Raw genomic sequence first — 57,671 nt, forward strand, 5'->3', positions numbered from 1 at the left:
GATAATAAGAATGAAGAAGATGCAATTTCTCTTCTTCGCTGTAATGCTCATGTTTTTTGCGCATAATAATTACACATTTTATTGTTATTGAATGTGTCTACCTATATCAGCATAAGACAGAAACCATTTGCTTCGCTACTCGAACTCGGACGATCCCGGGAAAGAATATATCAAGAATGATCGCTATTAATTACCGTAACATTCTGAATTTAGTTACTTTTGCGTAGAAATCTAATTGTAATTCTCAATATCATGAAAAAGATAGGACTAATGTTGGCCTTATTATGGGTGATTTGTGCGCTCTCGTGGGCTACTTCTCCGAATGCCCGTATTAAGGGGCAGTTAATAGATGCCTCTACGAATCAAGTGATTAATTATGCGGATATCTTTCTGTTTACGATGGGAAGTGAAAAAACTTTGCAACAGACTTTTCCGGACGATCAAGGACGTTTCTCGTTTACTAAGGTGGCTCCGGGTAATTATGTGGTCATGGTCCGTCTGATGGGATATGATGTGTTTACAAAGAATGATATCATCTTGGATGCCTCGTCTCCGGTGGATTTAGGTAAGTTGATGATGAGTCCCTTGGAGGTAGGTATCGCCGAAGTGGAGGTAGTGGCCGAGAAACGCCAATTGGTTTATAAGTTGGATAAGAAAGTGGTCGAGGCCTCTTCCAATATGATGGGAGGAGGCGGTTCCGCCGTGGATATATTAGAGAATACGCCTTCCATACGGGTAGACGCGGAAGGCGATGTTACTTTTCGTGGAAGCAGCGGCTTTTTGGTTTACATAGATGGTAAGCCGAGTGTCTTCTCGGGTACACAGGCTTTGGAGCAAGTCCCGGCCGGGCATATAGAGAATATAGAGATTATCACGACGCCCTCCGCCAAGCATGATACGGAAGGCGACGTGGGTATCATTAATATTATCACGAAGAAGCATTCCCAGCGGGGATTGAGCGGGATGGTGAATCTCTCGGGAAGTACGTGGCTTTCCCGCCATGTCGATTTCTTGTTGGCACAGCAACATCAGCGTTCCCGTTGGTACATCGGCGGACAGTGGACAGACCGGTTGCGCAAGAGTGATTTCGACCAAGAGAAGATGACGGTGGTGGGCGATCAGACCACTACCTCGCATTCCGTCGGGCCTCGTACGGGAAACAGCTATCATTATACGATGAAAGGCGGTTGGAGCCTGAATCTTCCCAAGACAACCATCGCGTTGGATCTGGAGGGCGGCTATGGCGGAAATAAGCGTAAGGGAGAAATGAACTATAAGGAAACCCGTTCGGTAGCGGGCGGCTCTCCGGTGACGGAAGATTATCGAAGCATAGATGATTATGATAATGATGAGAATATAGGTTTGGGAAGTCTGGCGGTACAGCATAAGTTCAACGATAAGGGACACGAGCTTTCCGGTAGTGCTTATTACAAATATGGCGGCCATGCCTTGGAATATTTCTTTAACGACTTGATGTCCTTGGAAGGGCAACGCCAACAGGGGCACCGTGCTTATGAGGCCGAGCACCGGGAAACGATGCGTATCAATCTGGATTACGCCTTGCCTTTCGGGAAAGGAGGTAAGCTAGAGGCGGGTTACCAATATTATTCTTATCTGGAAGACGGCGATTACAATATGGAATGGTGGGACCCCAAGGGACAAACGTTCTTTTGGCGTGACGATATCTACAACACGTTTTATTTTCAAGAAGGGGTGAATTCTATCTATACGATTCTTTCCCATACGTGGAAGAATTTAGAGGCGCAAGCCGGCGTTCGGGGAGAGCATACGCATACGGTCTTGCGAAGTTCCGTGGAGGGAGCGGATCGTACGAAGAATCGTTTTGAGTTTTTCCCATCGGTGCATTTGGGCTATACGTTCCCGAATGAACATCGTTTGTTGGCTTCCTATTCCCGTCGTACCACACGTCCGCAGCTTTTTTATATGGAGCCTTATATTACGTATCGTGACTTTTATACGGCCGAGATCGGTAATCCGGATATACGTCCGGAGTACATCAACTCCTTTGAATTGAACTACCGGAAGAGTTTCGGGGAAAATACGGTATCCGCTACCGCCTTTCATCGGTATCGAAAAGATAAGATCGAGCGGTTGCGCGTACCTTATTCAGCCGGTGTAACCTTAGACTCGATGTCAAACGTAGGACATGATTATTCAACAGGTATCGAGCTAAGTGTCAGCCTGCATCCGGTACGTTGGTGGAATACCACGGTCAACGGAAACGTTTATCATTATAAGGTGAAGAACGAACAGGCCGCCGGTGGAAATACGACCTCAAGCACCAATTACGATATCCTATGGAATAACCTGTTTAATCTGGGGAAATACACCCGTATCCAATTGGATGGTAGTTTTGTAGGCCCTTCCGTAACGACGCAGGGCCGTACGGACGCTTATTGGTACGCGAACGTAGCCGTCCGCCAGCAACTATGTAACCGAAAACTAACCGCCACCTTAGCTTTCCGGGATATTTTCCGTTCCGCCAAATATATCAGCGATATCCAAACGGCAGATTTACGTTCCCTGACACGTATCAAACCCAAATATCCACAAATCACGTTGACGTTGAGTTGGACATTTAATAGTTTCAAGGCCAAATCCACCCAAGCGAAAGAAGATCGCTCGGAGATGTTCGAGGGTATAAAGCATTAGTATTATATCTTCGCGGTTATTATGCTATTTAATTCGATTGAATATTTGATTTATTTGCCAATCGTATTTTTATTGTATTGGCTTGTCTTCGGAAAGCGACTACGACTACAGAATTTATTTGTAGTCGTAGTTAGTTATCTTTTTTACGGGTGGTGGGATTACCGGTTCTTGGCATTGATAGCCCTTACCTCTTTCTGTAGTTGGCTGAGTGGGATAGGAATAGAGGAAGTACGTGCGAGGGCGGGGAAGATACCTCGCTGGTTCGATAAAGGTATCGTGGTTGCGAATGTCATATTAAACTTACTGATACTCTCTTTCTTCAAGTATTACGACTTTTTTGTGGATAGTTTGGTAGATGCTTTCTCTTATATAGGGATTTCATTGCACATCTCTACGCTTTCTCTCTTATTACCGGTCGGGATTAGTTTTTATACATTCCAAGCCTTAAGTTATACGATTGACGTGTATAGAGGTAAATTGCCGGTGACAAGAGATATCGTTTCCTTTTTCGCGTTTGTTAGTTTTTTCCCACAGTTGGTGGCTGGCCCTATCGAACGGGCTACTAACCTGTTGATACAATTTGAGAGACCTCGCAGCTTCGAGTATAACGACGCTGTAGATGGGATACGACAAATGATGTGGGGGTTTTTCAAAAAAATCCTGATAGCCGATAATTGTGCCTTGGTCGTAGATGACATATTCGGGAACTATGGAAATTACCCGGCTAGTACTTTGCTATTGGGAGCCGTTTTGTTCTCATTCCAGATTTATGGAGATTTTTCCGGATATTCAGATATCGCTATAGGTACAGCCAAGTTGTTTGGGATACAGTTGAGGCAAAATTTCCGGTATCCCTATTTTTCTTTAGATATAGCCGAATTTTGGAGACGTTGGCATATCTCGTTGAATACTTGGTTCGTAGATTATGTATATATTCCCTTGGGAGGTAGCCATAATGGTTTCTTTAGACATATTCGGAATATCTTGATCATATTTTTCTTGAGCGGTCTTTGGCATGGAGCGAACTGGACATTTGTGGCTTGGGGTGTTTACCATGGTTTGCTATGTATAGCATTGTTGATACTAAAGAAATATGTAAAGATAAGGTTGATACCATCAAACGTTGTGTCTATGTTGGTTACATTTGGCTTCGTGGTGATCGGATGGATTCTATTTAGGGCTGAGAATATATCAATGGCATTCGATTATATATATGATCTGTTCTCCTCTTCTTTATTCCGTGTGCCTAAGGTAAGTGGGGCCAATAATGTTTCTGCTTTATTATCGCTTATTTTTATTGCTTGTATGCTGGTGGTCGAATGGATGAACCGGGAACGACCGTTTGGATTTGATATTAAGAAAATACGAAGTATATATATACGATATACTTTATATGCGATCCTCTTATTTTGTATATATTTCTTCGGAAATAACGCTTCTAGCTTTATTTATTTTCAATTCTAGCAAGTATGAAACCAACGCATAAACAAATAAAGAGTATGATAAGATTCCTGTTGTTTCTGGGGATCTTGTTGTTTTTGTTCAATCAGATCACTCCCTATCTCTATCGATTATTGCCTAACGACTACGTACGAACACGACTTATATGGAGTACGTTAAATAATCCGGAAGAGCGTCCGGATCTTGTCATTTTAGGTAATAGCCGCGGTATGAGTGGTGTGAACGGATACAAGTTAGAAGCAGAGTTGCGAGGAAATCCCTGTGTATATAATCTTACCTCTACCGGTCAGAGATTGAGTGAGAGTGCCTTGTATTATTCCTATTTACCATCTTCTGTTCAAGTAGTTGTACAGTGTGTGGATTTAGATCAATTACGTGGCCCGATCGAATTGGATGATCCCAACCGGGTAGCTCTACATATGTATGGATATAAAATGGATGGTTTTACCCGTGAATTACTTCCTGCTTTAGAGAAACCTCTAAGTGAACCGAATTTATACTATAATTATGTGGCTCGAAATTGTTTATTCTCCGGCTTGACTACTTATCTGCGTAATAAGTTGGATGATGATGTTATCCCCGGAATTATAGCCTCTGATTTACGTTATCCAAACTCTACGATGTCTGATAGAAATGAATCTGTCTATAAACGGAAAGTAGAAGAACAGAATGAAGAAAATAAATTCGAGGCATATCAGATTACTCCTGAATGGAAAAGGTTGATAGAGCGTTCTTCCGTTTATTTTAGGGATAGGGGTATTATTTATTGTCTGGTTGTCATGCCGTATAACCCGGATATAACAGCTTTTACAGTAGCGGAGAAACAACGAGCTTTGCGAATGTTTACTCAAATGTTTGATTCTATCCTTATCGTCGACTGTATGGATCTATTGGATACGTCGGATTTTTATGATGCTATCCATCCGAACCGGAAAGGAGCGGAGAAGATAACAGATCAGATCATCCGAGCATTGCGTTCGTCTGGTTTTTCTTTTTAGGATGATATAAACAAGGTTTCTCTATGTATTTCCAGGATAACATACCCAATCCGGTGCTAAGGATAGTGGTAAGAGCCAATGTCAATATAAAGCTATACCGATCAAGTCCGTAATGAATGAATATTTGGATGATCGGGAAATGAATCAAGAAGATACCATACGAGAAATTTCCCATCCGGTTGAATACATGTAACCACTTGAATCCGTAAGCTACCGTGATAATGATAGAGGCTAGAGCGATAGGCTCGAAAATACTCAGCAGCAGATACTCTCTACCCAATAAAAGAAATAGGCTAACAGGGAACAAATATCTCATATATTTTCGAAAAATAGGGAAATAGGCAAGTATGATAATACCAGAACAAAAGTACATCATTTGTCCGGGGAATTGTCTTTTCATGAATTCATAAATAGGGTTGTGTGTCATATCATCTAAATAATTACACGTTGTCGAGTAGATGAAAGATAAGATATAAATAAGAAGTAGGCATACCAATTTATTGTATCTTTTCAGTAACCAATAGATAATGGGTATGGTGATATATAGCATGAATTCAACCTTGATAGTCCATAAAGACCCATTCATCGCTTGTAAAGGATTGGTATCGAATACGCCGGGTAAATCCGGCGATAAAAAGTTAAATGTAAGTAAATTACAGATAAGATAGGTGTATAAGCTAGAAGAGGTGAGGTATTCCCAGCAGGATAAAGAGGTAAGGAATAATCCGATTAAGGCACATAATAAAATAGTCAAGCTGTAGGCGGGCATAATACGTTGAATACGTTTACGGAAAAAAATCTGGGTATTAGGCGTACGTAAGAAGCTAAACATAACAAGAAATCCACTAATAATAAAGAAACCTTTCACTCGAAATCCTCCGCTAACAAACCAAAAAGGATCTGTCTCTGTCAGTGTGCTGAAATGGTTGAACATGACAGAATACGCAAGAAAGAAGCGAATAAAATCAAAATTATTCGCTTCTTTTACTTGATTTATTAATCTGGAGTTGAGTAAAACTTTCTCTGATTGATTCATTGTTCTATTTGACTACAATGATTTTTGTTACGACGCTCTCTGAGGCTTCCTCTGTGGAAGCTAGTACAAGATATACGCCTGTCGCTACACGTGATCCGTTTGCGTTCCGGCAATTCCAGATAGCTTGCCCCCCCAAGGATTTAGTTTGATAAATAATATTTCCGTTTAAATCCGTGATTTTTACATTCGAATTATCCATTAATCCTACAATCGTTACTTTATCCATATGTTCGGGACGTACCGGATTAGGATATGCGTAGATCTCCGAGTAATCAGATTTACCTTCCGAAGCTTCTCCTTGATAGGAATTTAGTCCTTTATCGGTACCGATAAAAACCTCACCGGTCTTATCGTTTATCTCTATATCGTATATGTTATCGGAAAGGAGCGGGCTATTGGTCGTATTAAATTGATAAACGATTGTCTCATTATCATTATCTAGAACATAAACGCCATTTCCTTTGGTTCCAATCCATTTTCGATTACCTGCGTCTACTTTTAGGGTCGTGACGACAACGTTATCTAAGAAATAAGCGAGATTGCCAGTTTCCTCATTGGTATATTTTACCCTTGTACAACGTGTAGCGGCTTTATCCTCAGCGGAAGAGATCCTAGGTTTAGTGAAGTATACGGCTCCCCGATTCGTACCAACCCAGATATATCCATCCTTATCCTCGGCTACGCATGTATAATTACTAGGAGTCAATTCTTTTCCGTCGGTATCAATAAGTGTAGTAAACTCATACGAGGAAACTTCGTCTAAAGACTCGCTATTCGGTATCATTACAAGTTTAGGGGTGTTACGAGGCACATAAATCCATTTATCGTTCGTGGAGGTTATAAGTATATCGTTTATTGTATAGACTCCTCTAAGTTGCTCGATATCCAAACGATGCCATGCTCCTGCTTTGTCAAGAACAAGTACCGCATGGTTAACCTCTGAGCTTGTCATCCACAAATTTCCATTTTTATCAAAGGCCAGTCCATCTATATAACAATAACCGGACCCATAGCCTCCCGCGGTTTCTTTAAAGGCATTCTTTTCATTGTATGACTGAACGGGAGTTCCATTCTTATATTGGATAACGCCATCACCCATGGAAGAGGCGTATACGATCTCATCATTAGAATCATCGGTCGTTACGGCTATACTTGTATAGTCTCGTGGATTTCTTGGTAAATTGAGTTTCTTTTGGGCTTCTTTAGGATCGATAAAAGACCATTTATCATAATCGTATGTAAGAATATAACCTCCTTTGTCGAAGCGCTTACCATTTAGGAGGTCTTTACCTCCTATGATCATATATACTTTATCATTTTTACAAACAATATCGAATGCGCTATTGCTGTAAGGTCCGTCTAAAATGATAGGTTCATTAAGAGCCTCAAAACTATTTGATCCTTTCCGTTGGATAGAACGTAGCCCTTTGCTTCCTTCCGCTATCCAATATTTGTCTGTTTGATAGGTACTGATATCATTGATACTTAAGTTTATTTGGTCAAACTTTTGCGTATCGGATACGATGAAAACCCTTGAGTTATCTATACATGCTAATTTTTCGCCTATTACTTTCATGTATTTTAGGGTTGAGCTATTTATTATTCGGGAAAGCTCTCCATTGTTTTCATAGAAGATACCTTGCTGACTGACCAAGTAGAACAAAGTATTCTTGAATGAAGCGATAGCTGAGATCGTATGACTATCGGAAAGGTTTGATAATCCATAGGGCTTCCAGTTTGCCTTATCCAGTAGGTTTTCTTTTAATGAGGCGTATATAATCCCCGAAGATACTTCTGCCTTATTGGTTGTAGAGGCATATATATTGCCATTCTGTATGGCACACGATGTTATATTTAAGGAAAGCTTGTAGGTATCTTTTATTTCCTTTTTGGCCATATTGACCACGACGATACCAAATGCTGTCGATAAATAGGCATATTCATCATGTACCAATACTGAATTGATTTGTTTGTCTCTTATGGACGTACTGGTCGACAGATAAGGTAGATTTGTCGCCACTCCTCCCTCAAGTATATCTATATTTGAATTATCATAGATAATAAGGAGTGATTTTGTTTGTTTATTATAGCGGATCAAAGAAATCGTATTATCATTTAATCCGTTTCCTTTATAATATTGCTTAATACTATTATCTTCTTTTCCATACGTATAAAGAGATCCTTCCGCTACCACAAATACTTGGTCGTTCGATTCCTCTACGCTGTTTGTGTTATTGTAAGAAAGATACGTTTTCCATCCGGTTGTATTAAAATTCGCGGCTAATACAGTGAATGAAAAGAATGAAAATAGAATGATAGTAAGTATATGTCTCATATTAACAATTGTAATCAGATAAAAATGATGTTAACTTCATGACGGCTTTCGCACGATGGCTGATCTGGTTTTTTGTATCGTTACCCATCTCGGCGAAAGTTTGTGTATAGGTATCAGGCATGAATATAGGATCGTATCCAAATCCGCTATTTCCGCGTTTTTCGGTAGTGATAGAGCCATTCACGATACCGTCGAAGGTATATTCTTTTCCGTCAAGGACTAGAGCTATGACCGTGCGGAAACGTGCTTTTCTGTTTTCTTTATGATTCATTTCGGACAACAGCTTGTTCATATTAGCTTCCGAGTCGTGCCCTGTTCCTGCGTAACGAGCCGAATAGACTCCCGGAGCATTATTCAATACCTCGACTTCTAATCCCGTGTCGTCAGCGAAACAATCATATCCGAATTTCTCCTTGATATAGCGGGCTTTTAGCAAAGCATTTCCCTCTAAGGTATCTGCCGTCTCGGGGATATCGTCATGGCAATCGATATCGGATAAACTTATGATTTCCGCGTATCCGGCGGTTATCTTGCGGACCTCGTCCAGTTTGTGTTGATTATTTGTCGCGAATACAAGTTTCATATTTCGTAATCTATTAAATAAGAAAGCATTTCTATACGGTAGATATATAACGTATGGAAATGCTTTAAATTGTTTGTATATTCTTTTTTAAGTCTTTATCTGATCGAACCCCTCACCATATACCCCTCGGACGATACTTTGGGAGATGAACGCTTGGTGGTCTATCCGCTTCACGATCCGGAAGATGGAGACGGATTCGGATTTCTTGGCGAGGAGTACGACTACCTTGACGGGTTTGCGGGAATAACCGCCCTCACCGTCTAGTATCGTGCAGCCACGGCCTAACTCATGGATGATACGATCTGCTATCTCGTCGTACTTCTGGGAGAAGATGAGGAATTGTACGGATTGGCGGTTACCGTTCAATACCATGTCGAGAACGTAATTGCTTATGACCATCTCCACGAAACCGAAAACGATCTTGTCCACGTTATGGAACAGGAAGAAAGAGGAACTGATGATGAAGAAATCGCAAAACAGAAGGATACGTCCGATCGATATATTCTTATATTTATTGATTACCGCACCGATAATATCCGTACCTCCGGTACTACCGTTCGCCGAGAATACCAATCCTAGTCCGGCACCACACATGAACGCTCCGATTATGATAGCCATAAACGGCTGGTCGTGCAGTATAGGTTGTCCTTTCAGCAGCCACTCGAAGAGAGAGAGAGAAGCCGAGAGTGAGAAAACTCCGAAAATAGTTTTTATCAAGAATTTTAGACCAAGGATCTTTAAGGCTACCACCAACAAGGCTACGTTGATGACAAAATAAGATACGGATACCGGGATCAATCCATTGGAGGCAAAGAAGATCAACGCACAGATACCACTTACCCCACCTGTCACGATCTCGTTGGAAAGGATAAAGGCGTTGAATCCGAATCCGTATAATAAAGTTCCGAACAGGATCATTAGATAATCCTGTACGGAAAAATAGATTTTTGTGAGTTTTAAGTTCATCCCACTACGATATTAACGATTTTGCCGGGAACGACAATAACTTTCTTAATGGTCTTGCCTTCCATCCACTTCGCTGAGTTCTCATGGCTCAAGGCCGCCTTCTCAGCGTCTTCACGGGAGATATCTGCCGGAAGTTCGAGGTTGAAACGGGCTTTACCATTGAATGAGATGACGTAGGTAACTGATTTTTCTACCAGATACTCTTCGTTATGTTCCGGCCACTGGGCATCGCAGATGGTCGTATCATGTCCTAATTGATGCCATAGCTCTTCCGTGATGTGGGGAGCGAACGGAGCCAATAAGATGATCAGCGGCTCCAAGATGGCGCGCTTGCTGCATTTTAAGCTCGTTAACTCGTTCACGCAAATCATGAAAGCGCTAATGGACGTGTTGTATGAGAAATGCTCGATGTCGAACGTTACTTTCTTGATCAGCTTATGCAAGGATTTCAATTCGTCGGCCGTAGGCTCGGCATCGGTAACTTGCAGGGTATCCGTATTGCCGAAGAATAAACCCCAAAGCTTTTTTAAGAAACGGTGTACGCCATCGATACCGTTCGTATCCCAAGGCTTGGATTGCTCCAACGGGCCTAGGAACATCTCGTACAAACGTAGGGTATCGGCACCATATTTCTCAACGATCATATCCGGGTTCACTACGTTGAACATGGATTTGGACATCTTCTCGACCGCCCATCCGCAGATATATTTACCATCTTCCAATACGAACTCCGCGTCGTTGTATTCCGGACGCCAGTTCTTGAAAGCCTCTATATCCAACAGATCGTTAGATACGATATTTACGTCTACGTGGATAGGGGTGACCTCGTATTGGTTTTTCAAGTTCAAGGAAACGAATTTATTGGTTCCGTTGATGCGGTACACGAAGTTCGACCGTCCTTGGATCATACCTTGGTTGATCAATTTCTTGAACGGCTCTTCCTCGCAAACGATACCCAAGTCGAACAAGAACTTATTCCAGAAACGGCTGTAGATCAAGTGGCCGGTAGCGTGTTCCGTACCACCGATATATAAATCCACGTTTCTCCAATATTCATCCACGTCTTTAGCTACCAAGGCTTTATCATTATGCGGGTCCATATAGCGCAAATAATAAGCGGAAGAACCGGCGAAGCCCGGCATCGTACAAAGCTCCAGCGGGAAGATCGTCTGGTTATCGATCTTTGATACCTCGGTGACTTTTTGATTTACCGTGTCCCAAGCCCATTTAACGGCGTGTCCTAATGGAGGCTCGCCCGTCTCGGTAGGCAAGAATTTATCTACTTCCGGCAGCAACAAGGGCAGACATTCTTCCGGCAACATCTGAGGCATACCATCGGCGTCGTAATATACCGGGAACGGTTCGCCCCAATAACGCTGGCGGCTGAAAATAGCGTCGCGCAAGCGGTAGTTTATCTTCACACGTCCCAAATCGTGATCTTTTACGTATTTCTTGGTAGCGGCTATCGCTTCCTTGATCGTCAGTCCGTTCAAGGAAAGATCGCAATAAGGAGTAACGCCGTCTCTCGGAGAATTGCATACGATACCTTCCTTGGCATCGAAACTTTCCTCGCTTACGTCGCAACCTTCCACCAAGGGGCGGATTTCCAGTCCGAAATGCTTCGCGAAAGCGTAGTCGCGGCTATCGTGCGCCGGAACCGCCATGATCGCTCCCGTACCGTAGCCGGCCAATACATAGTCGCTGATCCAGATGGGAACCGCCTCGCCCGTAAACGGGTTAATAGCGTAGGAACCACTGAATACACCGGTTACCTGACGGTCGGCGATGCGCTCGCGCTCGGTACGTTTCTTGGTGCGATCTAGGTAAGCGTCTACTTCCGCTTTTTGGTCTGCCGTAGTTAATTGTTGAACCAATTCGCTTTCCGGAGCTAATACCATGAAGGTAACACCAAACATCGTATCGGCACGGGTCGTAAAGATCGTGAATTCCCTGTCGCTGTCTTTTATCTTGAAGCGAACCTCGGCACCTTCGCTGCGTCCGATCCAGTTCTTTTGGGTCTCTTTCAAGGAATCCGTCCAGTCGATCGTATCCAATCCGTCCAACAGGCGTTGCGCGTAAGCGGATACACGTAAGCACCATTGGCGCATGATCTTTTGTTCCACCGGATAGCCTCCACGCTCGGAAACACCGTTCACGACCTCATCATTCGCTAATACGGTACCCAAGGCGGCACACCAGTTTACCATGGTCTCTCCACGATAAGCGATCCGGTAGTTGAGTAATATCTCTTGTTTTTCTTTATCGCTCTTGGCTTTCCATTCATCGGCGGTGAAACTAAGTTCCTCTCCGCAAGCTACGTTCAGACCTTCCGTACCACTGGTCTCGAAAGCCTGTATCAACTCGCTGATCGGGCGGGCTTGCTTCTCGTCGTTGCAGTAGTAGCTGTTGAACATCCGGATGAAGGCCCATTGCGTCCATTTGTAATATTCGGGATCGCAGGTACGGATCTCACGGCTCCAATCGTAGCAGAAACCGATCTTTTCCAATTGCTCCCGATAACGGGCTATATTATTCTTTGTCGTGATCTCCGGATGTTGGCCGGTCTGGATGGCGTATTGCTCCGCGGGCAATCCGTAAGCGTCGTAACCCATCGGGTGCAATACGTTAAAACCTTGCAAACGTTTGAAACGCGAATAAATATCAGAAGCTATATAACCGAGCGGGTGGCCAACGTGCAATCCCGCACCGGAAGGATAGGGGAACATGTCCAATACATAGTATTTAGGCTTATTCGTGTCCTTTTCGACTTTATAAACCTTTTCGGCAATCCAGTAGTCGTGCCACTTCTTCTCAATCTCTCTGAAATTGTACTCCATGATCGTTTATCGTTTTTGTATCGTTTTCTATTTAAGGCCACAAAGTTAGTGAATTTATTTATTTTATATGAGTTATTTACATGAACTGTTTATTTCACGTAACCAATCCGGGGGCGAGATTGATTCTTGGTTCTTCTCGCTTGTAACTCAGCGAGTGACAGATTGATTAGCTCAAGTTGCGTACGGGTATCTTCGTTGATGTCGTTGTAATCGGCAAATGCTTCTTCGATATACGCTTTGAGTTCCTTTACTTCTTGTTGGAGTTCAAGCAAAGGGGAGGAAGAACTTATTATTTGTCGTATACCGACGAAAGCACGCATGATAGAGATATTGACTTTAATGGCTGTATCGGATCTGAGTACAGAAGAAAGCATTGCTATACCTTGCTCCGTGAAAGCGAATGGAGCATATTGGTTACCTCCTTTCTTTGAGATGCCAATTTGGCATACCATATTGTTTTTCAAGTTGTTAAATTCTTGAATTGTTAATGTGAACATAAAATCATCAGGAAAGCGTTCTATGTTTCGTCTGACCGCACGTTTCAATTGGGCGGTTTCCGTTCCATACATTTCCGCCAGATCAAAATCCAGCATGACTTTGGCTTATCCGATAAATCCCTAGGGAAAATGGGGTAGTACTTACTTTGGCCATGAAGTATATCTTCTCTGCCACTTGAAGTATATCTCCTGTGGTATTTGCAGTATAATTGCGGGGATAACCTTGCGATGTGTTTTTCATCTACACTTTTATTTATTTTTCATATATTTGTGGAAATTCTGATTTAAATCTATATTGTTATGTCACGTTCATTTCTTTTGTTTGGTTTTATCCTATATAGTGTTTTCTTGAGCAGTCTGGCGAATGCTAGTGATATCGATTTGTCTGCACCCATGGATAAAGGCGGGTGGAAATTGATATGGAGTGAGGAGTTTGACTATACGGGATTTCCTGATTCTACGAAATGGTCTTATGATACGGAAGGTAATGTATATCAATGGGGAAATAACGAGGCTCAATATTATACATCCGGCAGAAAGGAGAACGCTTGGGTCTCGGATGGGGTGTTGAGGATTACGGCCTTGAAAGAACCGATGGAAGGTCGTTCATATACATCGGCTCGCCTGATTACGAAAGGAAAAGGGGATTGGTTGTACGGACGTTTTGAGATTCGGGCGAAACTCCCGACTGGACGAGGGACATGGCCGGCCATCTGGATGCTTCCAACGGATTGGGAATACGGGGATTGGCCAAAAAGCGGGGAAATAGATATTATGGAAAATGTGGGCTATGATCCCGACACGATCGTAGGTTCTTCGCATACGGAAAAATATAATCATGCGATCGGAACTCAAAAAAATGCTAAAATTGCGTGTCCGGATTGTTATAAAGCGTTTCACGTGTACGCCTTGGAATGGGAGGAAGATGAGTACCGGCTTTATGTAGATGATCAATTATACTTTACATTTAAGAACGAGGGGACAGGCTATGAGGTTTGGCCTTACGATAAACGCTTTCATATCTTGCTGAATCTGGCGATCGGTGGGAATTGGGGAGGCCAAAAGGGTATTGATGATTCTCTTTTTCCACATGTGTTCGAGATTGATTATGTGAGAGTTTATAAGAAGTAGGGTGTAACGTGATGTTTTTTTATTTACTTTTGTGGTACATAACATTCTGTACTATATAGTGAAGGAGATACTTAAGAGGACGTTGGTTCGTATGTTGATTTGTTGCGTTATTGCCTTGTTATTTTGTATAACGGGGAATGCGAAGGTACCCTATATTCCTAAAATCATCAATTATTCCGTAAGCGATTACAAAGCGGGAAACCAGAATTGGGCCGTCTCCCAAGGTCCGGGAGGAAAGATGTATATTGGGAATAACCGGGGGCTTTTGGTTTTTGACGGTATTCACTGGGATCTTGTGAAATTACCGAATAATCTAGGTGTCCGTGCTTTGTATATATCGAAGGACGGACGTATTTATGTCGGCTCTTTCGAGGAGTTCGGGTATTTTGAGATGGATGATGAGAATGATCTGATTTATCATTCACTCAGTTCGTCTGAGATGAACGTCTATCTGAATAATGATGAGTTCTGGACGATTAATGAATATAAGGGTGAGATTTATTTTCAATCATTCCGGAGCTTTTTTATTTATGACGGGGAAAAAGTAAGAAAAGGTGTATCCGACCTGTCTCCATTGTATATTTTCACATTAGACGATCATCTATACGTTCAGTTCATGGAGGGAGGAAGCTTTTGTCGAATGGATGACGGCCAGTTTACAGAGTTACTATCGAAAAAGGTTTTGGAGGATGATGTGGTTTCGGTCTTGCCATTTGATCATCAGCTATTATTGGTCTCGGCTCGTAGTGGATGTTTTATCTATGATGAGGTGCGTAAAAAATTGTCTGTGTGGAATACACCAGCCAATGAGATATTAAAGGAAGGGATCGCAAACCGGGGAGTCATGATGAAAGATTCTACTTTTATTGTGGGTACGATTTCTAATGGGGTTGTAGCGATTAATAAGCAGGGGGAAACTTTGTGGCATATCAACAGGGAGAATGGCTTGATTAATAATACGGTATTGAGAGTATTTGCTGATAATTCGGATAATTTATGGGTTACATTGGATAATGGTATCGCGCAGATACATGTGAATTCTCCGATCTATTTTTATGAACCGCTTGAGGCCCAGATTGGTATGGTGCATGATATGGTGATAGAGAAGGGTATTGTTTATTTAGCTACGAACCAAGGTCTTTATGCGTTATCTGAGAATGATAGTTATCCAACCTTGATTCCCGGTACTCAAGAACAGACATGGTATATCTCCGATGTCGGAAATCAACTGATTGCCGGACATAATACAGGTACCTTACAGCTAGAGGGCCGAAAAGCTACTCAGATACCGGGGCCCAATGGAGGGGGTACCGCATTACGTAAGACAATTATCCATGGAAAGGAAGTTTTACTCCAGATGTCTTACCGTCCACTCAGTGTTTTCACCCGGGATATGGTTACTAATCGTTGGAAATTTAGCCATAATGTAGAAGGATTCTCTAATTTGATCAAATCGTTTGAGGTTGACCCTACCGGCAATATATGGGCTAGCCATATGTATAAAGGTATCTATCGTCTTCGCTTGAATGAGGATTTGAGGAGTGTGAAAGAGATGGAGTATATCGGAAAACTGGAGGAAGGTAATGAGAGTGGTACGATTAATGTAATGAAATTACGCGGACGTATTGTTTTCTCGGATGGGAGTAAGTTTTATACTTATGAGGATTTGACTGGAAAGATCGTTCCTTATGATTTGTTGAATGAGGATTTTCCCGAGTTAAGCGATACCTATCGAGTTGTTTCCTTGAATAATGATTTATATTGGTTTATCCAGAATTCGGAATATGTATTGTTAGGATATGAGTCTGGGCGATTCCAGTTAAAACAGCGTATTCCTTTTACTTTGTTTGATAATCCGACCATAGAGGATAGGGGAAATATTTATGTGGCTTCCGACGGGACGTCTTATTTTTGTCTAAACGGGGGGATCGCTCGTTATGACAGATACCGGAATTATGTGGATACGACTCGAGTTCCATTAAGTTTGTCGCAGGTAAGGGCCTATAATCGGCATGAAAATGAGTTCGCTCCGCTCCCTTGCAAGGGAGCGGACGCACCGGAAGCCGGTGCGTCCGTATTGAGTTATAGCTATAATACGATTCTTTTTAAGTTTTCGTATCCGGATTTTACGGGGCGCCGTTTCCTGATCTATTATAAACTGGACGGGTTTGATAATGAATGGATAGAAGGCACCAGTAATTTTCAACGGACTTATTCTAATTTACCGTATGGTAATTTTGTGTTACATGCGGTTGTGAAAGACGATCGAGGAAAAGAGCTATCTTCTCTGTCTTATCCATTCAAGATCGAACGTCCATTTTATAGCTCTTGGTGGGCGCTGATCATCTATTTTGCTTTGTTTTTATGTATACTGGTCGTATTAGTGAGAATGTATACGATGTGGATTGTCATGCGTGAGAAAAAAGTTAACGAGGAGCAAAAGAGATTGCAAGAAGAGCAATTGAGGGCGCAAGAGCAATTAATTGTCAAGCTAGAGAATGAAAAATTAGAAAATGACCTTACTTATAAGAGTAAGGAATTAGCCAGTGCTACTTTGTCTGTTATCTCTCATAATGATTTCCTTGAAGGTCTAAAAAAGGAAATACAAGCTCAACAATTATCGGGAAGTTATACGAAACGATTCTTCGATAAGCTCATCCGCATGATCGAAGAGAATATATCAGGCGAGGATGAATGGGCCATTTTCCAGACTAATTTCGATCGTATCCACGAAAAGTTCTTTACGAATCTAAAAGAGCGGTATCCCGATTTGACTCCGGGCGATTTACGATTATGCGCTTTATTACGTTTGAATATGCCAACTAAGGATATGGCTCGTATGCAAAATCTTTCCGTACGTGGTATCGAGGCGGCGCGCTATCGATTGCGTAAAAAACTAAATCTACCGGAGGGGCAAAGCTTGGTAGATTTCATGATCCAGTTCCACTAAGAAATTTCATAGTTATGAATGAAAAATATCATAACTATGAAATAAGAAAATCATAACTATGAGTTTTCCTTGTCATTTTTGTTTTCCCATATTTAGTGAGATGTGTTTAATAACATATAATGTTCTCCTTTTGAATTAACAAATGTATTATAACTGAAAATAAGATAATTAATATGTATTGCAGTAGTATAAAAGTAGTAATTTTCTGCTTGCGCAAGGCTTGCAGTAGTGTTGAAGTATACAAAAATTTGCCCTTTTTTAGGTTTGGGTGTTCATTTGCTTCAAATTTAATAATGAGTGTAAAAACAAATGTTCAACTTTAAAACTAGAATGAATGAAAGCTAAATTAATGCTTTGTTTATGCCTGTTACTTGCCGCGACAACAATGTTTGCGCAGAATCTGACAGTTACTGGTGTGGTAACTGAAAAGGCCACAGGATACCCGGCTATCGGGGTGAGTGTTTTGGTTAAGGGTACGACTAACGGTACCATAACCTCTATGGATGGAGACTATACTTTGAGTAATGTTCCCAAGAATGCGACTTTAGTATTTAGTTATGTAGGTATGACTACACAAGAAGTTCCGGTTAACGGACAGACTGTAGTAAATGTTCTTATGAGTGAGGATACGCAAAACTTGGAAGAGGTTGTCGTTATCGGTTATGGTACGAGTAAGGCTAAGGATTTGACAGCTCCAATTGCCGTGATCAAGGCTGATGAGATTACGAAACATGCGACATCATCTCCGATGAGTGCTTTGCAAGGAAAAGTGCCGGGTGTGCAGATTACGAATAGTGGCCAGCCAGGTTCCGGTCCTTCCGTACGTATTCGTGGTATCGGTTCTATGAATACGGATAGCCAACCTTTGTATGTTGTAGATGGAATGTTCTTTGATAATATTGATTTCTTGAATAATAGTGATATTCAAGATTTGTCTATTTTGAAAGATGCTTCTGCCGCTTCTATTTATGGTGTACGTGCGGCGAATGGCGTAGTCTTGGTTACGACAAAGAAAGGTGCGTTGAATCGTCCTGCTACGGTTACTTATGATGGTTATGTTGGCTTTCAAAAGGCTACGAATGTATTGAAAATGGCTAATAGTGAGCAATATGCGACTATGATCAGTGAGATGGGTAATGAAACCTTACAGGCTGTTGTAAATAACGCTAAAAATGTTTGGGGAACACTTCCGAATACAAACTGGTATGATGAGATCTTACATACAGCTTTAACTCACAACCATTCTTTAGACATTTCTGGAGGTACTGAAAAAGCTACTTATTCTGTGGGTACCTCTTATTTGTATCAAGATGGTATCTTGGATTCTAAAAATGATTACTCTCGTTTCAATTTGCGTACGAAAGCGGATTATAAGGCTTTTGATTGGTTGAAAGTAGGAGCTAACGTTGTTTTGAGCAACTCTACGCAAAACTTGCCAAACGGCGAGGTTTGGTTAGCAGCTTTCCGTACACCGGGTATTATTCCTGTATATGATGAAAATAGCTCCTTGAATCCGTATCCTACGAAATATGGTTCTCCTGCCCAAATCGGTTTGAGTGAGTATTACTACAATCCGGTTGCTCAAGCGGAGTATTATGATTCTAAAAATTCAATGTTGCGCGTAATGCCTTCTTTCTATGCGCAATTCGACTTCTTGCCGGAGAATAAGTTATTCTTTAAAACGGCTTATAGCCAAGATATCAATGTTATTCAGACAAGAGCTTATACTCCAGAATTTTTGGTTGGTGGAACTCAGTTGAATTCGACTCCCCTTTTGAATAAGAAGAATGATATTTATCACAGTTGGATTTTAGATAATACATTGACCTATACAGATACGTTCGGTGATCATGGTTTAACCGCGATGTTGGGTCAATCCGTACGTGAAGAGAACTGGCGTAACCTATGGGGAGAAGCTACAGGTGTTCCGGGCGGACACGAGGAATATTACTATTTGAATCAAGGTAATGCGGATGGACGTAAAACTGGCGATGACGGTACGACTTATCGTGGTGTTTCTTGGTTCGGTCGTGTATCTTATGATTATAAAGGCAAATATTTATTGTCTGCTACAATGCGTGCCGATGGTTCTTCCAAATACCAAGAGAAATGGGGTTATTTCCCTTCTGTAGGTGCTGCTTGGAATATTTCAGAAGAAGGATTCATGAAAGATCAGAAATGGGTTGATTATCTGAAATTACGTGCGAGCTGGGGTAAGTTAGGTAACGATAAGGTTGCGGCTAGTGATGGTTTCGCTTCCATTACGCAAGATATGGGTACCTCTGGTATATTTGGAGGAAGCGCTGTTCCTGGTTATACGAACTTGGTTTATTTTAGTTGGTTAGGTTGGGAAGTCGTGAATGAGACGAACGTCGGTTTAGATTTTCGTACGTTGAATAGCCGTTTGACAATAGAGGCAGACTGGTATTATCGTTTGACTCAAAATGCCGTGATCGATGCTCCTCTGCCAATGGGTGCCGGTAACTTATTAGGTAACAGAGGTGAGATTTTGAATACAGGTGTTGAGTTGTCTTTTAACTGGGCTGATAAGATCGGTAAAGATTTCTCTTACTACATTGGAGCAAACTTGACAACCTTGCACAATGAGGTAAAAGATTTGAATGGTTTATCTTATTTATATGGTGGTTCTGCGGAGTTCCGTACGATTTCTCAAGTTGGTGGTGAGTTGAATGCTTACTATGGATATGATATTGAGGGTGTTTATCAGAATGCCGCAGAGGTCGCTGCTGATCCGATTGCTGTAGCAAATGGTTTGGAGCCCGGAGATTTCAAGTATGTTGACCAAAATAAGGATGGTAAGATTGATAATAAAGACCGTGTAACATTGGGTTCTTATATCCCGAACTTCAATTACGGTATCAACTTAGGATTCTCTTACAAGAATTTCGATTTCTCTATGGTTATGCAAGGTGTAGCTGGAAACCAGATCGTAAACCGTAAACGTGGTGACCGCCGTTGGCACTCTGAATTGAACTATGACTTAGATCAGTTCGAGAATCGTTGGACAGGTGAGGGCTCTACTAACGAATATATGTCTGCGAAAGGTTCTGTAAAACCTTGGAATATCTCTAACTTTAACTCATTCTATGTAGAAGATGGTTCTTATTTCCGTATTCAGAATGTACAAGTTGCTTATACATTCCCGAAGAAAGACTTTGGAAAATTCAAGATGCCGAGCATTCGTTTGAGCTTGACTGCTGATCGTCCTTTGACTGTTTTCAAGGCAAACAGCTTCAGCCCAGAGTTGGGTAGTAAGAACGAGAAAGGTGAGATAGCATCTTCTTCTTATGGATTTGATGAGCGTGTATATCCTTTAGCATCTTCTTATACGTTAGGTCTTCGTATTATTTATTAATCTTTAAATGCTAATCAGAAGTATATGAAAAATATATTAAAAAAACAGATTTTATGGGCTATCCCTTTAGCCTTTTCATTGCTGACATCCAGTTGTAGTGATTACTTGGATAAGCTTCCAGAGAATACTGTAGAGGTAGAGGGTATTGATTATACGAATAAATCGAATATGTATATGCCTGTTTCCGGTGTATATGCGACCGCTCGTGGTTATCTGGGGTCTTGGTCCTCGTATGGATGTATCATAGTTCGCGGTGACGATGTGAATAAAGGAGGATCTCCTACGGACCAGATTGAGTATGAGTATGCTAGTAAATTCCAGTATGATCGTTTGACTACTTTCTGGGCATTAAGTGGCCTTTGGGGAAACTGCTATTATGTTGTCTCTACTTCTAATTCAGCATTGGAGTCTTTAGAGAATTATGCTAAACATTTGACGAGTGAGTCAGACAAGCAATTAAACGCTCAATATGCTGCTGAAGTTCGCTTTTTCCGAGCATATGCTTATTTCCAGTTGGTAAATTTATTTGGCGATGTGCCTCTTTTGTTAGACAATCAAGAACTGAATGTATTCAAGAATACGAAAGAGGATGTAAAGAAGTACATTTATGACGAGTTGGATTATTGTATAGCAAACTTACCGGCTATTCGTCCGAATGAGTCTGAGCATCTGGGAGCGGTTACAAAATATACCGCTGAGATGTTGAAAGCGAAACAGAAGATGTATGATAATGAATGGGATGAGGTATTGGCCTTGACCGAGGATATCGTCAATAGCGGAAAGTTTGAGTTGTATAATGACTTCTATGAGTTGTTTAAGATTCCGGGAAAATTGTGTAATGAGTCTTTGCTAGAGTATCAATTTACTGACTTTGGAAATGGAAGTGGTGATATCGTTTCTTCTGACAACTGGTTTGCGTTCCAAGGTCCTCGTGGAGAGGCTCCTATCTCTGGATGGGCATTTATTGAGCCGACTGAGAAAATCCGTAATTTATTCTCTAAACGTGGTGAAGCGGTTCGTGCGGAAACAACGTTCCTCATGACGGATGCCACTACTCGTGACGGTGATTATATTCCTGTCGCTCAACCGGGTGAACCGACTGCTTATAATGGAAAGGCTTATACACCGGCTAATCAAATGACTCCGGGACGTACTGGATATGGCGATAATAATAATATCCGTGTATTCCGTTATGCTGATGTGTTGTTAATGAACGCTGAGGCTAAAGTTCGTAAGGGACAAAATGGAGACGCTCCATTAAACTTGGTTCGCGAACGTGCTGGTTTAGCTCCGATTGCAAATGCGACTTTGGATCAAATTCTGGAAGAGCGTCAAGTTGAGTTGGCATTGGAATGGGGCGAACGTTTCTTCGATTTAGTCCGTACGGACAGAGCCACTCAAGAACTTCCGGGTTTTGTGAAAGGAGAAAGCGAATATTATCCGATACCACAGGATCAAATTGACTTGAATCCTAACTTAGAAGCTGAGCCTGTGCCTTTTGAGCCGGAAGTAACAGAGTAATATAAGATTCTCATTATTTACTAGACCTTTGTAGTTTGGCAAGGCGGTGTCAACCCGTTTGGCACCGCCTATTTTATCTCAAATCATATCTTTATTTATATAAATATCAGCATCATGAAACACATCGCATTACTAACTACTCTCTTATTATCCGCCAGCTTGCAAGCGGTGGAGAAACCTTACGACTATGTTTTCTTCGAGAATAGCTTGATGAAAGGGGATTACTTTTATTCTCAAGCGAAATATACCTCACCTTCTTGGATTAAAAATGCGAGACATCATCTTCCAGTTGCCGGCTCTGTCGCTTTTACTCCCGGCAATTCCTTGGAGCTTACCTATGTATCCGCTCCCGGTGGAGATTGGTATAGCGAGATACAATATTGCCCGGTCCGTGGCAATGACTTCTTTCGTGAGCCCTCTACGCTCTCTTTACAAGTACAACTGAGAGAGAGCATGAATGCTGCCGCTCTTCCCAATATCGCTATTCGTTATGCGGACAGCACGTATACCCAATACCTAAACCTGAGAAATTATCTGAAAGATACACGTCCCGGCGTATGGCATTCCGTATCCATTCCTTTGAAGGATTTCGGATTAAACGCCGTGAACGATACGAACATCAAGAAATTAGCGGCTGTAGCCCTTCGTCCCGGTACGGCCGATGGAAACGAATATACGATTTATCTGGACGATATAGAGCTTTTGCCGGCTTCCCTTCCGTCGGTAAGTACCTTAAACGCTCCGGTCTTGCAGGAAGCTAAGGCTTATGAGCGTCATATCGATATCAAATGGATTCCTCAATCAAAGGAGGATATAAAATACTATCGCATTTACCGTTCTTTCGACGGGATCACTTACCAGCCGGTCGCTGTCCGCCGCCCTTGGATGAATCGTTATACCGATTTCTTGGGAGAGGTTGGTAAAAAGGCTTATTATAAGGTGACGGTCGTGGATTATGCGCTGAATGAATCCAATGATTCCCAGACAGTCTCGGCCACTACCTATCCAATGACGGACGAGCAATTGCTGGATATGGTACAGGAAGCGAACTTCCGTTACTATTGGGAGGGAGCGGAGCCAAATAGCGGTCTTGCCCGTGAGAATATTCCCGGACGGAATGATATGATCGCTACCGGGGCTTCCGGCTTCGGTATCATGGCGATCGTGGCGGGTATCGAACGGGGATTTATCACCCGGGAAGAGGGCGTACAGCGTTTCTTGAAAATCACTTCTTTCTTGGAGAAAGCGGATAAATTCCATGGGGCGGTCTCTCACTTTATCGATGGGACAACCGGGAAGACGGTCGCTTTCTTCGGCCCGAAAGATAATGGAGGTGATTTGGTGGAGACCTCTTTCTTATTCCAAGGACTGTTAACGGCTCGTCAATATTTCAACCAAGAGAATGACAAGGAGAAACAAATCCGTAAGAGCATCGATAATCTATGGAAAAACGTGGAATGGAGCTGGTATAAGCAATTTAAGGACAGCCCATATCTATATTGGCACTGGTCTCCAGATCAGGCGTGGGTGATCAATCATAAATTGATCGGCTGGAATGAGACCATGATTACCTATATGTTGGCTATCATGGGGCCGAAATACGGAATCTCTCCGGAGATGTATTATAGCGGCTGGGCCAGCCAAGAGGAGTATGCGCAAGAATACCGTGCCGATTGGGGGCGTGTAGAAGATGGTAAGATGTATACGAATGGCAATACTTATTATGGGGAGAACTTGCAAGTAGGTGTCTCTAATGGAGGTCCTCTTTTCTTTATCCATTACTCCTATCTCGGGCTGGACCCACATAAGTTCACGGATAAGTATACGAATTATTTCGAGAACAACCAGAAAATGGCAAAGATCAATCAACGGTATTGTATCGAGAACCAAGGGGGGTATGTAGGTTATGGAGAAGATTGTTGGGGATTGACCGCCAGCGATTTCGCTTGGAACTATCAAGCTCAGGAGCCGATGCCGCACAGGGATAACGGAACGATGGCACCTACGGGCGCTCTGGCTTCTTTCCCTTATACGCCGGACGCTTCCATGAAAGCCTTGCGGAATTATTATCGTAACCATGGCAGCTTCTTATGGGGTGAGTACGGTTTCCGGGATGCTTTCAACTTGACTGTAAATTGGGTATCTCCCTTATTTATGGGATTGAATCAAGCGCCTGTAACGGTTATGATCGAGAATTACCGTACGAATCTGTTGTGGAACCTTTTCATGAGCCATCCGGATGTCCAGAAAGGTATCCAAAAGATTCAATCCATAAAATAATAATGCGACAAAAAACAACAATAACTTATCTTGAACATAATATGCTGGCATGTAATAGAATAAATAGGGCTATCGCTTCTTGGAAAAAACATGTACGTGTTTTCTCGGAAACATGTACGTCTTTTTCGGAAAACACGTACATGTTTTTCCGGAAAGACGTAGGAGTTTCTAGCGCTTCCTTAAAAGCCTACAATAAGTGTATGCTCGTATCACTCCTTGCCTCTTTCTTCGCGGTCTCTACCGTAAACGCTCAAGTAAACGAGCGGGGAGATTCCGTGATCGTGATCAAGGGGCAGGTAAGCGATTACTATATTACCGTATCCCAAAAACATTTTCTGGAAGGTACGATTACCGGACCGGACGGCAAGCCTTTGGAAGGCGCTACGGTGATGTTCACGGCTAGCCCGGTTCATTATACCACCGATGCGACAGGCTATTATAAGATACAAGCAAGCCGCTACGATCATGAGTTATTCGTGTATTATCCGGGGATGAAGTACGCTTATCGCGCCTTTGGCGATAACGATACGAAAATAGATATCCGGATGGAGGCGGATCCTCGTGATGTACGGGTAAAAGCTCCTCAGCAAGCCACCCGCTGGTTCGACGCTACGGCCGATCATCCCTCTACCTATTGCAACCCGATGAATTTGAGCTACTGCTTCCGGGCGAATCTGCCGGATTTGGTGAAGAATGGCTCTTTCCGCTCTACGGCCGATCCGATGATGGTCATGTATAAAGGGGAATATTTCCTTTTCGCCACGAATCAAGCCGGATTCTATTATTCCAAGGACTTGAGTAATTGGGAGTTCGTATTCGCCGGTTTCCAACGTTATCCGGAAGATGACGACTTGTGCGCTCCGGCGGCTTTCGTAAGTGGAGATACCTTGTTCTATACCGGTTCTACCTATGCGGGATTGCCTATTTGGTATAGTACGAACCCGAAAAGCGGAAAGTTCAAGCGGTATGTGGAGAAAACGGCTCTTCCTAGCTGGGACCCGGCATTTTTGCTGGATGATGACGGACGTTTGTATATGTACTATGGTTCAAGTAATGAGTTTGCTTTGAAGGGAGTGGAACTGGATCGCCGTGATTTCCACCCGATCAGCAAGATCCAAGAGATCATGATGCTGCGCCCGGAAGAACACGGATGGGAACGTTTCGGGATGAACAATGACGATAGCACGACTTTAGCGCCTTTTACGGAAGGAGCTTTCGTGACCAAGCATAACGGTAAATATTATTTCCAATACGGTGCGCCGGGAACGGAGTTCAAGGTCTATGCGGATGGTGTCTATGTATCCGACAAGCCGATGGGCCCGTTCACCTACCAGAAACATAACCCGATGAGCTATAAGCCGGGAGGTTTCGTACAAGGTGCCGGTCATGGTGGTACTTTCGAGGATGCGTATGGCAATTACTGGCATGTGGCTACTTGCATGCTTTCCTTGAAATATAAGTTTGAGCGTCGTATTGGTTTGTACCCTACGGCATTCGATAAGGATGGCGTGATGTATTCGAACACCGCTTTCGGGGACTATCCTTTGCTTACGCCGAAAGGGAAGGTCGATGATATCGCGAATACGTTTTCCGGTTGGATGTTGCTATCGTATGGAAAACCGGTGATGGCCTCTTCCATGGATAGTACGTTAGTACCAGAGAATGTAACGGATGAGAGCATGCGTACTTTCTGGTCCGCCCGCTCGGGAGAGCCGGGTGAATGGCTCCAGATCTCTTTAGAGGGATTGAAAGAGGTACGTGCGATCCAGTTGAACTATTACGAGCATAGAGCCGTACAGCATAATAAGGCGATGGACTTGTATCATCAATATCGTATTTATCATTCTATAGATGGACAAAATTGGGAATTGGTAGTCGATAAGAGCGATAACGACAAGGACGTTCCGCACGACTATATCGAGTTGCGTGAGCCTTTGAAAACCCGTTATTTGAAAATAGTGAACGAACATGTGCCTTCGGGCAACTTCGCTATGTCCGGATTTCGTATTTTTGGAAATGGTTTGGGAGAAGCTCCCGCCGCCGTTAAGAACTTAAAGGTGGAACGCTCAAAAGCGGATAAGCGGAATGCGATGATCACTTGGGAGCCGGTAAAAGAGGCGTACGCTTACAATATCTATTATGGTATAGCGCCGGATAAATTGTACAACAGTATCACGGTACTGGGAGATACGATGTACGATTTCAGGGGCTTGGATAAGGATACGGACTATTATTTCTCGATCGAGGCATTGGGAGAGAGCGGCCGTTCACCGATGAGTAAAGTATTGAGACGATAACTATTTTAAATGTATATATCTATGAATACCTATTTCCGTACAGGCGTTGTTACCCTGTTGCTTGGCTTTTCGTTGACCGCTTGTCATGAGGCCAAGAAAAGTGACACATCCGCAGAGTCTACGCCCAATGAGCGTAAGTTGGATTTTCAGTCGGATGATGAATTCTTGACCTATATACAAAAGGCTCACTTTAATTATATGTGGGAAGGTGCGGAGCCTACCTCCGGACTGGCCTGTGAGCGTATCCATACGGATGGCGTGTATCCTGATAACGACGCTGATATCGTGACCACCGGGGGTAGTGGTTTTGGCATCGCCGGGCTGTTGGTAGGTATTGAGCGTGGTTTTATCACCCGTGAGGAAGGTGTGGCCCGTTTTCATCAAATCGCTGATTACTTGGCGAAGGCCGATCGTTTCCACGGGGTCTGGCCTCACTGGATGCATGGGCCTACGGGTAAGGTAAAGCCTTTCGGCCAGAAGGATAACGGAGGCGATTTGGTAGAGAGCGCTTTCTTAATGCAAGGTCTCTTATGCGTACGCCAATATTTCAAGGATGGTAATGAGAGCGAGAAAGCGTTGGCTGCGAAGATTGACCAGCTATGGCGTGAGATGGAATGGACCTGGTATTTGAACGGGCAGGATGTATTGTATTGGCATTGGAGCCCGAATTACGCATGGGAGATGAATTTTCCTTTGGAAGGTTACAATGAATGTCTGATTACTTATATTTTGGCGGCGTCTTCGCCTACGTATCCGATCCCGGCTTCCGCTTATCATAACGGATGGGCTCGTAAAGGGGGGATCAAGAGCGATGCGGTCGCTTACGATTTACCTTTGATCTTGAAACATAATTATGCCGAGGAGTACGGCGGTCCGTTGTTCTGGGCACATTATTCTTATATCGGCCTATGTCCGGTAGGCTTGTCGGATCGATACGCTAACTACTGGGACTTGAACCGGAATCACGTATTGATCGATTACCGTTATTGCGCGGAGAATCCGAAGGGCTTCAAGGGATATAGCGACGCTTGCTGGGGATTGACCGCCAGCTATTCCGTTAAAGGCTATAACGCGCATATGCCCTCCAACGATCATGGGGTAATTACGCCGACAGCCGCTTTGAGCAGTTATCCGTATACACCGGAGGAATCCTCGAAGGCATTGAAGCATTTCTATTTCAATCTGGGAGATAGCATCTGGGGTAAGTATGGTTTTTACGACGCTTTCAGCGAAGGCGAGAATTGGTATCCGCGTCGTTATCTGGCGATCGACCAATGTACGATCGCCCCGATGATCGAGAATTACCGTACGGGCCTTCTGTGGCGTTTGTTTATGAGCTGTCCGGAAATCCAGGACGGTTTGAAGAAATTGGGTTTCACGATCCATAATGCGAGAGAATCTTAATATTTAAATAACATGAGAAAGATTATATTATCATTCGCCGCTTGTTTGGCACTTGCGGCATACGGACAAAAGCCCGTTCAAGATACGAGAGCGATGGATACGTTTATCGATCAGTTGATGGGTAAAATGACTTTGGATGAGAAGATCGGACAGCTGAACTTGTCCGGTGGGGGTGTTCCCGGCATCTTGAGTGGTTCGGAAGGAGCGGACGAGACGATTCGTCGGGGCTGGCTGGGTGCTACGGGAGGCTCGGAGCTGGAGACGTTCCGTAAATTGCAGGAGATAGCGGTTAAGGAATCTCGCTTAGGAATTCCGCTTTTGTTCGGACTGGATGTGATTCATGGATATCATACGATCTTCCCGATCCCATTGGCTTTGTCTTGTAGCTGGGATACGACGTTGATCGAGCAAAGTGCCCGTATCGCTGCTATCGAGGCCAGTTCAAACGGCGTGACATGGACTTATTCCCCGATGGTGGATATCGCCCGTGACGCTCGTTGGGGACGTATCGCCGAGGGTAGTGGAGAGGACCCTTGGTGGGGTGGAAAGATCGCCGCCGCCATGGTGAGAGGCTATCAAGGAGATGACTTGACGAAAGAGAACACGATCTTGTCTTGCTTGAAGCACTTTGCCTTGTATGGCGCTTCCGAGGCCGGTCGTGATTATAATACGGTGGATATGAGCCGTATCAAGATGTTTAATGAGTATTTCCCGCCTTATAAAGCGGCTGTAGAGGCTGGTTGTGCCACGGTTATGTCTTCCTTTAATTTGGTGGAGGCGATTCCGGCTACGGGTAACCGTTGGTTGTTGACCGATTTGCTTCGTGATCAATGGGGATTCAATGGGTTTGTCGTTTCCGATTATAATTCGATCGGCGAGATGACTAATCATGGTTTGGGTGATACGCAGACCGTATCGGCCTTGGCTTTGCATGCCGGCTTGGATATGGATATGATGACAAATGGTTATATCACGACCTTGAAGAAGTCGTTGGAAGAGGGCCGTGTGTCTCAAGCGGATATCGATCAGGCTTGCTGCCGTGTATTGGAGGCGAAATATAAATTAGGCTTGTTCGAGGACCCTTATCGCTACTTGGACGCGGATCGTGCGAAAAAGAATACATTCACGGATGAGCATATGAATACGGCTCGCCATATCGCCGGCAAATCCATTGTCTTGTTGAAGAATGACAAGGGTTTGTTGCCTTTGCGAAAGACAGGGACGATCGCCGTGGTAGGCCCGTTGGCGGATAAGAAGGTTGAGTTGTTCGGGACATGGTGTGGTATCGATACGGCGAAGTCAGCTTCCGTAGTGCAGGCCGTGAAGGAAATGGTTGGCAATAAGGCCCGTGTGATCTTCGCCAAGGGATGTAATTTGACGAACGAGCCGATGTTGGCGAAAGCCAGTGGCTTGAAGGTTGATCCGGTGGAGAATACCCGTTTGGTGAAGGAAGCGGTTGAGCAAGTGAAAGATGCGGATCGTATCATCGCCGTGATGGGTGAGCCGAATAACTGGTCCGGAGAGGCTTGCAGCCGTGCGGATATTAGTTTGCCGGAGAGCCAGAAAGAGCTGTTGAGAGCTTTGTTGGAGACCGGTAAACCGGTGGTGTTGGTCTTGGCGAACGGCCGTCCGTTGACCTTGGAGTGGGAGGATAGCCAATTCTCCGCGATCGTTGAGGCTTGGCATGGAGGTTCCGCCGCAGCTCGCGGATTGGTGGACGTATTGTTCGGCGACGTGAATCCTTCCGGTAAATTGACGACTACATTCCCTCGTAGCGTAGGCCAGATTCCTTTGTATTACAATGCTAAGAAAACAGGCCGCCCAATGAATCCGGATGATCATTTCACTTCTAAATATCTGGATATCACGAACGATCCTTTGTATCCGTTTGGCTATGGCTTGAGTTATACGACTTTCTCTTACGGTGATCTTCAGCTGGATAAGACGAGTGTGCAAGGAGAGAACGGTGTATTGACCGCCAGCGTACAGGTGACGAATACGGGCAAGCTAGAGGGCGAGGAAGTCGTACAGTTATATATCGGCGATCCGGCTGCCAGCATCTCCCGTCCGATGAAAGAGTTGAAGAACTTCCAGAAGATCTCCTTGAAACCGGGTGAGAGCCGAAAAGTCTCTTTTACGATTACGCCGGAAGACTTGAAATTTTATAACAGCGCATTGGAATACATCTGGGAACCGGGCTTATTCAATATTTACGTAGGTACGAACTCCCGGGACGTGAAATCGGCGCAGGTAACTTGGAACAAATAATACAGATACGAATAATGAAAAGGTTAACGACTTTTATAGCTGGTGCGGCCGTTGCCGCTACCTTAGGTGGATGCCAGCAGCCCGCTGTAAGTGGCTGGAAAAGCTTCAGCGGCGACAAAAATATTGAACGCCGTGTAGATTCTGTGCTCTCTTTAATGACCTTGGAGGAAAAGGTGGGGCAGATGGCCCAATACTCCTGTAACTGGGATGTGACCGGCCCGGTTATGACGGGGGATTATGAGACTTTGCTGAAACAAGGTCTTGTAGGAAGCTTGTTTAATGTATATACGGTAGATGGCGTACGTAAAATGCAAGAGATGGCTCTGTCCGAGAGCCGTTTGAAGATACCCGTATTGTTTGGTTATGATGTCGTGCACGGCTATCGTACGATTTTCCCGATGCCGTTGGCGGAATCCTGCTCTTGGGATTTGGAGCGGATGCGTAAAAGCGCGGCGATCGCGGCGGATGAGGCGAGCGCTTCCGGTATCGCTTGGACGTTCGCCCCGATGGTGGATATCTCCCGGGATGCCCGTTGGGGACGTGTAATGGAAGGTGCCGGTGAGGACCCGTATTTGGGAAGCTTGATCGCAAAGGCCCGTGTTGAGGGTTTCCAAGGAGGAAACGATTGGCGTTCGTTGGCCGACGTGAATACGGTCTTGGCTTGTTGCAAGCACTTTGCCGCTTATGGGGCCGCTGAGGCCGGACGTGATTATAATACGTCCGAGTTGTCGCAAAATACATTGATGAATTATTATATGCCGCCTTATTTAGCGGCTAAGGAAGCGGGAGTCGCTACGTTCATGGCCTCCTTCAATGAGATCAACGGAGTGCCCAGCACGGGTAATAAATGGTTGATGACCGATTTGTTACGTAAGGACTGGGGCTTCAATGGTTTCGTGGTTACCGATTATACCGGTATCAATGAGATGGTAGCCCATAGTATCGTGCGAAATGACAAGGAGGCTGGGGAACTGGCTGCGAACGCCGGTATCGATATGGATATGACGGGTGGCATCTACAGCCAATATCTTGTACAATCCGTGAAAGAGGGTAAAGTCTCGGAAGAGAATATCAACCGTGCCGTGGCGAGCATCTTGGAGATGAAGTTCCTCTTGGGCTTGTTCGATGATCCGTATCGTTACTTGGACAATGAGCGTGAGAAGAATACGATCATGAAGCCGGAGTTCTTGCAAGAGGCTCGTGAGACTTCCGCTCGCTCGATCGTCCTTTTGAAGAATGATAATAACTTCTTTCCGATCTCGAAGGATAAGCATATTACGGTAGCCTTGATCGGCCCGATGGTAAAAGATAAGATCAACCAGAATGGCGAGTGGGCCGGCCGGGGTGAGCGTGAGGAGAGTATCTCTTTGTTCGAGGGTCTGACCGAGAAATATGCCGGTACGAACGTGAAGTTCATTTATGCCGAGGGATGTGATCTCTTGACTGATGATTCATCTAAATTCGCTGAGGCGATCGCTACGGCTCGCCGTGCGGATATCGTATTGGCGGCTATGGGCGAGGATTTCAACTGGAGTGGTGAGGCCGCTTGCCGTACGGACTTGAAATTGCCGGGTGCTCAACAAGCCTTGTTGAAAGAATTGAAAAAGACGGGTAAACCTCTTGGTTTGATCTTGGTGAACGGACGTCCTTTGGATCTTTCTTGGGAGGATCAGCATGTCGACGGTATCTTGGAGGCTTGGTATCTGGGAACGATGGCGGGTCATGGTATGGCTGATGTGATCAGTGGCGATTATAATCCGTCCGCTCGCTTGACGATGTCTTTCCCTCGTACGGTAGGTCAATTGCCTCTGTATTACAATCAGAAACCGACAGGCCGCCCGGTTCCTCCGGAAGCTCCGGATACGGATTATAAATCCAGATATATGGATGTGCCTAACACACCGTTGTATCCGTTCGGTTATGGCTTGAGCTATACGACTTTCGCCGTGAACTCTATGAAGCTGGATCAGAACTCTTTCACGAAAGGGGGCAAGATCACGGTAACGGCTGAGGTAGAGAATACGGGTAAGGTGGATGGCGAGACGGTCATCCAGATGTATATCCGCGACTTGGCGGGTAGCGTGACCCGTCCGGTTAAAGAGCTGAAAGGCTTCGAGAAGGTGACTTTGAAAGCGGGCGAGAAGAAGCAAGTCTCTTTCACGATTGACGAAGCTTTGCTGGCTTTCTATGGTATCGATATGCAGAAGAAAGCCGAGCCGGGTGATTTCACGGTTTGGGTAGGCTTGAATTCTGCCGACGAGGCGAATCAGTCTTCTTTCTCTCTGCGGTAAAAATTAATACATATCAACATGAAACTATTATCAAAATATATCTTTTCCGCTCTATTCTTGGCTGCTTCCGGAGGTTCCGCCACCGCTCAATCCATGCGGGGGAATACGTATTGTAATCCGCTTAATGTGGATTATACGTATATGATTTATAACTCATCGAACAACCTGTCTTACCGTTCGGGCGCGGACCCTGCTGTCGTAGAATTCCGGGGCGAGTATTATATGTTCGTAACCCGTTCGCATGGCTATTGGCATTCGAAAGATTTGTTGAACTGGGATTTTATCACTCCCGGTAAAAACTGGTATCCTCAGGGTTCCAACGCTCCCGCCGCTCATAATTATAAGGATTCCGTGCTTTATGTGATGGGTGATCCGTCCGGCTCCATGAGCGTTCTTTATACCGATGATCCGAAATCGGGTAATTGGAACGCTACTCCTGCTATACTCCACGACCTACAAGACCCGGATTTATTCATCGATGATGACGGGCAAGCTTATTTATTCTGGGGCTCTTCCAATGTTTATCCGCTTCGGGGCAAGAAACTGAATAAGGATGACCGTTTCTTGATCGAGGGTGAGACGGTCGAGCTTTTCGGCTTGGATATGCCGAAGCATGGCTGGGAACGTTTTGGCGAGAACCATACCGATACGGTATTGGGGGGCTATATGGAAGGTGCTTGGCTGACCAAGCACGACGGTAAATATTATATGCAGTATGCCGCCCCCGGTACGGAATTCAACGTATATGCCGATGGTGTTTATGCGGCGGACTCCCCATTAGGTCCGTATAAATACCAATCGCATAACCCGGTAAGCTATAAGCCCGGTGGTTTCATGAATGGTGCCGGACACGGAAGTACCTTGGTGGGGCCGGGAGGTAATTATTGGCATTTCGCCTCTATGTCTCTCTCGGCTACGGTGAATTGGGAGCGTCGCCTCTGCATGTATCCTACTTTCTTCGATAAGGAGGGCATTATGTATTGTGATAATAACTTCGGTGATTATCCGCATTCCGCTCCCGCCGCGCAAGGATTCACGGAATCGAACCGTCCCAAGACCTCCGCCAATTTCCTTCCGGCCAACTTGACGGATGAGGAATGTAAGACATTCTGGATGGCTCGCACGAATGGAGATACCGAATGGGTAGAGATCGATCTGGAGGCTCCCGCTATGGTATATGCCGTGCAAGTGAATTATCACGATCATCAATCGAATATGTATGGACGTATTCCCGGTTTACGCCACCGTTGTGCGGTGGAAGGCTCTTTGGACGGGCAGGATTGGGTAACGTTGGTGGATCGCCGGAATAATTATAAGGATGTCCCGAATGATTACGTACAAGTGGATAATCCGGCTCGTGTCCGTTATGTCCGTTATAAGAATATAGAGGTCCCGACGCCTCATCTGGCGATCTCGGACTTGCGTGTGTTCGGTATCGGTGAGGGCAAGAAGCCTGCGACGGTGAAGAACTTCAAGGTCGTTCGCCAAGCGGACCGCCGTGACGCGATGATTACTTGGGACGCAGCCAAGAACAGCCAAGGCTACAACATCCGTTGGGGTATCGCTCCCGATAAACTATACAATTCATGGCTCCTATACGGAAAGAATGAATTACTATTAAAGAGTCTGTCCACCGACCAGCCTTATTATTTCACCATCGAGGCATTCAACGAGAACGGTGTATCAGAAGCGACAAAAATACAGGAAGCCCAATAATCTTTCGGTATCATTTTCAAATGTATTTTGTAGAGATAAGACAATCTGTCTCTACAAAATACATACAATATTCGATTATTTACTTACTAACGGGTATTTATCTGGATTTGCTATGATAGACAAACTCAAATCTACATCTAAAGCATCCCAACGAATCCGCTCACGTCCTAATAGTTGGTTTAATCTTGATATTATACAACGCCTTAACAGACTATTTAATTATATTTGCGGAAGTTATCGATCTAAGTAGATAGTATTTACATTTGAATATATGATTATGAAAACACTTAGAAGTATTTTTTTTCTGTCTCTTTGCCTTCTTCTCTCCGTTGCTGGATATGCTGGTGATAAGGCTAGTTTTTTGAAAAAGCAGTTTACGGCTCGTGATGGTTATCAATTGAATTATCGGGTTCTGTATCCCCGAGATTATAATCCGGCGCAGAAATACCCGGTAATCCTGTTCCTGCACGGAGCGGGCGAACGAGGGTCGGATAATGAGGCCCAATTAATACATGGTGGCGATATGTTCGCTTCTTTCGAGAATCAAACCAAATATCCGGCTATCATTATAGCGCCTCAATGCCCGGCCGAGAAGACTTGGTCTGAATATAAGGGATTGAACGCCGGAAAAGAAGGAAAGCGTTTCTATCCGTTGAATGCTCCGGCCACACAATCGATGGCCGCCGTCAAGGAATTATTGGATAGTTATATAGCGGAAGGTAAGGTCGATACGAAACGCATTTACGTAACCGGCCTATCAATGGGAGGTATGGGCACGTTCGATATCGTGATGCGTTACCCGAACCTGTTTGCCGCTGCCGCCCCGATCTGTGGTGGAGCGAACTTGCAACGTCTGGCGAACTTTAAGGGCAAGACGGCTTTCAGTATTTATCACGGCGGCTCCGACAGCGTAGTCGATGTACAATTCTCCCGTGACGCTAATGAAGCATTGAAGAAAGCAGGAGCTGATGTCCGTTATAAGGAATTTCCCGGTGTAGACCATAACAGTTGGGATAACGCTTTCGCCGAACCGGATTATCTGGCTTGGATGTTCCAGCATAGCTTATAGTTAGTAAGTCTTGTATCTTTTATAGGCCTTATCATATATAAGTGCTTCCCTCTTATTAAGAAGAAGCTAAATATTTGATAAGGCTTTTTGTTTATCAGTTTTTTATTACTTTTGTCACAAAAGGAGAGAGATGAGTCCATCTGTTATGAAAGACAATGGATTTGACTAGTCGTAATGAAAAACGAATTCATATTAAAAACTCTACTGTCTCATGTTGCAAAAGGAGATTATGCCTCTTTTCGTGAGTTGTTTGACATACAATATGCCACGGTCAATCGTTTTGTGGGATATTTTCTGCCAAATAAGGAAGATCGTGAGGAAGTCGTATCCGAGGTATTCTGTATCCTATGGAAAAGAAGGGAAGAATTGATTGATATAGAAGACCTGAACGCTTGGTTATTTATCATCAGTAGAAACGAATCTTTCCATTACTTGAAACAGAAAGAGCATCAACGCCAAAACATATCCATTGATGAGTTACCGATAGATTTGTATATAGATACGAATGAGGTAGATAGTGATCTGCTTGACGCCGAGATGACAGAGGTATATAATAAAGCCCTTTCCGAACTCCCCGAACGCTGCAAATTAATCTTCTTATTGGCTCGTGAAGAGCGAATGAAGCATAAAGAGATCGCTCAAGCCTTGTCAATAACGGAAGGAACCGTGGAGCAACAAATGAATATCGCGATCCGGAAAATGTTGGATGCGGTGAGCCGATATTACAATGTCGTTAAAAGGAGAATTCATCTGTTGTTTTAATGAATGTTAAACTCGTGATACCCTTTATAGGTAAAAAAGACTTCTATACTCTTTATTTATAGAATCATTAATCAAATGTAGGTGGCTCCTACAAGTAAAAAGTGTATGATTGTGGATAATCAAAAGAATCAAGAAAAAGAGATAAAGCTGATTTTACAGCTTTTAAATGCGATAAAAGCGAAACACACTTTATCCGTTCAAGAAGCGGAGGAGGGAAAAGAGGCTGTTTTCAAACGGGTGGAAGAGAAGTTGGGACGTCGTTATAATCTGACGGCAACTAGAAGAACCCGTCTATTCCGTTATTGGCCGGTGGCCGCTTCTATCGCAATCTTGATTCTTTCTTCTGTAATCGTTTCTATCGGAATCATCAATAGTCGGCAGGTCTTAACGGCTCAAGCGCCTATTGTCGTGGAAGTTCCGGAGGGTGCTATCACGCATCTCACCCTTTCTGATGGTACTCAAGTTACGTTGAATGGAGGATCTAGCTTGACATATCCGGCCGAATTTTCCGATAACCGTGAAGTGTGCTTACAGGGTGAAGGATTCTTTGATGTCAGGAAGAAGATGGAGAGCCCGTTCATCGTACATACGAAGCAATTCTCGGCGAAAGTATTGGGTACCCGTTTTAGTTTCAAGGCTTATGATACTGATCGCCAAGCCGTGTTGACCTTGGAAAGAGGTTCCGTGCAAGTATTGACGGATCATGGCAAGGAGAATATGATATTATCTCCTAATCAGCAGGTAATTAAAGATAGCCATACAGGTAAACTCTATTGCCATGAGGTGGATGCGGAAGATTATACGTGCTGGAAGGACGGTATTCTGGTGTTTAAGGATCAGACGTTGGCAGAAATCTCTACCATATTGGAAAGGCGGTTCAACGTGAGGATCGAGATAGACTCCGAGTCGATAAAGTATGATAAATATGTCGCAAGTTTCCGGAAACACGTGAGTTTGGATGATATTCTTAAAAAGTTATCTTACCAACGCTCATGGACATATATTCAGAAGGATGGAAAAATCAAGCTAGTCAAGAACGTTTAATACTTAAATTCATTTGCCTATGAAGTGAAATCTGGAAAAGAGTGTAGGAGCCAAGCTATTTGAAATGACCTCTAGTTATTGTTAATATTTAAATTTATCTATCATGAAGAAAGACACAGGAATTCGTGTAAAGTATGGTGTTCCATACTATAGTTCGTGTTATGGCAATCGGCATGTTATTTTTAATACTAAATACGAGTAATATATTAGCTGCCACAGAGTCTCCGGTTGTTCTTGATTTATCTCTGAATCAGACTACTTTAGAACAAGTGTTCCGTGAGTTGGAAAAACAATCTGGTTATTCTATTATCTATAAAAGTAGTGAAGTCAATTTGAAAGAGGTTTTGTCTGTTGATGTCAGCAAAGAGCCACTCGAGAATGTCTTGAATAAGGTTCTGAGAAAACAGGGATTGACGTATGAGATAAAAGATGAGCATATTATAATCTACAAAGCGAAGGCGAACAAAGAGATCCATGCGGTAATAAAGCAACAAAATAAGAAAATTAGCGGGGTTGTAAAAGATGCCCAAGGAGAACCGATGATCGGTGTCAGCGTGCTGGAGGAAGGTACCCAAAACGGGACGGTAACCGACTTTAACGGGAATTATGTGCTGGAAGTACAAAATGGAAAAGCGGCATTAGTCTTCTCTTATATTGGCTATGTAAGTAAGAAGGTGAGTATAGGGAATCTTTCGGTGGTTAATGTTGCATTGGATGAAGACGTTCAAAGGCTGGATGATGTTGTTGTTGTGGGTTACGCCATAGGAAACAAGCGTTCCGTATCTGGTGCTGTGGAGAAAGTAAAGAAAGAGGATATGAACTCGGGTGTCGTTACGGAGCCTTTGGATGCGGTAAAGGGTAAGGTCGCTGGTGTTGTTATCAGTAATGTAGGTGGAGACCCTACGAGTGATATGAATATCCGTATCCGGGGTACTACCTCTCTATCCGGAGGCAATGATCCGTTGGTTATCATCGATGGGGTATTTGGAGATTTAAGTATGTTGAACGCCATCTCTCCTTCCGATATAGAGTCTTTGACTATCTTGAAAGATGCTTCGGAGACGGCTCAGTATGGTTCACGGGGTGCGTCCGGGGTAATTGTCGTTACGACTGCCAAGGGTAGAGCCGGTTTCGCTCAAATTGAATATAATGGTTTATTCGGTGTTAATAAGGTTTATAAGAACTTGGGAATGTTAACGGCCGATGAATGGCGTGCCGGTGCGGTGGCTATGGGATTGAGTACGAATGATATGGGAGCGAGTACGAATTGGTTTGAGGAGGTGGAACGTTCTGCCAGTCTTACCCAGACCCATAATCTCTCATTTACGAGCGGTAATGATAATTCCAATCTAAGGGCCTCTCTCGGTGTGATCCGCCGTCCGGGTTTGTTGAAGAATTCTTCTTCCAATAGTTATACGGCCAAAGTGGACGCAAGCCAGTATGCTTTCCAGAAACGGGTGAAGTTTGATTTAGGCATGTTTGGATCACGTAGGGAAGGCGATCATCAATTTGATATGTACCGTACGATTTATTCGGCGGCAGCTTACAATCCTACGTATCCGAACTATAAGAATCCGGAAACGGGTATCTGGGATGAGGATAAGACCGCGATCGAGGTATATAACCCCTTAGGTATGTTGGAGATCACAAATAAGAAAATAGCCTCTCATGTGAACGTGAACGGACGTGTAAACGTGGAGATCATCAAGGGATTGAACTTGACGGGATTCGGTTCGTATACTTACTATAGCTTGAATGACCGGCGTTATATCCCGAATGATATCCAACAGGGTTCGATGAACGGGAATGGACAGGCCTATTTGAAATATGCGGAACGAAATGACTTGATGGGAAATCTCCAATTGAATTACGCAAGGGAATTCGGACGGCATAGCATTAACGCTTTGGCTTTATTGGAGGCGCAGACACAGTCTTTGTTCGAGTCTTCCACGAAAACCAGCGGTTACGAGACGAATTATTTTACCTATAATAACTTGAAAGCCGGTGCTAACATAAGTTGGGGTGACGCTACCTCTAATGCTACCCGTTTCGCTTTATTATCTTATATGGCACGCTTTAATTATATGTATGATAGCCGTTACGTAGTTACGGCGAATGTCCGTCGCGACGGTTCTTCTAAATTAGGTTATGGTAATAAATGGGGATTCTTCCCGTCGGCTTCTGTCGCTTGGATCGCCTCGAACGAGGCTTTTATGAAGTCCTTGACTTTTATCGATAACTTGAAAGTGAGAGCCGGATATGGCGTGACCGGTAATCAAGATGCGATCGATCCGTATCAATCCCTCTCCTTGATGGCTCCGAATGGAACGACCTTGGTGGATGGATCGGCTACGACTACTTTCTATATCGATTCAAATCCAAATCCGGATTTGCGTTGGGAAAAGAAGTATACGTTTGATGTGGGCGTGGATTTAGCGATGTTCCAATCCCGTCTTCGCTTGACAATGGATTATTATGCGTCTACTACGAAAGATATGTTGTACACTTATACCGTTCCGGTTCCTCCGTTCGTATATACGTCTATGCTTGCGAACTTAGGAGAAATGACCAATAACGGCTTTGAGGTAGCGATCAGCGGCGATATCATCAAGAAAAAAGATTTCTCATTAACCGTGGGTACGAATCTGTCTTTCCAGAAGAATAAGCTTAAATCATTAAGTGGTACATATATGGGGTCAGAGTTTACGACTAGTAAATATATCCAAGTATCGGCGGTGAACGCTCCTAGCTTAACCCAGTATACGGGTGTTACTTACTTGACGGAGGGACAACCCTTAGGCGTATTCTATATTCCTCATTGCAACGGATTGGTAGAGAAGGAAGATGGTAAGTTTGTTTATGATATCGCGGATCTGGATGGCGATGGCAAAGTGGACTTATCGGATAGCGGTGACCGTTATATAGCGGGTCAAGCGTTACCAAAGGTATATATGGGTGGCTTTGTTAATATGCGATATAAAGATTTTGATCTGGCGGTTCAATTAAATGGGGCGTTCGGGCATAAAATCTATAATGGTACAAGTTTGACGTTTAATAATTTATCATTGTATCCAACCTATAATATATTGGATGGGGCGTTGGATAAGCGGATATACGACATCAAGATTTCTGATTATTATCTGGAAAATGGTAACTATGTTAATATCGAGTATATTACGTTAGGTTATAATATTCCCGTCAAGAAACTGAAGATTGAGAAGTATTTAAAATCCTTGCGTTTGGCGTTCTCTGTTAACAATGTCGCGACCATCACAGGTTATTCTGGTATGACGCCGCTTATCAACTCGGCGAATGTGGCGTCTAAATCTTCTGTTTCGGGTACGTTGGGTGTGGATGATAAATTGATTTATCCGTTGAGCCGTACTTATTCACTCTCACTGGGTGTTAAATTCTAATTGTTAATCTTTTAATACGTATTGTCATGAAAAAAGTATTGGTGAGCTCCATGCTGATTTTAGGTGGTTTATTCTCCGCTTGTTCCGGATTTTTGGATGAGGATCCCAAGAGTAAGATACCGGAAGAAGAAGCTTATAAAAGTGAGAAATTGGTGTATGTAAATACGATCGCTACGATTTATACCTCATTTGGGAATCGGTTATATGGAAGTACGGATAATGTGCATACTTTACAAGAGTTTTCTTCCGATGCTTGGATATTGCCGGGAAGACAAGGCGACTGGGTAGATGGAGGTAAATGGCAATCCTTGTTTTTGCATAATTATGGTCCGGGTAACGCTACGATAAAGAGTACTTGGAATGCGCTATATACGATTATCGGTAACTGTAATACCTCGATCGATAATCTGGAGACCTTCATTCAAGCGGGTGGGGAGAGCTATCTGCAAGATTATCAATATGAGGCTCGTGCCGTGCGTGCGATTCTGTATTATCATTTGGTCGATTTATTCGGTCGTGTACCTCTGGTTACTTCTTCGAAGACTGTGATGGCGGATGTGAATCAATCTTCGAGAAGCGAGGTCTATCAGTTTATTGTGGATGAGTTGACGGATTGCATTCCCCATTTGCCCAGTGGAAAATGCCAGAATATGGGCAAGTATTATGGCCGGGTGACCAAGGCTGTGGGGTATATGGCGATGGCGAAAGTCGCTATTAATAGTCCTATCTTGTCAAAAGATGATTGGAATGATGGTTCTTTGGTGGGTGGTATCGCTAAAGTTGCGCCGTATGTAAACCAAGCGGGCAAAAATATTAAGATCGCGTTGGATGGTACGACTCGTGACGCTTGGGAGACGGTTCTTTATTGTCAGAAACAGATAGAGAAGGAGGGATATAGTCTACAACCCAACTTCTCCCAGAATTTTTCCAAGACAAACGATAGTTCGGTAGAAAATATCTGGACTCAACCGAGTGATGGTACTACCTATAAAGTGAGCGATTATAATCCGACTCGTACATTACATGCGGCCCACGCATCCGCTTATGGCTTGCAAGGTTGGAATGGTGCCTGCGCTACCGTAGAACAGATGAAAGTTTTCAAGTACGGTACGGATGAACAAGATCCCCGTATGGATATGACGTTCTTTTATGGACCGGTGTTCGTGGATGGCAAGCCGATAGATGCGGGTTTAGGCGATGGAGCTCAGTTATGCTATAACCCAATGGATGTGGTTGTTGATTTTAAGGAGGATGTACCGAACCAGATATTAAAATTTGCGGGAGCCCGTATGTCTAAATATGAGGTGGATAATACGACTTCTTCTTATTTGAATCATAATAATGATAAGGTGTTCTGGAGGTATGCAGATGCCTTGTTATTGGCGGCTGAGGCGAAAGTCCGTATGGGACAAAGCGGTGATGCGGAAGTGAATGAGATTCGTGACCGTGTACAAGCCGGACAGAAAAGTAACGTGACTTTGCAAGATATCTTGGATGAACGCATGTTGGAATTCTCTTATGAGGGGATGCGCCGTCAGGATCAAATACGTTTCGGGACTTATACGGAACCTACGACTGATCGTTATGCGGGAGTGCATCATAATGTCGCCACTGGCGATTACGTAGTGGATAATACCGGTTTTACAACCGTTTTCCCGATCCCTACTTCTGTGCTTGAGTTAAATACGAAATTAACACAAAATCCGGGTTATTAATTCTTTAAATTTAGAGGATATGAGATGTAAGTATTTATTGTTATATGGGCTATTGGCTGTCTTACCATTCTCGGCGCAGGCCGGATATAAAAAGATAGCGAATGGTATATTGGTCAGCTTGCCGGAAGGCGAGCTGAACCAATCGAAAACGGTTCGTTTGTTGGTTGTGAATGATGAGGTTATTCAAGTGACGGCAAGCCCGGAGGCTAAGATTCAGGATAAGCAGAGCTTAGTCCGTGTCGCTCCGGTAAAGGCCCCGGTAAAATGGAATGTCGAATCGACTTCGGATTCCGTATTTCTGAATACCGGCAAATTACGTGCGGCCGTCAGTCTTGTTACGGGAGAAGTGACATTCTATGATATGTCGGGTAAGCTAATATTGCGAGAAAGTAACGGTGGACGGCAGTTTACGCCGATAGAGGTAGAAGGTCGCAAAGGCTATACGACTCGCCAGCAATTTAATTCACCGGAAGACGAGGCTTTCTATGGATTGGGGCAGCACCAGTCGGATGAATTTAATTATAAATCGAAAAATGAGGAGTTGTATCAGTATAATACCAAGATATCGGTGCCTTTCGTGGTTTCTTCCAAGAATTATGGTGTCTTATTCGATAACTATTCTTATTCCCGGTACGGTGATCCACGCCCTTATTCGAACTTGGATATCTTTAAGTTGTACGATAAGAATGGGAAAGAGGGAGGTTTGACCGCTACTTATTATAAAAATAATGGATTGGAGGTCTTTGCGGAACGTCAAGAGTCCAGAATTGATTACGAGACCCTGTTTACGCACCAACCTCTTCCGAAGACGTTTGATTTTAAGGGAGAGACGTTTGATAAATTCCCGGAAGGATTCCGTTTCAGGAACAGCTTGGTCGTTTGGGAAGGTGAGATCGAACCGAAAGAAAGTGGTGTTTATCATTTTAAGTTATTCTATGGAGCGTATACGAAAGTCTTCTTGGATAATAAACTGGTGGTAGAAGAACGTTGGCGGCCCTCTTGGAATCCTAATAGCGTGAAATTCACGGCCGATTTGCAAGCGGGAAAGAAAGTCCCGGTGCGTATCGAATGGCGTGAGGGAGCCGGCTCTTATATTGGGTTGAAAGTATTGTCTCCTCGTCCGGAAGAAGAAGTAGGGCGATTGTCTATGTGGTCGGAGATGGGAAATGATATAGATTATTATTTTATTCATGGTGATTCGATGGACGAGGTAATCTCAGGTTATCGGTATGTCACCGGTAAATCGCCGATCATGCCTGCTTGGGCGATGGGCTTTTGGCAAAGCCGTGAACGGTATAAAACGCAAGATGAGATATTGACGGCCTTGCGTGAGCTCCGAAAACGTAAAATGGGTGTGGATAATATTGTCATGGACTGGCAGTACTGGAAAACTGATTCATGGGGAAGCCATGAGTTTGATCCGGCACGTTTCTCTGATCCGAAAGGTATGGTTGATGCGATTCATGATTTGAATGCCCGTTTCATGATCTCTGTTTGGCCGAAATTTTATCCTACCACAAAGAATTATAAAGAATTGGCAGCTAACGGATGGGTTTACCTGCAAGCGGTTAAGGATAGCATCCTTGATTTTGTTCCACCTGGATTCGTGGCTACATTTTATGATGCTTATGCCCCCGGTGCCCGTAAGTTATTCTGGAAACAAATGAATGATAACCTATATCGTTTGGGAGTGGACGCTTGGTGGATGGACGCTTCCGAACCGAATATTAAGGATTGTACACCGATGTCTTACCAAAAGGCGTTGACCGGCCCGACAGCTTTAGGCCCTTCAGCTCAATATTATAATACGTATGCGTTGGTGAATGCGCAGGCTATTTATGAGGGGCAATTGAAGGAAAATCCGGATGATCGCGTATTTTTGTTGACTCGTTCCGGATTCGCTGGCCTACAAAGGTATTCCACCGCTTCTTGGAGCGGAGATATCGGTACTCGTTGGGAGGAATTGAAAGCTCAGATTTCTGCGGGGTTGAACTTCTCAATCTCCGGTATACCTTATTGGACAATGGATATCGGTGGCTTCTGCGTGGAGAACCGTTATCGTACAGGACAGCTTATTTATGACAAGACCGGTGTTGAGAATGACGACTTGAAGGAATGGCGGGAACTGAATGCCCGTTGGTATCAGTTTGGCACATTTACCCCTTTGTACCGTGCGCATGGACAGTTTCCATTGCGTGAGATTTATAATATCGCCCCAGAAGATCATCCGGCCTATCAGACGATCTTGTATTATAATCAATTGCGTTACCGCTTGATGCCTTATATTTATTCGTTGGCAGGTAAGACGTATTTTGATGATTATACGATTATGCGTCCATTGGTGATGGATTATGCCTCCGACTTGGCTGTCCGGGATAATTCTACCCAATATATGTTCGGCCCCTCTATGATGATCGCCCCGGTATATACCTATAAAGCGACTTCCCGTGAGGTGTATTTCCCGAAAGGAACGGATTGGTATGATCTATATACGGGTAAACGTTATAAAGGTGGCCAAAAGCAGGAGGTTGAGGCTCCATTCGAACGTATGCCGATATTTGCTCCGTCAGGTGGTATCTTATTATATGGTCCGGAGATCACTTATGTAAATGAGAAAAAACCGGAAGTGATAGATGTCTATATTTATGCCGGAAAGGATGGCTCCTTCTATCTATATGAAGATGAAGGTACGAACAATAATTACCAGAAAGGAACTTATTCGAAGATCGATTTTAATTATAGCGATGCGACGAATACTTTGACAATCGGTAGTCGTGAAGGCTCTTATCCCGGGATGTTATCAGAGAGAACTTTCAATATTATTTACGTAAGCCCGAATGCTCCTGCGGGATGGGATAATAAGGGTAAGCCTGCAAAGGTAATTGAGTACAAAGGTGAACAAATTTCTGTCAAGTTATAAGATTCTTTAGACTGAAACGGCCTCCTCCGCAATTTCCATGATAGTATAGCGTGAGGGGGCTCTATTTATAGTCTCAACGCATACTTAATCCTTCTTATGCATAATTGGTGATTTCCCCGTGTATCGAAATAATCGTGTTTTTAAGGAGAAATGTGCGGATAGAATGGGAAAATAATTATCTTTGCTACAATAACTTGAAAAAATATATATGGCAACAATCACTTTAAATATAGATGACTCTTTGTTACATAGATATAGTAACAAGATGAGATTAGAAGGAAAGGCTTTGAGTAAGTGGTTAGAAACAATGTTGACCCGGGAGCTTATACGGGCAAAAGATGGGGAAAACGATGTGTTTTCGACTGACTTAATTATAGACAGCTTCCATTTGAAGGGGCCACATAAAGAAGTGCCTGCTGATGATATGGGAAAAGGAGCAATAGCATCCGCAAAATTCATTTAAAGGGAACAAATCGGATGAGAGTGTTTGTAGATACCAATGTGTTGCTAGACATGATATGTCAGCGGGAAGGCTTCAAAGAGGATGCTGATACTATCTTTAGATATTGTATAGAGGATAAACTAAAGATTGTCATGAGTGCTCTCACCTTAATCAATGCGAATTATACGGCTCATAAATACGGTTATTCTTGGGATGAACTTCTTGAGGTCTTGAAGCGTATATGCGGTTATGTTGAGATATCAACGATAGACGATGGAATATTTATGAATGCTTTGTATTCCAATAGCTCGGATTTGGAGGATGCCGTTCAATACTACTCCGCAAAAATGTCGGGGGCGGATTATATTATTACGCGGGATGTGAAAGGGTTTGTAAATTCAACTATAACAGTATTGACCCCTAAAGACTTTCTATCTGTTCTTTAATCGTAGATTTAGCGTTGAATTCCCGTATAGTACAGATCTTATTTTTCATGCTTGCCTAGCCCCATCAAGAATTTAAATAGACGAGAGAAACTTTTCTCTTCTAGGGTATAGGTATCAGCTCCGGATTTTTTACTTACTAGACATTATTTATCCTCTATAGGTTGGATATCCGGAAAAAGAAGTATATTTGCAATGCTAAACATTTTAAAACCAGAAAGCAGAGTAGAATACCTGCTTCTATTCGGTTGCAGGCATTTTTTTGCCTGTAACCGATCCGATATGACGGTTCCGTACCCCCGTGGAGTGCATTAATGTGCCTCCAGCTTTCTGGTAAAGTGTTTAGCAACGGGTCAGGCGGGACCGTTCTTTTTTCCGCCTGCTTAATGCTAATATATTATGGAAGTGGAAAACATTTATCCCGTAACTGAACCTGTCGGTTCAGAGCAAGACGCTCCGGTTTCGAACATGGAAATGTTGAGTGATGTATTTTTTAAGGAAGAGGCACGACGCTTGAAAGAAGCTTTCTGTTTTGAGAGAGATGCGGATGATTTCGATTATCTGAACCATCAGTTACAAAGCGTGAAAAATCTGTTGGTAGGCCTAAAACTGCCGTGGATACAAATAGCACCAATTTTGTACAGATGTATGGCCGTTTATCTGCAGCGTCCCGATCAACATGTAAGTAATATGAAAGTTCGCTACCTGTCAACGCAATTGATGGATGGGGTTTTGCTTTTATCCCAGAACGGACGGCTCATCAATGACTTGCTCATGTTTTTCGACCGCCAGCTTAAGGATATTCAACGCTTGCGGGAAGAGAAGTGTGAGGAAATGGAGAATGTGAGATTGTAAGTCTATATTTGCAGCTCATACATACTTGGTTGTAGAGACGGGGCACGCCCCGTCTCTACAATTGGATGAAAGGGCTTATGCGTGTTCTGGTTAGAATATCAATGTGACAATTTGTAAACTGAAGTCCTTGAGAATCGATTATTTCGGGCCAAAGTACGTCTCGCTCCTAAAAACGAAAGAAAAAAACAGCAATCGTCTATCCGCTAGTGACTTGTTGAAAAACGGCCTTTTATTCTAGCGAAATAAATTCATCCTATCTCATATCTTATGCCTTATGGCCCAGTCGTTAGGGGGCAACAATGCCCATTATAAGGTAGTCATATCGCCCATTATGACCATATGTGTAGCCTATCGTGACTATATGTGTGGGTTTACGCCTGTACAGGCGTGGGTGAACGGGACTATATGTGTAATCTAACGAGGGTATTCTTATCGAAAAACGGGTCTTTTTGTGTGGAAAAGGCGTATAAATGCCTGCTTTCTCCTTCATGTTCTCGTTTATAGAGCTTTTCTAAATAAAGGTGATGTTATATAAAAGGGGTTATTACTGATAAATAGTTAACATTCCTTGGCTTTTGCTTACGTCTCTGTAAATAGGGGAAAGTGAACCATTATATTTCCGGCTAAATATAAGGTGAAGCATTTCCTATCAATAACTTTCATTACCTTTGCGCCCGCTAAAAATAAACAAATGAGATGAAATCTACTTTATCAATTTCTTCCTTATCCAGACAAGTCCTGCTTCGGGAGACACGGGACTATTTAATGATCGCTCTTGGGATGATCCTTTACGGTATCGGATGGACCGTTTTCCTTTTGCCGAATGACATTACGACAGGTGGAGTGCCGGGTATCGCTTCCATTATTTTCTGGGCTACGGGATTTCCCGTTCAGTACACTTACTTCCTCATTAATGCCGTCTTGCTGATGCTTGCCTTGAAAATATTAGGTTTTAAGTTCAGTATCAAGACGATCTTCGCCGTGTTTACGCTTACTTTTTTCTTGTCCCTTATCCAGGAGCTGACAGCCGGGATGCATTTATTACAAGATCAACCGTTTATGGCATGTGTGCTGGGAGCCTCCTTCTGCGGAAGTGGTATCGGTATCGCTTTCTCCTCGAACGGTAGTACGGGTGGAACGGATATTATTGCCGCTATCATCAATAAATACCGGGATATAACGCTGGGACGGGTCATGATGATCTGCGATATGATTATTATCACCTCCAGTTATTTCGTGCTAAAGGATTGGGAGAAAGTGGTATATGGTTTCGTAACGTTATATGTTTGTAGTTTCGTGCTGGATCAGATCGTGAACAGTGCCCGCCAGTCCGTGCAATTCTTTATCATCTCGAAGAAGTATCAAGAGATTGGTAAGGAGATTAATGCGTTGCACCGAGGGGTTACGGTGATCGATGCTACCGGGTTATATACGGGGCAAGAACAGAAGATGATGTTCGTGCTCGCTAAAAAACGGCAATCCACTACGATTTTCCGTATCATTAATGATATTGATCCGACCGCCTTTGTATCCCAAAGCGCCGTAATCGGGGTTTATGGGGAAGGATTCGATCATTTTAAACTAAAGAAATCAAAGTAGAGACGGGGCACGCCCCGTCTCATCCCCTCAAAATAGTAACTAGGGTTGCATGATAACTTCTACCCGGTTACCCTGTCCCAAAAGCTTTTGGGCGAATGCCTTTATCTTCTCGGGAGTCAGCGCCTTAACAATCGACTCATAATCCGTATCGGTATCAAATCCTTTATAATAATAATCATCCAATACGTTCAACCAATAGCTGTTCTCCTGCAAGACTTCCGCATGACGTTTCAGCAGGTTATCCTGTGTTTTCTTGAAATCTTCTTGACGAGGGCCTACCTCGGAAAGCCGTTTCAACTCATTGCGGACAATTGTGTTCATCTGCTCCCACTTAGCCGGGTCCGTATCGAAGAATATCTGTAATGTCGTTCTTCCTTCCGGGAAAGGTGAGATTCTAGCGGATACACCGACGCCATACGTTCCTCCTTCTTTCTCGCGTACCTTCTCGTAATATACCAAGTCCATAACTTGTTTCAATGCGGTAGCGGTGATGATATTCTCCAGATTGTACTCCATTTGTCCGGTATAGAGGTTGGCTACCGTTACTTTCGGGATTTCCATGGAGCGGTTGAATCGATTCATATAGTCTCCCTTACGCATCGATGGAACCTCCGCCGGATTTCCCTTCTCAATTTTTCCTTGAGATGGCAATGTCGCTAAATACTGCTCTATATACGGACGGATACTATCGATCTGGATATTACCTACAAACGTGAATACGAAACCGGAAGCATCCGAGAAGCGTTCCTTGCGCATCTCCATGATACGAGGATAACTGATATGTTCGAAATCTTGTGGACGAAGACGTGACGCACGAGGATTATCTCCGTAAACCGCTTTAGACAAAGAGTCGCTGAAAGCGACCATGGGATTTAACTCCATATTCTGCAATTGCGCTTTTGTCCGTGTCTCGAAAGATGCGTAGGCCTCCTCGTCCATGCGGGGAGCCGTGAAGCTAAGGTAAATTAACTCGAATAAGGTTCGCAAATCGGAAGGAGCGGCCATTCCGTTCACGTTCTCACTATCTTGACTGAGCGATAGGGCGCAAGATACCTTCTTTCCGGCCAGACGCTTACTTAGATCCGTGGCGGAGAAATTACCCAATCCACCGATCTCGATCACGTCATTGAAAACTTTTAAGTTATCAATATCCTTCGTGCCGAATAAAGTGCTTCCTCCCGGGCTGGTAGCGGTCATGATGATCTCGTCCTTCTTGAATTCGGTAGGCTTCAATACCACCTTGATACCATTGCTTAAGGTAAATACTGTCGCTCCGAAGTGCTGGCCGGTCTTTGTCTCCGTGATCTGGCCCGGGGTCGGCAAGGTCGGGACTAAAGGCTCGTTGGAGACAGTTTCCTTATAAGGCTCTACCGGCATCTGTCGTGCTTTGAGGAACGTACGGAGCAGGTTCTCCTCGGTCGGGTATTTTATACCTTCTTTATCCGGTCCGGTTAACCCGATCACGATATTATCCTCTCCGATCATATCTTGGATATATTGGTTGACTTGCTCTACCGGGATATTCTGGGCGATCTGGTTCAATAGCGTGTATTCCATCTCAATGCCCGGGATATAACCGCCGTTGGTGAAATGGTTCACGTATTCACGGACATAAGCGTCGTTCTTTTGGTTATTCCGCTCGTTGTAAGCGGACTCGTATTGTTTCAACACGTTGATGCGTGCCCGTTCATACTCGGATGGCGTAAAGCCATATTGTTTTACCCGTTGAGTCTCTTTGACAAGCGTGGTCAGTGTGGAATCGATCTCGCCTTCCTTGGCAAGAGCGGCTACGGTCCATGCTCCCTTGCTTTTCGCGATCATGAAATTATCATCGTCGTAGGCTTCCGCATAGATAAACGGAGGATTCGCTTGATGCAAGATGTCATCGAAACGCTCGTCCATGATCGACGCGCATATTTGCTGGATATAGTCCTTTACCAATCCGGCAATCGTACGATTCAAGTCGTTGGGCAATTTATCGTGTTTATAGAAGATATAAAGGATCGTATTGGATGCCTCCTTGTCTTTGGCGATCGAGATCAGAGGTAGATCATTGTCGGGAACCGATACTTGTTCCCGTTTTGCCGGGTTGACCGGGGCAGGGACATCGGCGAACATCTTTTTGATCGTTGCCTCCACTTGATCTACATTTACGTCTCCCACGATGATAATCGCTTGCAAGTCCGGACGATACCATTTTTTGTAGTAAGCCCGCAACTCGTCCGGCTTGAAGTTCTCGATCACGTCGATCGAACCGATCGGCATCCGGTTCGCGTAACGGCTTCCCGGGTACATCTTGGGTAGTTGCTGCTCCCATAGACGAGTCTGGGCATCCTGTCGGGTACGCCATTCCTCACGGATGACCCCACGTTCTTTCTGGATAGCCGAGTCGGTCAAGGCTAGGAACCCGGACCAATCGTGAAGGATCAATAAGCAAGAATCAACCACGCCGCTTTTGTTGACAGGGGCGTTGGTAATCATGTAGACGGTCTCATCAAAGGAGGTATAGGCGTTGAAGTTTTCCCCGCTGCGCATACCTACACTCTCGATATATTCGTCCATCCCGTTATTCGGGAAGTTCCTACTGCCGTCGAAAGCCATATGTTCCAAGAAGTGAGCCAAACCTCGTTGATTCTCTTCCTCTAAGATGGAGCCTACGTTTTGGGCGATGTAAAAGTCTGCCCGGTCTTTGGGCTGATCGTTGTGACGGATGTAGTAGGTCAATCCGTTACTCAATTTCCCGTATCGAACCTTTGGGTCGATCGGAAGTGGTTCGGGTTCCTGCATCTCTTGTGCCATCACTTGTGTGAAAGCGACGAAACAAAGCAGGATTGCCGTTAAGATAGAATGTCTTTTTATCATATTTGTTTCATTGATAGTGAATCTAGATCACAAAACTAGCAAAAAATCATAGAAAGAGGCCCTTATGGCGAAAAAAGGAGTATCCGATGCGGAATACTCCTTTCTATCAAGATGAAACAAGCGGGGGGTGCCTCATTTCACCTCTTTATTCATTCGGTATGTCAACGCGCCAGACGGACATTGCTTGATTTGGGCAATTAATTCCGCGGTTGTTGCGTTCTCTATCTGTATCCAGGGCCTCTCCTTCGGCTTATAGACATCGGGAAGAGTCTTTACACAGATACCGGCATGTTGACATAACTCCGGTTGCCAGATAATGGTGAGTTCACCATTCGTATATTCGATCTTCTTTCCCATATAATTTTGTTATAAATATTAAACATGTATACCTCTCATTACGATGCGTTTCCAATCCGGATGCTTCTGGATATATCCAGCTACGAACGGACATAACGGAACGAGACGTAAGTCTTTCTTTTCGATATCCAAGAGCACTTTCTCCACCAATTGGCTACCAATTCCTTTACCTCCAAGCTCCATGGGAACCTCAGTGTGGGTGAGATAAATTACCCCATCCTTATTTTTTATATACTCTATTCTGGGAACGTATCGCTCTATATGAAATTCATATTGGTGGCGTTCTTCATTATCAATTAGTTCATAATTTTCTTTCATCTCCCTATAATTTTAATACTCAACTATTCTATTAACACTTGAGTGATAAGGTTTGTTTAATATAATTCTAATCTATTCTATATAATTTATAGGGGAATGGAACGTTAGGTATTAAACGTAAATGATTACCTTTGCGGCCGACTGCCCGTGTGGGTATGCAAGTAGAAACAATTAATTATCACACTTATACAAAGTATGGGAAAGTACAAACTAATCAACAACGTGTTGGGGTGGGTCGTTTTTTTGATCGCTTCTACCGTTTATCTGATGACAATGGAACCCACCGCCAGTTTCTGGGATTGTGGTGAGTTTATCTCTTCGGCATACAAATTGGAAGTAGGCCATCCGCCCGGAGCTCCTTTCTTCATGTTAACAGCCAATTTATTTACGCAGTTCGCCTCGGACCCTTCCAAGGTGGCGGTAATGGTCAATACGATGTCCGCCCTTTTTAGCGGCCTGACGATCTTATTCCTTTTCTGGAGTATTACCCATTTAGCTCGTAAGATTATCGTGGAAGACGATAAGATGATGTGTCTGGGACAGATGATTACGATCATGGGTTGCGGTTTGGTAGGTTCTTTGGCTTATACGTTTAGCGATACATTCTGGTTTAGCGCCGTGGAGGGCGAGGTATATGCTTATTCTTCCTTGTTTACCGCCTTGGTATTCTGGTTGATCCTGAAATGGGAAGAAGCCGCCGATCGTCCGCATGCCGATCGTTGGATCGTGCTGATCGCTTATTTGATGGGTCTGAGTATCGGTGTCCATTTGCTGAATTTATTGTGTATCCCGGCTATCGTGCTGGTATATTATTATAAGAAATTCCCGAATCCTACGATGAAGGGTACGCTGATCGCTTTATTGGTGTCGTTCGCTATCGTGGGCTTGATGATGTATGGTGTCGTACAAGGCTTGGTTGAGGTTTGCGGTTATTTCGAGCTGTTGTTTGTCAATACGTTCGGTATGCCGTATAACTCGGGTGTATATGCGTTCGTGATTATCTTGGCGGCTTCCTTGATCTGGGCGATCTGGGAGACGATGCAAGACGAGATCCATCCGGTGCGGATGAAGATATCCTTTATCCTCTCGATCGTATTGTTGGGTATTCCGTTTATCGGTAGCGGTTACGTGATCGCCGTGATCCTTACGGCGGCCTTGACGGCTTATTTGTTCATGAGCAAGAAGGTAAATATCAAGATGCTGAATACGATCTTGGTCTGCTTGATGGTAATCGTAGTGGGTTATTCATCCTATGCCTTGACATTGATCCGTGCGACAGCCGATACGCCTATGAACCAGAACGCTCCGCAAGATATCTTTACCTTGCGTACCTACTTGGCTCGCGAGCAATACGGTAAGACTCCGTTGATCTACGGCCAGACCTATGTATCCGAGGTGAAGCGTGAGAACCAAGGCGGTACTTGCGTACCTGTATCGAAAGAGGGTGAGCCGACTTGGAGCCGTGTCATTAAGAAAGATAAAAACGAGAAGGATCATTATTATATCTCTCGTTACGATACGGAATACGAATACGTGGATGAGCTGAGTATGCTTTTCCCCCGTATGTATAGTAGCGACGGACGTCATGTGGCGGCTTATAAGGAGTGGGCACAAGTGAAAGGTACACCGGTGAAGTTCAACCGTTGCGGCGAGATGGTGACGGTGATGAAACCTACGTTTGCCGAGAACTTGCGTTATTTCTTCGCTTATCAGCTGAATTTCATGTATTGGCGTTATTTCATGTGGAACTTCTCCGGACGGCAGAACGATATACAAGGTAACGGTGAGGTGTCGAATGGTAACTGGATAACCGGTATTCCGTTTATTGATGAGGCTTTAGTGGGCCCGCAAGAGGATATGCCGTTCGATATTATCAATAATAAGGGGCATAACGTATATTATATGTTACCGCTTCTGTTGGGTATCTTGGGGCTTCTATTCCAAGCTTATGCCGGAAAGAAGGGCATTCAGGGATTCTGGATCACGTTCTTCTTGTTCTTTATGACGGGTATCGCGATTGTGCTTTACTTGAACCAGACGCCGTATCAGCCTCGTGAGCGAGACTATGCGTATGCCGGATCATTCTATGCGTTCTGTATATGGATCGGTTTCGGTGTGGCGGCCTTGGCGAAAGGATTGCAGAAGTATGGCAAGTTATCTCCGGTGATAGCGGGTTCTGTCGCTACGGTACTCTGCTTGTTGGTTCCTATCCAGATGGGTGCGCAGAACTGGGACGACCATGATCGCTCGAACCGTTATGTTTGCCGTGATTTTGGTGCGAACTATTTGGAATCTTGCGAGCCGAACGCTGTCATATTTACGAATGGTGATAATGACACGTTCCCGTTGTGGTACGCGCAGGAGGTGGAAGGTATCCGTACGGATGTACGTGTATGTAATACGAGCTATTTGCAAACCGACTGGTATATCAACCAAATGAAGAAGCAAGCATACGAATCCGATCCGCTTCCAATCTCTTGGCAACCGGAGGATTATGTGCAAGGTACTCGTGATGCCGCTTATGTATTCCCGATGACGGATAAATCGATCGATCTGAAGACCGCTCTTGATTTTGTTCGTAGTAATGATCCGAAGTTTAAGAAGATCCCGGGTATCAATCAAGAATTAGATTATATTCCTGCGCAGACATTGACGATGGGGGTAGATTCCGCTGCGGTTATGGCTGCCGGCGTGATCGATACCGCTAACTTGCCGTATTTGCAGAAAGAGATGAAGATTGACTTGAAAGGCAAGGATGTCTTGGGTAAGCAAGAGTTGATTATCTTGGATATGTTGCAGACGAATGACTGGAACCGTCCGATCTATTATGCGATTACCGTAAGCCCGGATCAATTCGTGAAATTGGATCCGTACTTCCAGCAGACCGGTATGGCTTATCAGATCGTTCCGATGGAGACACAGGGAACTGTTCGTTCGATCAATACGGAGAAGATGTATGACAACGTGATGAATAAGTTCAAATGGGGTGGTGTCAATACGCCGGGTGTGTACTTGGATGAGACTGTGATGCGGATGTGCAAGAGCTATCGTATCGCGTTGTTCAGTAAGTTGGCTGCCGCTTTGGTCGCTGAGGGCAAGAATGAGAAAGCACTGGACGTATTGGATAAGGCGATGGAAGTATTGCCTCCCGAGAATGTTCCGTTGGATTATAGCGCTCTTTCTTTAGGTGAGCTGTATTACGAGTTGGGCCAGAATGAGAAGGCGGAGATGGTTTATAAAGGTATCGCTGATAATGCGATGCGTAGTATAAACTGGTATTTCCGTTTGCGTCCGGGTCAATTATCATCTGTCGAGAGTGATTTAGGTCATAACTTGGCGGTTCTTCAAGAGGTATTGCGTGTAAGCAAACAATACAATCCGGAGTTCGCTAAGCCTTATCAAGAGGAATTTGATAATTATCGTATGGCGTACGGATCAGTGGCAAAAGACTAACAAAGTATGTTTATAGAACAACCGCCTTGGTTTTACAGGGCACTGTTCCCGGGGGTAACTTGGCGAATACCGGCAGAGAAGAAGTGTGTGTATCTCACCTTCGACGACGGCCCGATTCCCGAGGTTACCCCTTGGGTTTTAGATATATTGGATACGTATGGGATCAAGGCTACCTTTTTTATGGTAGGGGATAATGTACGTAAGCATCCCGAGGTCTTCCAGATGGTGATAGATCGTGGGCACCGTGTCGGTAACCATACGTTCAACCATATCCAAGGTATCAAGTTCTGGACGAAGAATTATTTGGCGAATGTGGAGAAGGCAGCCGAATATATTCCCAGCAATTTATTCCGGCCTCCTCACGGGCATATGCGTTTTCCGCAGGTAGTGTGGCTTCGCCGCCATTATCATATCGTGATGTGGGACGTGGTCACCCGCGATTATAGCCCGCATATGACTCCGAACGGTGTCTTCAACGTGGTAAAGAACTATACCCGTAATGGTTCCGTTATCGTCTTCCACGATTCCTTGAAAGCCGAGCGCAATATGCGTGAGGCAATGCCCCGGGCTGTCGAATGGCTCTTAAAAGAAGGCTACGAGTTTAAAGTTTTTGAATAATGGGTATCTCCCGGTTTATAAAAGATAAAGCTATGGAGTTAGGCTTTTCCGCTTGCGGTATCGCTGAAGTAGCGAAGGCCGGGAGCGAGGAGGTTTATTTTGACCAATGGATCGCGGAAGGCTACCATGCTGGAATGAAATACATGGAGAATCATCGGGAAATCCGTCTCAATCCGGATGGCTTGGTGGAAGGTGCCAAATCAGTTATCTCAGTAGCCTTGAATTATTATCCGAAAGTTCTCCGGAATCCGGCGGAGCCTTATATCTCGTATTATGCGTATGGAGAAGATTATCACGGGGTCGTAAAGGATAAACTTCGCCAATTATGGAAAGCGATAACCGAGCATCATCCCTCCAACAATGAGGCCCGTGTATTCACGGACTCCGCCCCTCTGTTAGAACGTTATTGGGCTTGGAAAGCCGGTTTAGGATGGATCGGAAAGAATACGAATCTAATCATTCCGGGCAAAGGCTCTTTCTTTTTCCTTGGGGAGATCGTGACAACTTTGGAAGTCGATACCTATGATTCCCCCAAAAAGAATCACTGCGGTTCCTGCATCCGCTGTTTGGACGCTTGTCCTACCGGAGCCTTGGAAGGGCCGAAACGTTTGAATGCCCGTAAATGTATCTCTTATCTTACGATCGAGCATCGTGGAGAAATCCCTGTTGAGCAAGCCGTCCTTTTAGGTAACCGCGTCTATGGATGCGACACCTGCCAAGCCGTTTGTCCTTGGAACCGCTTCGCTATGCCTACGGCAGTAGCAGCCTTTCATCCCACCCCTTCTTTGCTCTCCCTTAAAAAAGACGACCTCAAGGCATTGAGCCGTGAGGATTATAATCGTATCTTTGCGCATTCGGCGGTGAAACGCGCCAAATATGAGGGATTATTACGAACAATACAATATCTAAAAGACTAAATTACCATGAGAAGAACATTTAACTTCTTGCTTCTTTTCTTCCTGTCGGTGATGACGGTAATGGCCGCTCCCGGAGATTTACAAGAGAAGCTTGCCGCCCTAAAAGGAATTAGTGGCATTGAAAAACTTCAATCCGATTATTATCCGGAGAAATATGTAGTACGTATTACTCAGCAGGTCGATCCGAAAGACCCCGCCGCCGGAACATTTACGCAACGGGTTATCGTAGGCCATGTAGGTTATGATCGTCCTACCATTATC

At 44.0% G+C, this 57,671-nt stretch carries 36 protein-coding genes (1 of these 36 running past the window's edge); 27 read left to right on the forward strand and 9 right to left on the reverse strand.

Going from position 1 to position 57,671, the window contains the following annotated elements; all coding sequences use genetic code 11:
- Nucleotides 1–252: 252 nt before the first annotated feature.
- The 3 genes from NBH16_RS15315 to NBH16_RS15325 are packed head-to-tail and all read left to right on the forward strand — an operon-like array spanning nt 253 to nt 5,132.
- Nucleotides 253–2,673: a TonB-dependent receptor gene (locus NBH16_RS15315; RefSeq protein ID WP_250788837.1), complete on the forward strand. Its 2,421-nt coding sequence runs from the start codon at nt 253–255 to the stop codon at nt 2,671–2,673.
- A gap of 21 nt (nt 2,674–2,694) precedes the next feature.
- Complete coding sequence (locus tag NBH16_RS15320) at nt 2,695–4,137, forward strand: MBOAT family O-acyltransferase (RefSeq protein WP_250788838.1); 1,443 nt, start codon at nt 2,695–2,697, stop codon at nt 4,135–4,137.
- Between the two features lie 35 nt (nt 4,138–4,172).
- Complete coding sequence (locus tag NBH16_RS15325) at nt 4,173–5,132, forward strand: hypothetical protein (RefSeq protein ID WP_229033144.1); 960 nt, start codon at nt 4,173–4,175, stop codon at nt 5,130–5,132.
- Here NBH16_RS15325 and NBH16_RS15330 read toward each other — a convergent pair.
- The 6 genes from NBH16_RS15330 to NBH16_RS15355 form a co-directional block, all read right to left on the reverse strand.
- The gene (locus NBH16_RS15330) at nt 5,095–6,168 is read right to left on the reverse strand and encodes an acyltransferase family protein (RefSeq protein ID WP_250788839.1); all 1,074 of its coding nucleotides are present in this window, start codon (nt 6,166–6,168) and stop codon (nt 5,095–5,097) included. The genes NBH16_RS15325 and NBH16_RS15330 overlap by 38 nt on opposite strands.
- Nucleotides 6,169–6,172: 4 nt before the next feature.
- Nucleotides 6,173–8,503 carry a type IX secretion system anionic LPS delivery protein PorZ gene (porZ, locus tag NBH16_RS15335; RefSeq protein ID WP_227713829.1) on the reverse strand — a complete coding sequence of 777 codons (2,331 nt, stop codon included), beginning with the start codon at nt 8,501–8,503 and terminating at the stop codon, nt 6,173–6,175.
- A 1-nt stretch (nt 8,504) separates the two neighbouring features.
- Nucleotides 8,505–9,086, reverse strand: coding sequence for a non-canonical purine NTP diphosphatase (locus NBH16_RS15340; protein WP_005860384.1), 582 nt, complete (start codon nt 9,084–9,086; stop codon nt 8,505–8,507).
- 87 nt (nt 9,087–9,173) lie between these two features.
- Nucleotides 9,174–10,052: a YitT family protein gene (locus tag NBH16_RS15345; RefSeq protein WP_011967102.1), complete on the reverse strand. Its 879-nt coding sequence runs from the start codon at nt 10,050–10,052 to the stop codon at nt 9,174–9,176.
- Entirely contained in the window at nt 10,049–12,889 is a 2,841-nt protein-coding gene (leuS, locus tag NBH16_RS15350) for a leucine--tRNA ligase (protein WP_250788840.1), read from the reverse strand. The genes NBH16_RS15345 and leuS overlap by 4 nt, the downstream gene beginning before the upstream one ends.
- A gap of 89 nt (nt 12,890–12,978) precedes the next feature.
- On the reverse strand, nt 12,979–13,482 hold the full coding sequence (locus tag NBH16_RS15355) for an ORF6N domain-containing protein (RefSeq protein WP_250788841.1): 504 nt from the start codon (nt 13,480–13,482) through the stop codon (nt 12,979–12,981).
- A 204-nt stretch (nt 13,483–13,686) separates the two neighbouring features.
- Between NBH16_RS15355 and NBH16_RS15360 the strand changes: the two genes are divergently transcribed.
- The 20 genes from NBH16_RS15360 to NBH16_RS15455 all read left to right on the forward strand — a co-directional run bounded on the left by NBH16_RS15360 (nt 13,687) and on the right by NBH16_RS15455 (nt 48,885).
- The gene (locus tag NBH16_RS15360; protein WP_009275446.1) at nt 13,687–14,517 is read left to right on the forward strand and encodes a glycoside hydrolase family 16 protein; all 831 of its coding nucleotides are present in this window, start codon (nt 13,687–13,689) and stop codon (nt 14,515–14,517) included.
- A 91-nt stretch (nt 14,518–14,608) separates the two neighbouring features.
- Nucleotides 14,609–17,467 (forward strand): triple tyrosine motif-containing protein, encoded by a 2,859-nt coding sequence (locus tag NBH16_RS15365; RefSeq protein ID WP_284705641.1) that lies wholly within the window; start codon nt 14,609–14,611, stop codon nt 17,465–17,467.
- Nucleotides 17,468–17,801: 334 nt separating this feature from the next.
- On the forward strand, nt 17,802–20,843 hold the full coding sequence (locus NBH16_RS15370) for a SusC/RagA family TonB-linked outer membrane protein (protein ID WP_048926963.1): 3,042 nt from the start codon (nt 17,802–17,804) through the stop codon (nt 20,841–20,843).
- A 24-nt stretch (nt 20,844–20,867) separates the two neighbouring features.
- Nucleotides 20,868–22,364 (forward strand): RagB/SusD family nutrient uptake outer membrane protein, encoded by a 1,497-nt coding sequence (locus NBH16_RS15375; RefSeq protein ID WP_250788843.1) that lies wholly within the window; start codon nt 20,868–20,870, stop codon nt 22,362–22,364.
- Between the two features lie 114 nt (nt 22,365–22,478).
- Nucleotides 22,479–24,644: an exo beta-1,2-glucooligosaccharide sophorohydrolase gene (locus tag NBH16_RS15380; protein ID WP_122297280.1), complete on the forward strand. Its 2,166-nt coding sequence runs from the start codon at nt 22,479–22,481 to the stop codon at nt 24,642–24,644.
- A gap of 140 nt (nt 24,645–24,784) precedes the next feature.
- Nucleotides 24,785–26,941: a family 43 glycosylhydrolase gene (locus NBH16_RS15385; RefSeq protein WP_122144867.1), complete on the forward strand. Its 2,157-nt coding sequence runs from the start codon at nt 24,785–24,787 to the stop codon at nt 26,939–26,941.
- A gap of 9 nt (nt 26,942–26,950) precedes the next feature.
- Nucleotides 26,951–28,345: a glucoamylase family protein gene (locus tag NBH16_RS15390; protein WP_250788844.1), complete on the forward strand. Its 1,395-nt coding sequence runs from the start codon at nt 26,951–26,953 to the stop codon at nt 28,343–28,345.
- Nucleotides 28,346–28,357: 12 nt separating this feature from the next.
- On the forward strand, nt 28,358–30,613 hold the full coding sequence (gene bglX, locus NBH16_RS15395; RefSeq protein WP_250788845.1) for a beta-glucosidase BglX: 2,256 nt from the start codon (nt 28,358–28,360) through the stop codon (nt 30,611–30,613).
- 14 nt (nt 30,614–30,627) lie between these two features.
- Entirely contained in the window at nt 30,628–32,904 is a 2,277-nt protein-coding gene (gene bglX / locus NBH16_RS15400; RefSeq protein WP_250788846.1) for a beta-glucosidase BglX, read from the forward strand.
- Between the two features lie 18 nt (nt 32,905–32,922).
- Nucleotides 32,923–34,620 carry a family 43 glycosylhydrolase gene (locus tag NBH16_RS15405; RefSeq protein ID WP_250788847.1) on the forward strand — a complete coding sequence of 566 codons (1,698 nt, stop codon included), beginning with the start codon at nt 32,923–32,925 and terminating at the stop codon, nt 34,618–34,620.
- Nucleotides 34,621–34,891: 271 nt separating this feature from the next.
- The gene (locus NBH16_RS15410; RefSeq protein ID WP_122369510.1) at nt 34,892–35,689 is read left to right on the forward strand and encodes a carboxylesterase family protein; all 798 of its coding nucleotides are present in this window, start codon (nt 34,892–34,894) and stop codon (nt 35,687–35,689) included.
- A 174-nt stretch (nt 35,690–35,863) separates the two neighbouring features.
- Entirely contained in the window at nt 35,864–36,451 is a 588-nt protein-coding gene (locus NBH16_RS15415; protein WP_122144862.1) for a sigma-70 family RNA polymerase sigma factor, read from the forward strand.
- Between the two features lie 105 nt (nt 36,452–36,556).
- Nucleotides 36,557–37,495, forward strand: a complete 939-nt coding sequence (locus NBH16_RS15420; protein WP_122144861.1) for a FecR family protein — start codon at nt 36,557–36,559, stop codon at nt 37,493–37,495.
- A gap of 173 nt (nt 37,496–37,668) precedes the next feature.
- Complete coding sequence (locus NBH16_RS15425; RefSeq protein ID WP_250788848.1) at nt 37,669–40,911, forward strand: SusC/RagA family TonB-linked outer membrane protein; 3,243 nt, start codon at nt 37,669–37,671, stop codon at nt 40,909–40,911.
- A gap of 26 nt (nt 40,912–40,937) precedes the next feature.
- Nucleotides 40,938–42,626 carry a RagB/SusD family nutrient uptake outer membrane protein gene (locus NBH16_RS15430; protein WP_005863635.1) on the forward strand — a complete coding sequence of 563 codons (1,689 nt, stop codon included), beginning with the start codon at nt 40,938–40,940 and terminating at the stop codon, nt 42,624–42,626.
- 19 nt (nt 42,627–42,645) lie between these two features.
- Entirely contained in the window at nt 42,646–45,546 is a 2,901-nt protein-coding gene (locus tag NBH16_RS15435; protein ID WP_008773148.1) for a TIM-barrel domain-containing protein, read from the forward strand.
- Between the two features lie 208 nt (nt 45,547–45,754).
- Nucleotides 45,755–46,009 carry a hypothetical protein gene (locus NBH16_RS15440; protein WP_008773147.1) on the forward strand — a complete coding sequence of 85 codons (255 nt, stop codon included), beginning with the start codon at nt 45,755–45,757 and terminating at the stop codon, nt 46,007–46,009.
- 14 nt (nt 46,010–46,023) lie between these two features.
- The gene (locus NBH16_RS15445) at nt 46,024–46,434 is read left to right on the forward strand and encodes a type II toxin-antitoxin system VapC family toxin (protein WP_008773146.1); all 411 of its coding nucleotides are present in this window, start codon (nt 46,024–46,026) and stop codon (nt 46,432–46,434) included.
- A gap of 396 nt (nt 46,435–46,830) precedes the next feature.
- The gene (locus NBH16_RS15450) at nt 46,831–47,286 is read left to right on the forward strand and encodes a hypothetical protein (protein ID WP_008773145.1); all 456 of its coding nucleotides are present in this window, start codon (nt 46,831–46,833) and stop codon (nt 47,284–47,286) included.
- A 696-nt stretch (nt 47,287–47,982) separates the two neighbouring features.
- Nucleotides 47,983–48,885 (forward strand): YitT family protein, encoded by a 903-nt coding sequence (locus NBH16_RS15455; protein ID WP_057319846.1) that lies wholly within the window; start codon nt 47,983–47,985, stop codon nt 48,883–48,885.
- A 39-nt stretch (nt 48,886–48,924) separates the two neighbouring features.
- Here NBH16_RS15455 and NBH16_RS15460 read toward each other — a convergent pair whose 3' ends face one another.
- The 3 genes from NBH16_RS15460 to NBH16_RS15470 all read right to left on the reverse strand — a co-directional run bounded on the left by NBH16_RS15460 (nt 48,925) and on the right by NBH16_RS15470 (nt 52,422).
- A complete protein-coding gene (locus NBH16_RS15460; RefSeq protein WP_057319845.1) occupies nt 48,925–51,747 on the reverse strand; it encodes a M16 family metallopeptidase in 2,823 nt (940 codons plus the stop codon).
- 132 nt (nt 51,748–51,879) lie between these two features.
- Entirely contained in the window at nt 51,880–52,104 is a 225-nt protein-coding gene (locus NBH16_RS15465) for a (4Fe-4S)-binding protein (protein ID WP_057317236.1), read from the reverse strand.
- 18 nt (nt 52,105–52,122) lie between these two features.
- Nucleotides 52,123–52,422, reverse strand: coding sequence for a GNAT family N-acetyltransferase (locus NBH16_RS15470; protein WP_036614495.1), 300 nt, complete (start codon nt 52,420–52,422; stop codon nt 52,123–52,125).
- 195 nt (nt 52,423–52,617) lie between these two features.
- Between NBH16_RS15470 and NBH16_RS15475 the strand changes: the two genes are divergently transcribed.
- The 4 genes in view from NBH16_RS15475 to NBH16_RS15490 are tightly spaced (at most 6 nt apart) and all read left to right on the forward strand, a layout consistent with a single transcriptional unit that may run on beyond the window.
- A complete protein-coding gene (locus NBH16_RS15475; protein WP_250788849.1) occupies nt 52,618–55,875 on the forward strand; it encodes a DUF2723 domain-containing protein in 3,258 nt (1,085 codons plus the stop codon).
- A gap of 6 nt (nt 55,876–55,881) precedes the next feature.
- The gene (locus NBH16_RS15480; RefSeq protein WP_005860262.1) at nt 55,882–56,493 is read left to right on the forward strand and encodes a polysaccharide deacetylase family protein; all 612 of its coding nucleotides are present in this window, start codon (nt 55,882–55,884) and stop codon (nt 56,491–56,493) included.
- Entirely contained in the window at nt 56,493–57,410 is a 918-nt protein-coding gene (queG, locus tag NBH16_RS15485; RefSeq protein WP_250788850.1) for a tRNA epoxyqueuosine(34) reductase QueG, read from the forward strand. The genes NBH16_RS15480 and queG overlap by 1 nt, the downstream gene beginning before the upstream one ends.
- Nucleotides 57,411–57,416: 6 nt before the next feature.
- On the forward strand, nt 57,417–57,671 hold the start of the coding sequence (locus NBH16_RS15490) for a S28 family serine protease (RefSeq protein WP_250788851.1). The gene runs 1,035 nt beyond the window's last position; 255 of the gene's 1,290 nt are visible here — the first part of the coding sequence; the start codon lies at nt 57,417–57,419; its stop codon lies beyond the right edge, outside the window.

The organism is Parabacteroides sp. Y3-G-102, assembly GCF_023656845.1.
GTDB lineage: Bacteria > Bacteroidota > Bacteroidia > Bacteroidales > Tannerellaceae > Parabacteroides > Parabacteroides distasonis.

Bases quoted from the DNA above. Each gene is read 5' to 3' on its own strand.
- NBH16_RS15315 (WP_250788837.1), top strand. From the start codon at position 253: ATGAAAAAGATAGGACTAATGTTGGCCTTATTATGGGTGATTTGTGCG.
- NBH16_RS15320 (WP_250788838.1), top strand. From the start codon at position 2,695: ATGCTATTTAATTCGATTGAATATTTGATTTATTTGCCAATCGTATTT.
- NBH16_RS15325 (WP_229033144.1), top strand. From the start codon at position 4,173: ATGATAAGATTCCTGTTGTTTCTGGGGATCTTGTTGTTTTTGTTCAAT.
- NBH16_RS15330 (WP_250788839.1), bottom strand. From the start codon at position 6,168: ATGAATCAATCAGAGAAAGTTTTACTCAACTCCAGATTAATAAATCAA.
- porZ (WP_227713829.1), bottom strand. From the start codon at position 8,503: ATGAGACATATACTTACTATCATTCTATTTTCATTCTTTTCATTCACT.
- NBH16_RS15340 (WP_005860384.1), bottom strand. From the start codon at position 9,086: ATGAAACTTGTATTCGCGACAAATAATCAACACAAACTGGACGAGGTC.
- NBH16_RS15345 (WP_011967102.1), bottom strand. From the start codon at position 10,052: ATGAACTTAAAACTCACAAAAATCTATTTTTCCGTACAGGATTATCTA.
- leuS (WP_250788840.1), bottom strand. From the start codon at position 12,889: ATGGAGTACAATTTCAGAGAGATTGAGAAGAAGTGGCACGACTACTGG.
- NBH16_RS15355 (WP_250788841.1), bottom strand. From the start codon at position 13,482: ATGCTGGATTTTGATCTGGCGGAAATGTATGGAACGGAAACCGCCCAA.
- NBH16_RS15360 (WP_009275446.1), top strand. From the start codon at position 13,687: ATGTCACGTTCATTTCTTTTGTTTGGTTTTATCCTATATAGTGTTTTC.
- NBH16_RS15365 (WP_284705641.1), top strand. From the start codon at position 14,609: ATGTTGATTTGTTGCGTTATTGCCTTGTTATTTTGTATAACGGGGAAT.
- NBH16_RS15370 (WP_048926963.1), top strand. From the start codon at position 17,802: ATGAAAGCTAAATTAATGCTTTGTTTATGCCTGTTACTTGCCGCGACA.
- NBH16_RS15375 (WP_250788843.1), top strand. From the start codon at position 20,868: ATGAAAAATATATTAAAAAAACAGATTTTATGGGCTATCCCTTTAGCC.
- NBH16_RS15380 (WP_122297280.1), top strand. From the start codon at position 22,479: ATGAAACACATCGCATTACTAACTACTCTCTTATTATCCGCCAGCTTG.
- NBH16_RS15385 (WP_122144867.1), top strand. From the start codon at position 24,785: ATGTTTTTCCGGAAAGACGTAGGAGTTTCTAGCGCTTCCTTAAAAGCC.
- NBH16_RS15390 (WP_250788844.1), top strand. From the start codon at position 26,951: ATGTATATATCTATGAATACCTATTTCCGTACAGGCGTTGTTACCCTG.
- bglX (WP_250788845.1), top strand. From the start codon at position 28,358: ATGAGAAAGATTATATTATCATTCGCCGCTTGTTTGGCACTTGCGGCA.
- bglX (WP_250788846.1), top strand. From the start codon at position 30,628: ATGAAAAGGTTAACGACTTTTATAGCTGGTGCGGCCGTTGCCGCTACC.
- NBH16_RS15405 (WP_250788847.1), top strand. From the start codon at position 32,923: ATGAAACTATTATCAAAATATATCTTTTCCGCTCTATTCTTGGCTGCT.
- NBH16_RS15410 (WP_122369510.1), top strand. From the start codon at position 34,892: ATGATTATGAAAACACTTAGAAGTATTTTTTTTCTGTCTCTTTGCCTT.
- NBH16_RS15415 (WP_122144862.1), top strand. From the start codon at position 35,864: ATGAAAAACGAATTCATATTAAAAACTCTACTGTCTCATGTTGCAAAA.
- NBH16_RS15420 (WP_122144861.1), top strand. From the start codon at position 36,557: ATGATTGTGGATAATCAAAAGAATCAAGAAAAAGAGATAAAGCTGATT.
- NBH16_RS15425 (WP_250788848.1), top strand. From the start codon at position 37,669: ATGTTATTTTTAATACTAAATACGAGTAATATATTAGCTGCCACAGAG.
- NBH16_RS15430 (WP_005863635.1), top strand. From the start codon at position 40,938: ATGAAAAAAGTATTGGTGAGCTCCATGCTGATTTTAGGTGGTTTATTC.
- NBH16_RS15435 (WP_008773148.1), top strand. From the start codon at position 42,646: ATGAGATGTAAGTATTTATTGTTATATGGGCTATTGGCTGTCTTACCA.
- NBH16_RS15440 (WP_008773147.1), top strand. From the start codon at position 45,755: ATGGCAACAATCACTTTAAATATAGATGACTCTTTGTTACATAGATAT.
- NBH16_RS15445 (WP_008773146.1), top strand. From the start codon at position 46,024: ATGAGAGTGTTTGTAGATACCAATGTGTTGCTAGACATGATATGTCAG.
- NBH16_RS15450 (WP_008773145.1), top strand. From the start codon at position 46,831: ATGGAAGTGGAAAACATTTATCCCGTAACTGAACCTGTCGGTTCAGAG.
- NBH16_RS15455 (WP_057319846.1), top strand. From the start codon at position 47,983: ATGAAATCTACTTTATCAATTTCTTCCTTATCCAGACAAGTCCTGCTT.
- NBH16_RS15460 (WP_057319845.1), bottom strand. From the start codon at position 51,747: ATGATAAAAAGACATTCTATCTTAACGGCAATCCTGCTTTGTTTCGTC.
- NBH16_RS15465 (WP_057317236.1), bottom strand. From the start codon at position 52,104: ATGGGAAAGAAGATCGAATATACGAATGGTGAACTCACCATTATCTGG.
- NBH16_RS15470 (WP_036614495.1), bottom strand. From the start codon at position 52,422: ATGAAAGAAAATTATGAACTAATTGATAATGAAGAACGCCACCAATAT.
- NBH16_RS15475 (WP_250788849.1), top strand. From the start codon at position 52,618: ATGGGAAAGTACAAACTAATCAACAACGTGTTGGGGTGGGTCGTTTTT.
- NBH16_RS15480 (WP_005860262.1), top strand. From the start codon at position 55,882: ATGTTTATAGAACAACCGCCTTGGTTTTACAGGGCACTGTTCCCGGGG.
- queG (WP_250788850.1), top strand. From the start codon at position 56,493: ATGGGTATCTCCCGGTTTATAAAAGATAAAGCTATGGAGTTAGGCTTT.